Source organism: Sphingomonas segetis (genome assembly GCF_009720245.1).
Taxonomy (GTDB): domain Bacteria; phylum Pseudomonadota; class Alphaproteobacteria; order Sphingomonadales; family Sphingomonadaceae; genus Sphingomicrobium; species Sphingomicrobium segetis.
In genome coordinates, this window is the sequence record NZ_WJSQ01000004.1 from 1 (window position 1) to 46387 (window position 46387).

The 46387-nt window shown below is 66.5% G+C and carries 44 protein-coding genes and 1 pseudogene; 35 read left to right on the forward strand and 10 right to left on the reverse strand.

The window, feature by feature from the left end:
• On the forward strand, positions 1–2132 hold a 2132-nt coding region (locus GH737_RS00875; protein WP_155262976.1), incomplete at its 5' end, for a TIM-barrel domain-containing protein.
• Here GH737_RS00875 and GH737_RS00880 read toward each other — a convergent pair.
• The 3 genes from GH737_RS00880 to GH737_RS00890 form a co-directional block, all read right to left on the reverse strand.
• Positions 2122–2694, reverse strand: a complete 573-nt coding sequence (locus GH737_RS00880; RefSeq protein WP_196232905.1) for a 5-formyltetrahydrofolate cyclo-ligase — start codon at positions 2692–2694, stop codon at positions 2122–2124. The genes GH737_RS00875 and GH737_RS00880 overlap by 11 nt on opposite strands.
• Before the next feature lie 202 nt (positions 2695–2896).
• The gene (locus GH737_RS00885; RefSeq protein ID WP_155262978.1) at positions 2897–3229 is read right to left on the reverse strand and encodes a cell division protein ZapA; all 333 of its coding nucleotides are present in this window, start codon (positions 3227–3229) and stop codon (positions 2897–2899) included.
• A complete protein-coding gene (locus GH737_RS00890; protein ID WP_155262979.1) occupies positions 3229–3405 on the reverse strand; it encodes a hypothetical protein in 177 nt (58 codons plus the stop codon). Before GH737_RS00890 ends, GH737_RS00885 begins: the two co-directional genes overlap by 1 nt.
• Positions 3406–3522: 117 nt before the next feature.
• On the opposite strand from GH737_RS00890, the gene tkt reads away from it, so the two are divergent.
• From tkt to GH737_RS00925, 7 genes are all read left to right on the forward strand, one after another.
• Positions 3523–5511 carry a transketolase gene (gene tkt / locus GH737_RS00895; protein WP_155262980.1) on the forward strand — a complete coding sequence of 663 codons (1989 nt, stop codon included), beginning with the start codon at positions 3523–3525 and terminating at the stop codon, positions 5509–5511.
• Positions 5508–6515, forward strand: coding sequence for a type I glyceraldehyde-3-phosphate dehydrogenase (gene gap / locus GH737_RS00900; RefSeq protein WP_155262981.1), 1008 nt, complete (start codon positions 5508–5510; stop codon positions 6513–6515). The genes tkt and gap overlap by 4 nt, the downstream gene beginning before the upstream one ends.
• Before the next feature lie 151 nt (positions 6516–6666).
• A complete protein-coding gene (locus GH737_RS00905) occupies positions 6667–7872 on the forward strand; it encodes a phosphoglycerate kinase (RefSeq protein WP_155262982.1) in 1206 nt (401 codons plus the stop codon).
• Complete coding sequence (locus tag GH737_RS00910) at positions 7869–8288, forward strand: VOC family protein (protein ID WP_155262983.1); 420 nt, start codon at positions 7869–7871, stop codon at positions 8286–8288. Before GH737_RS00905 ends, GH737_RS00910 begins: the two co-directional genes overlap by 4 nt.
• Positions 8289–8302: 14 nt before the next feature.
• Complete coding sequence (locus GH737_RS00915; protein WP_155262984.1) at positions 8303–9202, forward strand: fructose bisphosphate aldolase; 900 nt, start codon at positions 8303–8305, stop codon at positions 9200–9202.
• Between the two features lie 2 nt (positions 9203–9204).
• Positions 9205–9876 (forward strand): thiamine phosphate synthase, encoded by a 672-nt coding sequence (thiE, locus tag GH737_RS00920; protein WP_155262985.1) that lies wholly within the window; start codon positions 9205–9207, stop codon positions 9874–9876.
• Between the two features lie 54 nt (positions 9877–9930).
• Entirely contained in the window at positions 9931–11586 is a 1656-nt protein-coding gene (locus GH737_RS00925; protein WP_155262986.1) for a DUF6065 family protein, read from the forward strand.
• On the opposite strand, the gene GH737_RS00930 is transcribed toward GH737_RS00925, so the two are convergent.
• On the reverse strand, positions 11587–12324 hold the full coding sequence (locus GH737_RS00930) for a DUF72 domain-containing protein (RefSeq protein ID WP_155262987.1): 738 nt from the start codon (positions 12322–12324) through the stop codon (positions 11587–11589).
• 86 nt (positions 12325–12410) lie between these two features.
• On the opposite strand from GH737_RS00930, the gene GH737_RS00935 reads away from it, so the two are divergent.
• The 23 genes and pseudogenes from GH737_RS00935 to GH737_RS01045 all read left to right on the forward strand — a co-directional run bounded on the left by GH737_RS00935 (position 12411) and on the right by GH737_RS01045 (position 33422).
• Positions 12411–13022, forward strand: a complete 612-nt coding sequence (locus tag GH737_RS00935; protein ID WP_230558547.1) for a M23 family metallopeptidase — start codon at positions 12411–12413, stop codon at positions 13020–13022.
• A 43-nt stretch (positions 13023–13065) separates the two neighbouring features.
• Positions 13066–13629, forward strand: a complete 564-nt coding sequence (gene efp, locus GH737_RS00940; protein WP_155262988.1) for an elongation factor P — start codon at positions 13066–13068, stop codon at positions 13627–13629.
• A 3-nt stretch (positions 13630–13632) separates the two neighbouring features.
• Positions 13633–14445, forward strand: coding sequence for an inositol monophosphatase family protein (locus GH737_RS00945; protein WP_155262989.1), 813 nt, complete (start codon positions 13633–13635; stop codon positions 14443–14445).
• 76 nt (positions 14446–14521) lie between these two features.
• Positions 14522–14899: an NADH-quinone oxidoreductase subunit A gene (ndhC, locus tag GH737_RS00950; RefSeq protein ID WP_155262990.1), complete on the forward strand. Its 378-nt coding sequence runs from the start codon at positions 14522–14524 to the stop codon at positions 14897–14899.
• Positions 14900–15012: 113 nt separating this feature from the next.
• Positions 15013–15471 (forward strand): annotated as a pseudogene (locus tag GH737_RS00955) (NuoB/complex I 20 kDa subunit family protein); the annotation flags it as partial.
• Positions 15471–16400, forward strand: a complete 930-nt coding sequence (locus tag GH737_RS00960) for an NADH-quinone oxidoreductase subunit C (RefSeq protein ID WP_155262991.1) — start codon at positions 15471–15473, stop codon at positions 16398–16400. The pseudogene GH737_RS00955 and the gene GH737_RS00960, both read left to right, overlap by 1 nt.
• Positions 16397–17653, forward strand: a complete 1257-nt coding sequence (locus tag GH737_RS00965) for an NADH-quinone oxidoreductase subunit D (protein WP_155262992.1) — start codon at positions 16397–16399, stop codon at positions 17651–17653. Before GH737_RS00960 ends, GH737_RS00965 begins: the two co-directional genes overlap by 4 nt.
• Before the next feature lie 37 nt (positions 17654–17690).
• A complete protein-coding gene (gene nuoE, locus GH737_RS00970; RefSeq protein ID WP_155262993.1) occupies positions 17691–18383 on the forward strand; it encodes an NADH-quinone oxidoreductase subunit NuoE in 693 nt (230 codons plus the stop codon).
• 187 nt (positions 18384–18570) lie between these two features.
• Positions 18571–18717 carry a hypothetical protein gene (locus GH737_RS00975; protein ID WP_155262994.1) on the forward strand — a complete coding sequence of 49 codons (147 nt, stop codon included), beginning with the start codon at positions 18571–18573 and terminating at the stop codon, positions 18715–18717.
• Positions 18717–20042 carry an NADH-quinone oxidoreductase subunit NuoF gene (nuoF, locus tag GH737_RS00980; RefSeq protein ID WP_155263019.1) on the forward strand — a complete coding sequence of 442 codons (1326 nt, stop codon included), beginning with the start codon at positions 18717–18719 and terminating at the stop codon, positions 20040–20042. Before GH737_RS00975 ends, nuoF begins: the two co-directional genes overlap by 1 nt.
• On the forward strand, positions 20039–20191 hold the full coding sequence (locus GH737_RS00985; protein WP_155262995.1) for a hypothetical protein: 153 nt from the start codon (positions 20039–20041) through the stop codon (positions 20189–20191). Before nuoF ends, GH737_RS00985 begins: the two co-directional genes overlap by 4 nt.
• Complete coding sequence (nuoG, locus tag GH737_RS00990) at positions 20184–22193, forward strand: NADH-quinone oxidoreductase subunit NuoG (RefSeq protein WP_155262996.1); 2010 nt, start codon at positions 20184–20186, stop codon at positions 22191–22193. Before GH737_RS00985 ends, nuoG begins: the two co-directional genes overlap by 8 nt.
• An 85-nt stretch (positions 22194–22278) precedes the next feature.
• The gene (gene nuoH / locus GH737_RS00995) at positions 22279–23331 is read left to right on the forward strand and encodes an NADH-quinone oxidoreductase subunit NuoH (protein ID WP_155262997.1); all 1053 of its coding nucleotides are present in this window, start codon (positions 22279–22281) and stop codon (positions 23329–23331) included.
• Positions 23328–23810 carry an NADH-quinone oxidoreductase subunit NuoI gene (gene nuoI, locus GH737_RS01000; RefSeq protein WP_155262998.1) on the forward strand — a complete coding sequence of 161 codons (483 nt, stop codon included), beginning with the start codon at positions 23328–23330 and terminating at the stop codon, positions 23808–23810. Before nuoH ends, nuoI begins: the two co-directional genes overlap by 4 nt.
• Positions 23811–23934: 124 nt before the next feature.
• Complete coding sequence (locus tag GH737_RS01005; RefSeq protein ID WP_155262999.1) at positions 23935–24540, forward strand: NADH-quinone oxidoreductase subunit J; 606 nt, start codon at positions 23935–23937, stop codon at positions 24538–24540.
• Between the two features lie 28 nt (positions 24541–24568).
• On the forward strand, positions 24569–24874 hold the full coding sequence (gene nuoK, locus GH737_RS01010; RefSeq protein WP_155263000.1) for an NADH-quinone oxidoreductase subunit NuoK: 306 nt from the start codon (positions 24569–24571) through the stop codon (positions 24872–24874).
• Complete coding sequence (nuoL, locus tag GH737_RS01015) at positions 24874–26916, forward strand: NADH-quinone oxidoreductase subunit L (RefSeq protein WP_155263001.1); 2043 nt, start codon at positions 24874–24876, stop codon at positions 26914–26916. The genes nuoK and nuoL overlap by 1 nt, the downstream gene beginning before the upstream one ends.
• A 133-nt stretch (positions 26917–27049) precedes the next feature.
• Positions 27050–28585 carry an NADH-quinone oxidoreductase subunit M gene (locus GH737_RS01020; protein WP_155263002.1) on the forward strand — a complete coding sequence of 512 codons (1536 nt, stop codon included), beginning with the start codon at positions 27050–27052 and terminating at the stop codon, positions 28583–28585.
• Entirely contained in the window at positions 28585–30018 is a 1434-nt protein-coding gene (gene nuoN / locus GH737_RS01025) for an NADH-quinone oxidoreductase subunit NuoN (protein WP_155263003.1), read from the forward strand. Before GH737_RS01020 ends, nuoN begins: the two co-directional genes overlap by 1 nt.
• 5 nt (positions 30019–30023) lie before the next feature.
• Positions 30024–30704 (forward strand): biotin--[acetyl-CoA-carboxylase] ligase, encoded by a 681-nt coding sequence (locus GH737_RS01030; protein WP_155263004.1) that lies wholly within the window; start codon positions 30024–30026, stop codon positions 30702–30704.
• A 29-nt stretch (positions 30705–30733) separates the two neighbouring features.
• A complete protein-coding gene (locus GH737_RS01035) occupies positions 30734–31522 on the forward strand; it encodes a type III pantothenate kinase (RefSeq protein WP_155263005.1) in 789 nt (262 codons plus the stop codon).
• Positions 31519–33159, forward strand: coding sequence for a ribonuclease J (locus GH737_RS01040; RefSeq protein ID WP_155263006.1), 1641 nt, complete (start codon positions 31519–31521; stop codon positions 33157–33159). Before GH737_RS01035 ends, GH737_RS01040 begins: the two co-directional genes overlap by 4 nt.
• Complete coding sequence (locus GH737_RS01045) at positions 33156–33422, forward strand: DUF1467 family protein (protein ID WP_155263007.1); 267 nt, start codon at positions 33156–33158, stop codon at positions 33420–33422. The genes GH737_RS01040 and GH737_RS01045 overlap by 4 nt, the downstream gene beginning before the upstream one ends.
• Here the strand turns inward: GH737_RS01045 and GH737_RS01050 are convergent.
• On the reverse strand, positions 33419–35731 hold the full coding sequence (locus GH737_RS01050; RefSeq protein ID WP_155263008.1) for a hypothetical protein: 2313 nt from the start codon (positions 35729–35731) through the stop codon (positions 33419–33421). The genes GH737_RS01045 and GH737_RS01050 overlap by 4 nt on opposite strands.
• 81 nt (positions 35732–35812) lie before the next feature.
• On the opposite strand from GH737_RS01050, the gene GH737_RS01055 reads away from it, so the two are divergent.
• From GH737_RS01055 to GH737_RS01065, 3 genes are read left to right on the forward strand one after another with little or no spacing between them, the layout of a single operon-like run.
• Positions 35813–36994 carry an NTP transferase domain-containing protein gene (locus GH737_RS01055; RefSeq protein WP_155263009.1) on the forward strand — a complete coding sequence of 394 codons (1182 nt, stop codon included), beginning with the start codon at positions 35813–35815 and terminating at the stop codon, positions 36992–36994.
• 41 nt (positions 36995–37035) lie between these two features.
• On the forward strand, positions 37036–38073 hold the full coding sequence (locus GH737_RS01060) for a DUF2336 domain-containing protein (RefSeq protein ID WP_155263010.1): 1038 nt from the start codon (positions 37036–37038) through the stop codon (positions 38071–38073).
• Complete coding sequence (locus GH737_RS01065; RefSeq protein ID WP_155263011.1) at positions 38066–39397, forward strand: sensor histidine kinase; 1332 nt, start codon at positions 38066–38068, stop codon at positions 39395–39397. The genes GH737_RS01060 and GH737_RS01065 overlap by 8 nt, the downstream gene beginning before the upstream one ends.
• A gap of 16 nt (positions 39398–39413) precedes the next feature.
• On the opposite strand, the gene GH737_RS01070 is transcribed toward GH737_RS01065, so the two are convergent.
• Entirely contained in the window at positions 39414–40700 is a 1287-nt protein-coding gene (locus tag GH737_RS01070) for a citrate synthase (RefSeq protein WP_155263012.1), read from the reverse strand.
• A complete protein-coding gene (gene gltX / locus GH737_RS01075; protein ID WP_155263013.1) occupies positions 40697–42094 on the reverse strand; it encodes a glutamate--tRNA ligase in 1398 nt (465 codons plus the stop codon). Before gltX ends, GH737_RS01070 begins: the two co-directional genes overlap by 4 nt.
• 182 nt (positions 42095–42276) lie before the next feature.
• On the opposite strand from gltX, the gene GH737_RS01080 reads away from it, so the two are divergent.
• On the forward strand, positions 42277–44271 hold the full coding sequence (locus tag GH737_RS01080; RefSeq protein ID WP_230558548.1) for a ComEC/Rec2 family competence protein: 1995 nt from the start codon (positions 42277–42279) through the stop codon (positions 44269–44271).
• Here the strand turns inward: GH737_RS01080 and GH737_RS01085 are convergent.
• The 3 genes from GH737_RS01085 to GH737_RS01095 all read right to left on the reverse strand — a co-directional run.
• Positions 44268–44612 (reverse strand): VOC family protein, encoded by a 345-nt coding sequence (locus tag GH737_RS01085; protein WP_155263015.1) that lies wholly within the window; start codon positions 44610–44612, stop codon positions 44268–44270. The two genes, GH737_RS01080 and GH737_RS01085, sit on opposite strands and share 4 nt — an antisense overlap.
• 1 nt (position 44613) lies before the next feature.
• On the reverse strand, positions 44614–45261 hold the full coding sequence (gene lexA / locus GH737_RS01090; RefSeq protein WP_155263016.1) for a transcriptional repressor LexA: 648 nt from the start codon (positions 45259–45261) through the stop codon (positions 44614–44616).
• Between the two features lie 76 nt (positions 45262–45337).
• The coding region (locus GH737_RS01095; protein ID WP_196232906.1) for a peptidyl-prolyl cis-trans isomerase at positions 45338–46387 on the reverse strand (1050 nt) is incomplete at its 5' end.

A 46387-nucleotide genomic window follows, 5' to 3' on the forward strand; every position in this document is an offset into this window, starting at 1 on the left:
CGGTCCCGGCCGTGGTGCGGCACCAGCGCGTTCCCGTGCAGCAGGCGGTCGGCGGGTTCTGGACGCGCGCGCTCGGCGTGCGGATCGATCGCGCCACGCTTCAGCTGAGCGTGACCGACCTGCAGGGCCGGACGATCCTCGCCGATGGTCCGCACCCGGTCGCGTTCGACGGGTCGCGCTTCACGCTGACCAAGGCGCTGCCGCTCGGCGAGCGCATTTACGGGCTCGGCGACAAGACCGGGAATTTCGACCGGCGAGAACAGAGCTTCGTCGACTGGAACACCGACGCCTACGGCTTCAACCGCGCGACCGACCCGATCTACAAGTCGATTCCCTTCTACATCGCGACAGGTGCGGAGGGTGGCGCCTACGGGCTGTTCCTCGACAACAGCTGGCGCAGCTGGTTCGATTTCGGGCACCGCGACCCCTCGGCCATCGAGATCGGCGCGGATGGCGGGCCGATCGATTATTACATCGTCGCCGGGCCGAGCGTGCGCGACGTGGTGCGGCGCTACGCCGACCTCACCGGCAAGGCGCCGCTGCCGCCGCTGTGGGCACTGGGCTTCCAGCAGTCGCGCTACAGCTACATGAGCGCCGATGAGGTGCGGTCGATCGCGGCGCGGCTGCGCAAGGAACGGGTGCCGGCCGACGTGATATGGCTCGACATCGACTATCAGGACCGCAACCGACCGTTCACCACCAACGATAAGACCTTTCCGGACCTCAAGAAGCTCGCAGCCGACGTCGGCGAGCAGGGGTTCAGGCTGGTCGCGATCACCGACCTGCACGTCGCTTACGCCCCGAACCAGGGGTATGCCCCCTTCGACAGCGGCGCGGCCGGCGAGCATTTCGTGAAGAACGCCGATGGCAGCCTCTACGTCGCGCCCGTGTGGCCGGGCCCATCGGTTTTTCCTGACTTCACGCGGGCGGCGACCCGCGCATGGTGGGGGTCGCTCTACAAGGACTTCGCGGCCGACGGCATCGCCGGCTTCTGGAACGACATGAACGAGCCGGCGATCTTCGAAACGCCGACAAAGACCATGCCGCCGACGGTCAGGCATCGGATCGACAGCGACGATTTCGCGCGACGCACCGCGACCCACGCCGAAATCCACAACATTTACGGGATGGAGAACAGCCGCGCGACTCACGACGGATTGCTGAAGCTGCGCCCGAACCTGCGGCCGTTCGTAATGACTCGAGCGAGCTACGCCGGGGGGCAGCGTTACGCCGTCACCTGGACGGGGGACAACAGCTCGACCTGGGACCATCTCAAGCTCGCGGTGCAGCAGATGTTGAGCCTCGGCCTCTCTGGCTTCAGCTGGTCGGGGGCGGACATCCCCGGCTTTACCGGCGGCGCGTCGCCCGAGTTGGCCACGCGCTGGTACGAGATCGGTGCGTTCACGCCGGTGTTTCGCGCCCATTCCGCCAAGGATACGCCGCGCGCCGAACCGTGGGCGGACGGAGCGAAGCATCTCGCCATCCGCCGCAGGTTCATCGAGGAGCGCTACCGGCTGATGCCGTACCTCTACGCCGTCGCCGAGCAGAGCGCGCGCACCGGCGATCCGGTGATGCGGCCGACCTTCTACGACTATCCGGCGATGGAGAAGGCGCCGTGCGACCAGTCGATGGCGTTCACGCTCGGCGCCGACCTGCTCATCGCCGCTTCGCCAAAGCCGGAGTCGCCTTACCCCTATGATGTCTGCCTGCCGGACGAGGGCTGGTACGATTACTGGAGCGGGGCGCGGCTGAGCGGCGAGAAGGTAAGCGAAATGCCGCGGCTCGACCGCTTGCCGGTGTTCGTTCGGCCGGGGGCGATCATTCCCAGCCAACCCCTGGTCCAGAGCACGGCCGAGACTCCGAACGGGCCGCTCCGGCTCGACGTGTATCCAGGCGACGATTGCCGGGGCGAAATCTACCTCGACGACGGTGTCAGTATCCAAGGGTCGAGCCTCCGCCAGTCGGTGACCTGCACGGCGACCGCCAAGGGATTGTCGCTGCATTTCGGGCAGCGCGTCGGCAGCTATGCGCCGTGGTGGAAATCGATTTCGGTGACGGTGCACGGCGCTCGTGCGTTGACCATGACGATCCCCGACCAGCCCAACGCAGCGACCGTGGAAATCAGCGGCTGAACAGCTCCAGCCCGTCGGGAGACGCGAAACCGTCGAGCGGCACGTCCCACGCGTCCGCTGGTATCGCTTCCGTCAGGCGCTGCATTGCCCAACCGACTCCGATCAGGCGTGCGCCGCTCTTCTTGAGGCGGGTCAGGGCTCGGTCGTAATGGCCCTTGCCGCGGCCGAGGCGGGTCCCGGCGCCGTCGACCGCGATCAGCGGCACCAGGACGAGGTCCGGCTCGACGACCGGGTGGCGCCTTGCGGGCTGCATGATCCCGAACGGACCCGGCTCGAGCGGATCGCCGGCGATGAAGCGGAACGGCTTTGCGGGGTTGGAGAAGGAGGGGAAGGCCGCAATCGCGCCGACCGCGCGCGCTTCCTCCATCGCCAGCAGGGGGCTGATCTCCGAGCCGAGCGGGTGATAGCCGGCGACGACCGAAACTCCAGCGAACAGAGAGGTGAGGGTCTGCGCCAGTTTCTGCTCGAGCCGCGCCTTTGCGCCGTCGGATAGAGTGCGCACGAATGCCTTGCGCGCATCGAGCGCGGCGCGCCGGAGCGACTCCTTCGACAGCGGCTCCATTTCAGGCCGCGGTTCCGGAGGGCCGAAGGGGGGTGACGGGACCACCATGGCCGTTTGCCCTAAAATCCTCTGACGCCAAAACGTCAGGTGGGCGCCGATTGCTCCAAACCAGGGTCTGGAGCAGGGTCAGCTCCCAAGTGGATTTAATCGCCTCAGGGATTTTCCGAAGGCTCGCACCCGGCAGTACCCGTCGCCTTCCAATCTAGGGATTTGCAAGCTCACTCTCAAGCTGCGCCGCGAGCATTTCGATTCGATTGGCGAGCGCTTCGGCGCGCTCGACCAGTGCCGGGTCGGGCGGGGCAGGAGTGGCCGCCGCCGCTGCGGCATCCGGGCTCTTGTCGATCAGCTGGTCTGCGAGCAGCAGCGAGGCGAACAGGAACTGGCGCGCCTCCGACAAGGTGCCAAGCCCGGCGAGCGCCTCGCGGCTCTTGCCGTCGACCAGCCGCGCGGCCGCGCGCAGATTATCCTCTTCTCCCTCGCGGCACGCGACCTGGTAGCTGCGCCCGGCGATGGTGAGGTCGATCAGGCTGGCCATCAGGCGGCCGCCTGGCGGATGAGCTCGTCGAGCTCCTCGACCACCTCGCGGACCTTGGCGCGAAGCTCTTCGTCGCGGCCGCCCGGTTCGGGCTTGCGCGCGGCGAGTGCGTCCTGAATGCGCTCGATGGCCCGTTCGGCTCTGTCGAGCGCGGCTGAGAGACCCCCGTCATCCATTTGAATTCCGCTACGCACTTTAGTGATTCCGGGCAAGCGTTGACGCGGCACGGCTCACCGGACAAAGGCGGACACGGGCCGCCCATCCGGCGCGGCGCCGCAGCCTCGACGGAGCCTATGCAGCCGACCGACCGCCGCCTCGCAAACGCCATTCGCGCCCTCGCGATGGATGCGGTTGAAGCCGCCAACAGCGGCCATCCCGGGATGCCGATGGGAATGGCCGACGCGGCCACGGCGCTGTTCACGCGGCATCTGAAGTTCGATGCCGCCGATCCCCGATGGCCCGATCGCGACCGCTTCATCCTGTCAGCCGGTCACGGCTCGATGCTGATCTACGCCTTGCTCTACCTGACCGGCTACGACCGACCGACGCTCGACGACATCAGGCGCTTCCGCCAGCTCGGGTCGCCGACGGCGGGCCATCCGGAGAATTTCGAACTCGCGGGGGTGGAGGTCACGACCGGGCCGCTCGGCCAGGGGGTCGCGATGGCCGTCGGCATGGCGATCGCCGAGCGGCACCTCAACGCCATCTACGGCGACGAACTCGTCGATCACCGCACGTTCGTGATCGCCGGAGACGGCGATTTGATGGAGGGCGTGAACCACGAAGCAGTGGGGCTCGCGGGTCATTTGAAGCTCGGACGGCTCATCGTGCTGTGGGACGACAATGAGATCACCATCGACGGGTCGACCGCATTGTCGCGCAACGAGGACGTAGTCGCCCGGCATGGGGCCGCGCAATGGCATACGACCGAATGCGACGGGTTGGACGCCGACGATGTCGATCGCGCGATCAAGGAAGCCTTGGCGGACCCGCGGCCGAGCCTCGTCCGGTGCAAGACGATCATCGGCTTCGGGGCGCCGAACAAGCAGGGGACGGCGGCAACGCACGGCGCGGCGCTGGGCAGGGACGAGGTAGAGGCGGCGCGCGCGGAACTCGGGCTCGAGCCCGAGGAGTTTACAGTTCCCGGGGACGTGCTCACCGCCTGGCGCACGGCCGGCAAACGCGGGTCCATCGACCATGCGCAGTGGAAGGACCGGCTCGAACGAAGCCCCCGCAAGGACGAGTTCCTGGCGCGGCTGAACGGCAAGGTCAGCGATGCCTGGCTGCGGCCCTATCTCGACAAGCTACTCGCCGACCTCAAGCCGGTCGCGACTCGCAAGGCGTCCGAGATGGCGCTCGAGGCGATCAACGCCGCGATCCCGGCGACAATCGGCGGCTCGGCCGACCTCACCGGCTCGAACAACACGAAGACGACGGCGCTCGAACCGCTGACCGCCGAAAATTATGCCGGCCGCTACGTCTATTACGGTATCCGCGAGTTCGGGATGGCCGCGGCGATGAACGGGATGGCGCTGCACGGGGGCGTGATCCCCTACGGCGGCACCTTCCTCGTCTTCACCGATTACGCGCGTCCGGCGATCCGCCTCTCAGCCCTTCAGAATGCGCGCGTCATCTATGTGATGACCCACGACAGTATCGGGCTGGGCGAGGACGGGCCGACGCACCAGCCGATCGAGCACCTGCAAAGCCTCCGCGCGATCCCGCAGCTCGAGGTCTATCGCCCCGCCGACGCGGCCGAGACGGCGGAATGCTGGGCACTGGCGCTGCAAAGCGACGGGCCCTCGGTCCTCGCGCTGACACGCCAGAACGTCCGCCCCCTGCGCACCGAGGTGGTCGGCGAAAATTTGTGCGCTCGTGGGGCTTACCGCCTAAAACATGCTGAAAACGCACGGAAAGTCATTTTTCTCGCGACCGGCTCCGAGGTCGAGATTGCGCTCGACGCGGCGGCGCAGCTTGAAGCTCGGGGGATCGGTGCCGATGTGGTCTCCATGCCGTGCACCGAGCGCTTCGACGCGCAACCCCGGGAATATCGCGAAAGCGTGCTTCCCGACGTCAGCAACCGCGATTTGCTTCGCGTCTCGATCGAGGCCGGAACGACCTACGGCTGGGAACGCTACACGGGATTGCACGGGCTCCGCATCGGCATCGACCGCTTCGGCGTCTCCGCGCCTGCGAAGGACGCCTACGACTTCTTCGGGCTTACGCCTGACAAGGTCGCCACGCGCGTCGCCGACTTCATGAAGAAAAGAGGAATGGAATGACGAGAGTTGCAATCAACGGGTTCGGGCGCATCGGCCGCCTGGTGGCGCGCGCGATCCTCGAGCGGCCCGATTGCGGGCTCGAGCTGGTCAGCGTCAACGACCTTGCCGACGCCAAGGCCAACGCGTGGCTGTTCAAGCACGACAGCGTCCATGGCAAGTTCCCGGGCGAGGTAAAGGCCGACGGCAACGACATCGTCGTCGACGGCAAGCGCATCCATGTCACGGCCGAGAGGGACCCGGCCGGGCTCCCGCATCGCGACCACGGCGTCGAGCTCGTGCTGGAATGCACCGGATTCTTCACCGACCGCGAGAGCGCGCAGAAGCATATCGATGCCGGCGCGAAGCGCGTGTTGATCTCCGCGCCGGCCAAGGGCGTCGACCTCACCGTCGTCTACGGCGTCAACGATGACAAGCTGACGCCGGAAATGACCATCGTCTCCAACGCGTCGTGCACCACCAACTGTCTCGCGCCCGTCGCCAAGGTGCTCAACGACACGCTCGGTATCGAGCGCGGGCTGATGACCACCGTTCACGCTTACACCAACGACCAGAAGATTCTCGACCAGATCCACAAGGACCTGCGCCGCGCGCGGGCCGCGGCGATGTCGATGATCCCGACGACTACCGGCGCAGCGCGCGCCGTTGGCGAGGTGCTTCCCGAACTGAAGGGCAAGCTCGACGGCTCCGCCATCCGCGTGCCGGTCCCGGACGGGAGCATAATCGACCTGACCTTCGTGCCCGGGCGCGAGACTAGCCGCGACGAGGTCAACCAGATCCTGAAAAGCGCGAGCGAGAGCGAGCGGCTGAAGGGCATCCTGGTCTACAGCGACGAGCCGCTGGTCTCCGTAGACATCGTCCACACGACCGCCAGCGCGACCATCGACAGCCTCGAGACGGCGGTGCTCGAGGGCAAGCTGGTGCGCGTGCTCAGCTGGTACGACAACGAATGGGGCTTCTCGAACCGGATGGTCGATACGGCGCACGCGATGGGGCAGCTTGGCTAGCCTCTGTCCTACACGCAGTATTTGCGACTAAGGGCTTTCGGATGGGCCATGCGGTTCAGCGTCACGGGAGCAAATCGGTCGTTTGTGTTCTGGTTCAGAGGTGTGTTTCCGAACGCACGTCAGTGCGAACATTCGTGAAGATTCGCTCGTCGTGAATGATTTCAGGACGCTCGACGACTTGCCGGACGACCTGGCGGGCAAGAAGGTGCTCGTCCGGGTCGACCTCAATGTGCCGATGGACGGAGCGAAGGTCACCGACGACACGCGGCTCCGCGCGATGTTGCCGACGGTGCTGGAGCTCAGCGACCGCGGCGCGATCGTGCTGCTGCTGGCGCATTTCGGACGCCCGAAGGGCGAGATTCGGGCCGACATGTCGACGGCGCAGCTGGTGCTTCCGATCCACCGGCTTGCGGGCCGGTCGGTGCGTTTCATCGAGGATTGCGCAGGGCCGGAGGCGGAGCGCGCGGTCACGACCATGCTTCCGGGAAATATCGGCGTGCTCGAGAATACCCGCTTCCACTTCGGCGAAGAGAAAAACGACCCCGAGCTTGCTCAAGCGATGGCGGCGCTCGGCGATTATTACGTCGACGACGCTTTCTCCGCCGCGCACCGCGCGCATGCCTCGACCGAGGGCATCACTCACTTCCTGCCGAGCTTCGCCGGCCGCGCGATGGAGGCGGAGCTGCGGGCACTGGGGCGTGCGCTCGGCGATCCCGAGCGACCGGTAGCGGCGGTGGTCGGCGGGGCGAAGGTCTCGACCAAGCTCGCAGTGCTCGGCCATCTCGTCGGCAAGGTCGATCACCTGATCATCGGCGGCGGGATGGCAAACACCTTCCTCGCGGCGCGCGGGGTGAGCGTCGGAAAGTCGCTGTGCGAGCATGAGCTGACGGGCGAGGCGAATGCGATCTTCGACCGGGCGGAGCAGGCCGGGTGCACGATCCACCTGCCGTACGACGTGGTGGTCGCGAAGGAGCTAACGCCCAATCCGTCGTCGGTCCGCACCTGCAACGTGCACGAGGTCCAGCCCGACGAGATGATCCTCGACATCGGCCCGGCCGCGGTCGAAGCGCTCGCCGATGTGCTCAAGACCTGCCGGACCCTGGTCTGGAACGGGCCGCTCGGCGCGTTCGAAGTGCCGCCGTTCGATGCCGCGACGGTCGCTCTGGCGCGGACCGCGGCGGCGCTGACCAAGGAGGGTTCGCTGGTGTCCGTCGCCGGCGGCGGCGACACGGTGGCGGCGCTCAACCGTGCCGGCGTGACGCAGGATTTCAGCTTCGTCTCGACCGCGGGCGGAGCGTTTCTCGAGTGGATGGAAGGGCGGACGCTTCCAGGCGTCGCCGCGCTCGAACAGGCATGATCAACATCCAGAACATCGACCATGTCGTGCTCCGGGTCCGCGACCTCGACACGATGATGCGGTTCTACATCGACGTGCTGGGTGCACGCGTCGAGAAACACCAGCAGATCCTCGGCCTTTACCAGCTCCGCGTCGGCACTTCGCTGATCGACTTCGTGCCCGTGGACGAGCGTCTCGGGCGAAGCGGCGGCGCGGCTCCGGGCAAGGAGGGCCGCAACGTCGATCACATCTGTTTCCGGGTGCTGCCGTGGGACGCCAAGACCGTGCTCGCGCACTTGCGCGAGCACGGCATCGAAGGCGAGATCGTTTCGCGCTACGGCGCGGACGGTCAAGGCCCGTCGGTTTACGTGACCGACCCCGAAGGGAACAATCTGGAGCTGAAGGGCCCGCCCTGGGCTCCGGTCCCAAAGCGCTGAAGGACGAGAAAGAGATGAATCGAGCGGACATGGAAGCGAAGATCGAACGCGGCGACGGATTCATCGCCGCGCTCGACCAGTCGGGCGGCTCCACGCCCAAGGCGCTCAAGGGCTACGGCGTCGAGGAGGGCGCGTGGTCCACCGACGAGGAGATGTTCGAGCTGATCCACGAAATGCGCTCGCGCATCATCACCTCGCCCTGCTTCGGAAGCGGCAAGGTGATCGGCGCGATCCTGTTCGAACGGACGATGGACGGCAAGGTCGACGGCAAGCCCACGCCGCAGGCGCTGATCGATCGCGGCGTCGTGCCGTTCATCAAGGTCGACAAGGGACTCGAAGCCGAAGCGGACGGCGTGCAGATGATGAAGCCGATGCCGGAGCTCGACGGGGTGCTCGAACGCGCCAGGCAGCTCGACGTGTTTGGCACCAAGGAACGGTCGGTGATCAATCTCGCCAATAGCGACGGGATCGCCGCGGTCGTTCGCCAGCAGTTCGACGTGGCCCGGCAGGTGCTTTCGCACGGCATGGTGCCGATCATCGAGCCCGAGGTGAACATCAAGAGCGCCGAGCGGGATGCCGCCGATCGCATCCTGCTCGGTTCGATTCTGGACAACCTCGACGCCATTCCCGAGGGCCAGCGCGTCATGCTCAAGCTCTCGATTCCCGCCGAGGCCGGACTGTTCAAGCCGCTGATCGACCATCCCAAGGTGCTTCGCGTGGTGGCGCTTTCCGGCGGCTTTTCGCGTGAGGAGGCGTGCCGTGAGCTGGCGCGGAACCCCGGAATGATCGCGAGCTTCAGCCGGGCGCTGCTCTCGGACCTGCGCCGGGACCAGGACGAAGCGCAGTTCGACGCGACTCTCGGCCGCGCGATCGACGAGATCTACGGCGCATCGGTTGCATCGGTGCCGGCCTGAGCGTGGACGAAGCCGAGTTCGACCCGATTCACTTCCCGGCACCCTCGCGCACGGAGCCCGCGAAGCTGTACCTGATCGGCCCGCAGCACGTCGGCGGCGGGTTTCCGGATCGGCTCAAGGCCGCGCTCGAGCCAGGCCTCGCAGCGGCTTTTCAGCTGCGCGTGAAGGACGTGGACGAGCATGAGCTCGCGCGGCTCGCCGAGCCTCTGCAGCGCATCTGCTCGGATGCCGACGTGGCGTTCATCGTCAACGACAGCATCAGCCTCGCCAAGCGCATCGGCGCCGACGGAGTGCATCTCGGCCAGTCGGATGGCGACGTGCGCGAGGCGCGGGCGCTGCTCGGCACTTCCGCACAGATCGGAAGGACCTGCCACGACAGCCGTCACCTCGCGATGGAGGCGGGGGAGCAGGGCGCGGACTATGTCGCGTTCGGCGCTTTCTATCCGACCACCACCAAGCCTTCCGAATACCGGCCGGAGCCGTCGATCCTGACCTGGTGGTCGACCGTGTTTGAAATCCCGTGCGTGGCGATAGGCGGAATCGCGGCGGACAATGCCGGTCCGCTGGTCCGAGCCGGAGCGGACTTCCTCGCCGTGTGCCAGGCCGTTTGGGGGAATAGCGATCCCGCGGCCGCCGTGCGCGCCTTCGACGACGTCCTCGCATCCTCGTCTTAGCTTGCGCGCCTAAGCGCCTGCGCTAGTCTTCTCGCCCGCAGGGGAGAGTTCAGCTTGGCGACGAAGAAGCCCGCGCCTGTAGCCGCCGAGCAGCCGTCGACGCTGGTGAAGCTCCACGCCCTCACCGACTATCCTCCGGAGGTACGGCCGGCGCGCGCCAAGCGGCAGTGGATGGACGATTTCCCCGACCGCCATGCCTACCGCTGCCTGCCGCTGTCGATCGCCAACGCTTCGGGGTGGGAAGTGCTGTGTCCGATCCCGATCGAAATCCGCTGGAACGGCGGCATGGCGGTCGAGGACATCCAGGTGATCGGGCTCAGGGAGCTGCCGGGCGGAGCAGACGTGGCGCATTTCTGCCGCTCCAATTTCTCGCGCGGGATCGTCACCTTCCACCTCGATTATCTGGTCGAAACAGAGCCGGGCTGGGGCGTCCTCGCGACCGGCCCGTTCAACGACCCCAAGGCGACTGCGGCGCCGCTCGCCGGGATCATCGAAAGCGACTGGCTGCCTTATCCCTTCACCATGAACTGGCAGCTGACCCAGCCGGGGATTACCCGGTTCGAGGAGAGGGAGCCGTTCTGCTTCTTCCTGCCGATCCCCAAGCGCACGCTTCCCAGCACCGAGCTGCAGATCCATCGGCTATCGGACGATCCCGAGCTGGAGGCGCGGCACAACCAGTTCCGCAACGCGCGCGACGAATTCATGCGGCGCTTCCACGCCGGCGAGCCGGAGGCGATCAAGGAAGCCTGGCAGCGGCATTATTTCGTCGGCCGCCATCCCGACGGCGTGCTGGCGCCCGAGCATCTCAACAAGCTGCGCCTCAAGGAGCCGGTGGATCTTCGCCCGCCGCGACAGCCCGCACCCGCGCGGCCGGTGCTGTCGATCCCGGACGGGCTGAAAACCGGGCCAAACCCGGCAATCCTGGCGAGCGCCGTCGAGCCGCCGAAGCCGGATTCGCGCTGGGGTGCGGATAGCCCGCTGAGCAGCATCGCGACCTATTCCGGAACGGTGGCGATCCACAGCCGCGCCAGCCTGGATGCGGAGGGCCGCTTCACGCCGGGACCGACCACCAAAGTTGTTACCACGCGCGTCGAGGCCGAGGCGCTGGGGCTGGATTTCCTGGTGGCGGACGGGCTGGTGAGCGAGGCGAAGTGCGAGCTTCTGGTCCGCACCTTCGAGGAGCTGCAGGAGCTGGTCTTCGGCGCATCCCACGACGCATCCCTCTGGGACAAGCGCGGGTTGTGGTACGCGGACGTCCTGAAGCACCGGCCGGAGGCGGCGAAGACGATGATGGCGGCTCTGGGACGCTGCCTCATCGAGATGAAGCGCTTCTGGAAGCTCAATGTGCCGATCTACGCAGACGGCCTGCACATGATGAGCTGGAAGGCCGGGCTGTTCATGCCGCCCCACGCCGACAACGCCTATCCGGACGGCAAGGCACACGAGCTCGCCTACCGCGACCTGTCCGGCGTGCTTTACCTGAACGAAGGCTTCGAGGGCGGGGAACTGTATCTCCCGGCGCAGGACGTGCTGGTGAAGCCCGGCACCGGAACTTTCGTGTCGATGACCGGCGGGTTCCACCACGAGCATGGCGTGGTGCGGGTGGAGAGCGGCCTGCGCGTCACCATTCCGTTCTTCGCCACATTCTCCAAGGAGCGGGGCGAGCCGGCGCTGGTCGAGCTGAGCGAGCGCGTGGCCGAGGTTAGGTGATCAGCGGCTCATCTGCCGGACCATCGATTTGAGGGTCCGCGCGTCCTCGATCGCGTGGCCGTGGATGTCGTTGTTGAAATAGCACCAGCAGGTGCGGCCCTCCCGCGCCTGCTCGATCAGCCAGTCGGTCCAGGAAAGGAGCCCCTCGTCGGAATAACGACCCCAATATTTTCCTTCGCCGCCGTGGAATCGGACATAGACGACCGGACCCAGCGCGATCCGCTCGCTCCGGGAACCGGGCATGTCGTGCACCACGCAGCCTGCGCCGTAGCGGTCGAGAAGCGCATAGGTCTCCGTCGCGTACCAGCTCTTCTCCCGGAACTCGAACACGCTGGTCACATCTTTCGGAATTATCTTCAGAAATGCCTCGAGGCGTTCGAGGTTGATCTTCATGCTCGGCGGCAGCTGATAGAGCATCGGTCCCAAGCGATCGTCGAGCCGCCGCACCGCGGCCATCATCCGCGCCATCGGCTCCTCGCAATCTCTGAGCTTCTTCGCCTGGGTGAGGAAGCGGTTCGCCTTCACCGCGTAGCAGAAGCCGGCCGGCGCCTGCTTGCGCCACTTGTCGAACGTGCCGCCGCTCGGCAGGCGGTAGAAGCTGTTGTTGATTTCGACCGTGTCGAATTCTTCGGCGTAGCGTGCGAACCAGCGCGTCTGCGGCAGGCCTTCGGGATAGAAGAGCCCGCGCCAGTGCTTGTACACCCAACCCGAGCAACCGATGCGGATTGGCTCACTCATCGCGCTGGGAAACGAACGGCAGTTGCATCGTTGCACCTCAACAACGCTTTTGTCGGAGAGTTGGGCTGAAATATCTCGCCACCGCATTGTTCGCCGCCGTGTTCACCGCGGTCGTCGTCAGCGCCTTCTGGATCTGGTTCTACAGCATCGCTCCCGAGCCGCGGGCGGAAGTCGCGCGCAGCGGCAGCGTGGTTGCGGTCAAGCCGGACAATGCGCCGCCGGTCGAGATCGCGCAGCAGGTGGTCGTCGGCCCTGCCGGGCTGGCTCTCCCGGTACTGGGGGTGAAGGCGACCGACCTCATCGATACTTACGATGCCGCGCGGGGTAGCGGGCGACGTCATGACGCCATCGATATCATGGCCGCGGAAGGGACGCCGGTGATCGCGGCGGCCGACGGCACGATCGAGAAGCTGTTCTTCAGCCGCGGCGGCGGCGGGATCACCATCTACGAGCGCGCGACCGACCCCAGTTGGATGTACTATTACGCCCACCTTTCGGCCTACGCGCCGGGCCTTGCCGAAGGGCAGAAGGTCAAGCGCGGGCAGGTGATCGGACGCGTCGGCCACACCGGCGATGCGAACGCATCGGCTCCCCACCTCCACTTCGCGATCAACCGCATGGCCCCTGGGGAGCGCTGGTGGGACGGAACGGCAATCAATCCATACCCGCTGCTTGCCGGGAAAAACACCAGCGGGTAGGAGCCGCGCGGCTCTTTCCCAACCTTTTCGGCACGAGACAGACATGAAAATCAGCGGCGTGGACATCCGTCCCGGCAACATCATCGAATATGAAGGCGGCATCTGGCGTGCGGTCAAGATCCAGCACACCCAGCCGGGCAAGGGCGGGGCCTACATGCAGGTCGAGATGAAGAACCTCATCGACGGCCGTAAGACCAACGTCCGCTTCCGCTCCGCCGAGACGGTCGAGCGCGTCCGGCTCGACACCAAGGATTTCCAGTTCCTGTTCCACGACGGCGACATGCTGACGTTCATGGACAAGGACAATTACGAGCAGATTTCGCTTCCCGAGGATTTGCTCGGCGATGCAGCGGAGTTCCTGCAGGACGGCATGGACGTCGTGATGGAGCTCTACAACGAAAAGCCGATCAGCGTTCAGCTCCCCGATCAGGTCGAGGCGACGATCGTCGAGGCCGACGCGGTCGTGAAGGGCCAGACCGCGAGCTCGAGCTACAAGCCGGCGGTGCTCGACAATGGGGTGAAGGTGCTGGTTCCGCCGCACATCACCGCGGGGACGCGGATCGTCGTCGACGTCTACAATCGCGAGTACGTCCGCCGCGCGGACTGATCGATGGTCGCTCACTCAGGCCTGATCACCGTGATGACCCGCGCCGCGCGCAAGGCGGCGCCGCGGTTGAGGCGCGACTTCGGCGAGGTCGAACAGCTCCAGGTGAGCCGCAAGGGCCCCGCCGATTTCGTCTCGATGGCCGACAAGCGCGCCGAGCAGACGATCGTCGAGGAGCTTCGCACCGCACGGCCCGACTGGGGAATGCTGCTCGAGGAAGGCGGCGAGATCGAGGGCAATCCGGCCAAGCCGCGCTGGATCGTCGATCCGCTCGACGGCACCACCAACTTCCTCCACGGAATCCCGCACTTCTCGATCTCGATCGCTGTGGAGGAGAAGAAGCCGGATGGCGGCACAGAAATCACCCAGGGTCTCGTCTACCAGCCGCTGACGGACGAGGGCTTCTGGGCGGAGAAGGGCCGGGGCGCGTGGCTTCAGGATGCGCGCCTCCGCGTCTCGGCGCGGCGCGAGCTTGCCGACTGCATTGTCGGCACCGGAATCCCGCACTGCGGACGCGGCGACGCGTCCAACTGGGCAAAAATCTATGCCGCCGTGGGACCGCAGGTCTCGGGTGTGCGCCGGTTCGGTTCCGCCGCCCTCGACCTGGCCTGGGTGGCCGCTGGCCGGATGGACGGTTTCTGGGAAGACGACCTCGACCTATGGGACACCGCAGCGGGGGTGCTGCTGGTGAAGGAAGCGGGCGGGTTCGTGACCGATTATCGCGGCGCCGACCGCGCCTTCGAGCGCGGCGAGTATCTCGCCGCTTCGGGCGCGATCCACAGCAAGCTGCAGAAGCTCGTTGGCGGAGCGGTTCGATAAGGCTCCAGATGTTGCGGCCCGCAACTCCCTGCCCTAAAGCGCCGCCAAGTTTTTCGAAGCCCTTGGAGTATCCCCTTTGGCCAGCGTTGCCGCAGGCTACCTGCCGATCCTCTTGTTCCTGATCGTTGCCGTCGGCCTCTCGGCTGCGTTCGTGGTGCTGCCGATGATCGTCGCGCGCTTCACCGGCGTGCACCAGCCCGACGCGGCCAAGCTCAGCGAATATGAATGCGGCTTCCCGGCGTTCGAGGACGCGCGCGCCGAGTTCGACGTGCGCTTCTACCTCGTCGCGATCCTGTTCATCATCTTCGACCTCGAGGCGGCGTTCCTGTTCCCTTGGGCGGTGAGCCTCGGCTTTACCAAATGGACCGGCTGGGTCGCGATGATGATCTTCCTCGTCGAGCTCGGCCTCGGGCTCGCCTACGCGTGGAAGAAGGGAGCGCTCGAATGGGAGTGATGCTCCGCGGCCCCGAAGACCGCATGCCGACCGAGGAGGAACTCGCGCGCATCTCGGGCCTCGTCCCGGGCGAGGTCGACCGCAAGCAGCTCGAAATCCTGCGCCAGTCGCTCAACGAAAAGGGGTTCATGGTCACCACGGCCGAGGACCTGTTCACCTGGGCCCGGACCGGCTCCCTGTGGTGGATGACCTTTGGTCTCGCCTGCTGCGCGGTCGAGATGATCCATGTGAACATGCCGCGCTATGACCTTGAAAGGTTTGGCGTTGCTCCGCGCGCCAGCCCGCGGCAGTCGGACGTGATGATCGTCGCCGGGACGCTGTGCAACAAGATGGCGGCGCCGCTCCGCAGGGTCTACGACCAGATGAGCGAGCCGCGTTACGTCATCTCGATGGGCAGCTGCGCCAACGGCGGCGGCTATTACCATTACAGCTACTCGGTGGTGCGCGGCTGCGACCGCATCGTACCCGTTGACATCTATGTGCCCGGCTGCCCGCCGACCGCGGAGGCGTTGCTGTACGGGATCATGCAACTGCAGCGGAAGATCCGCCGCACCGGAACGGTCGAGCGCTGATGGCCGTTCAGCTCGCCTCCCACGTCCCGAAAATGGCTTCGGACGACGGCGTCGTCGACGCGGCGAAGGCTGTGCTCGGGGATGCCTTGATCGAGGCGCACGACCTCGTCGGCGAAGTCACGCTGACCGTGAGGCGCGAGAGCATCGTCGAGGTATGCCGCGCGCTGCGCGACACGCCGGGACTCGAATATCAGCAGCTGATGGACATCGCCGGGGTCGATTATCCCGAGCGGCCGGAGCGGTTCGAAGTCGAATATCATTTGCTGTCGCTGACCAGGAACCGCCGCATCCGTGTGAAGGTGCTGACCGACGAGGTCACGCCGGTGCCGAGCATCGTTTCGCTGTGGCCGGTGGTCGGCTGGTTCGAGCGCGAGGCGTTCGACATGTACGGCATCATGTTCGAGGGCAATCCCGACCTTCGGCGGATCCTCACCGATTACGGTTTCGAGGGCTATCCGCAGCGCAAGGACTTCCCGCTGACCGGCCATGTCGAGCTGCGCTATTCGGAAGCCGAGAAGAGGGTGGTGTACGAGCCGGTGTCGCTGCCGCAGGATTTCCGCGGCTTCGACTTCCTGATGCCGTGGGAAGGACCGGAATATCGGCTTCCGGGCGACGAGAAGGCGACTGGCGAGGGGCCGGGCGCGCCGAGCCCCGCGCCGGCACCGGGCGGGACTGCGCCGCAGAATGTGAAGACGCCGGCCGAGACGCCCAAGACCACCGACAAACCGTCGGATACGGGCGGCGGCGCGCCTGCCGACGCGCAGGCGCAAAAGGAAGCGCGCAAGCCGCGCGCCGCAAAGGCGGCGAGCGAAGTCAGCAAACGCGGCAGTTCCCCGGCGAAGGCCGGGGTCCAGTCCAAGACGAAGAACGGCGCGAAAGCGCCGCCTGGGCCCCGGCCTTCGCCGGGGAACAGGAAGAATGACGCATGACCGACACCCGCACCCGCAAGGTCGAGGTCAATGTCGGCGCCGGCGGACAGGGCGCCGATCTCGCCACCGCGCGCGCCCCGGGCGACGACAAGCTCAACAATTACACGATCAACTTCGGTCCCCAGCACCCCGCGGCCCACGGCGTTCTGCGTCTGATCCTCGAACTCGACGGCGAGGTGGTCCAGCGCGTCGATCCGCATATTGGGCTTCTCCACCGCGGCACCGAGAAATTGATCGAGTACAAGACCTACGCCCAGGCGCTGCCCTATTTCGACCGGCTCGATTATTGCTCGCCGATGTGCATGGAGCACGGTTTCGTGCTCGCGATCGAGAAGCTGCTCGGGCTCGAGATCCCGCTTCGCGCCCAGTACATCCGCGTGATGATGGCGGAATTGACCCGCATCAAGAACCACATGCTCAACCTCGGCAGCCATATCATGGACGTCGGCGCGATGACGCCCAATTTGTGGCTGTTCGAGGTGCGCGAGGATTTGATGCAGATCTACGAGCATGTGTCCGGAGCGCGCATGCACGCCAACTATTTCCGGCCCGGCGGCGTGCGCGAGGACATCCCTCCCGCCGTCCTCGACAAGATCGGAGAGTTCCTCGATAACCGCCTGCAAATCTTCGAAGATGCGATCGCGCTGGTCGCCGACAACCGCATCTTCAAGCAGCGCAACGTCGACATCGGCATCGTCCGCCGCGACGACGCGATCGCCTGGGGCTTCTCGGGCCCGATGATCCGCGCCTCGGGCGTGCCGTGGGACATCCGCAAGGCGCAGCCCTACGAAGTCTACGACCGAATGGACTTCGAGGTGCCGGTCGGCACCAACGGCGACTGCTACGACCGATTCCTCGTCCGGTGCGAAGAGGTCCGCCAGAGCTGGAAGATCGCGCGCCAGTGCCTCAACGAGCTTCCGCCGGGTCCGATCGGCACCGACAGCAAGGTCTTCCCGCCCAGCCGCGCCTCGATGAAGACCTCGATGGAAGCGCTGATCCACCACTTCAAGCTCTACACGGAGGGCTATCACGTGCCGCCGGGCGAGGTTTACGTCGCGACCGAGAGCCCCAAAGGCGAGCTCGGCGTCTATCTCGTCGCCGACGGCACGAACCGGCCCTACCGCTGCCACATCCGCCCGACGGGCTTCTCGCACCTCCAGGCGATGGACTTCATGATGAAGGGGCACATGCTGGCGGACACCACCGCGATCCTGTCGGCGATCGACGTCGTGTTCGGGGAGGTGGATCGGTGACCTTGCTCTTGCTGTCTCCCGGCGAGTGGAGGAACTGATGTCCGGGCAGGCAGGCATCCTCGACAGTCCCGAGCAGCGCGCGCGCTGGGAAGGCTTCCGGTGGACCGACGAGAACGCGAAGGCCGCGAAGGAGATCGTCGCGCGCTATCCCGAGGGGCGGCAGATGTCGGCCTCGATCCCGCTGCTCGACCTGGCCCAGCGGCAGGTGGGTGCGGAAACGAATACGCAGGGGTGGCTGCCGATCCCGGTCCTGGAGTTCGTCGCGAAAGAGCTCGACATGCCCTACGTCAGGGTGCTCGAGGTCGCGACCTTCTACACCATGTTCAACCTCGAGCCGGTCGGCCGTTTCCACGTGCAGGTGTGCGGAACGACGCCGTGCATGCTGCGCGGCTCCGACGACGTGTTCGAGGCCTGCTACAAGCGCGGGCTGAGGAAGGGCCACACGACCGAGGACGGGCTGTTCACGCTGAGCGAGGTCGAATGCCTCGGCGCCTGCGCCAACGCGCCGATGGTCCAGATCAACGACGACAATTACGAAGATTTGACCCAGGAGAGCATGACCGCGATCCTCGACGCGCTCGCGACCGGCAAGACGCCCAAGCCCGGTCCGCAGATCGATCGCCAGACCAGTTGCCCGGTTGGCGGGCCGACCACGCTCAAGAAAATGGCCGAGCGCAACTACGATTATCGCCCGCTGTGGACGCCGACAGCAGGGGAGGGCGCGCAGTGACGACCACTTCTTTCGCCATTCCCGCGAAAGCGGGAACTCAAGTCGTGTTTTTGCACACGAAGGCGCGAAGGGGAAAAGAGAAGGCACGAAGAGCTTGCCGCCAATCGCACCTTCGTGGCTTCCTTCCTTCTTCGTGCCTTCGTGTGGAAAATTTTGGTTGCCGCTTCGCGGCGGCGGGACTCGCGGCATGATCGGCCTCGTCATCGCCGTGATCATCGCAATTCTCCTCGTGGGGCTGCTGCTGAAACTGCTCAAGATCGCGATCATCGTCGCGCTGGTGGTCGGCGGGCTGATGCTGGCGCAGAAACATTTCGGCCAGAAGCGGATCAAGTGATGGGCTACACCGGACCGCTCGCGGACAAGGACCGCATCTTCACCAACGTCTACGGCTTCCAGTCGCCGTTCCTGAAGGCAGCGCAGCAGCGCGGCGATTGGGACGATACGGCGAAGCTGATGCAGGTCGGACAGGACCCGATCATCGACGCGATCAAGGCGTCGGGGCTTCGTGGGCGCGGCGGCGCCGGCTTCCCGACGGGGATGAAGTGGAGCTTCATGCCCAAGGAGCCCAAGCCGGGGAAGCCCAACTTCCTGGTGATCAACGCCGACGAATCCGAGCCCGGGTCGTGCAAGGACCGCGAGATCATCCGCCATGACCCGCACAAATTGCTCGAAGGCGCGCTGATCGCGAGCTTCGCGATGCGGGCGCGCGCGGCCTACATCTACATCCGCGGCGAATTCATCCGTGAAACCGAGGTGTTACGCAAAGCCGTTGCGGAATGCTATGAGGTGGGGCTGTTCGGCAAGAACGCGGCCGGAAGCGGTTACGACTTCGACTGCTTCGTCCACCGCGGCGCCGGAGCCTACATCTGCGGCGAAGAAACGGCGATGCTCGAGAGCCTCGAGGGCGGAAAAGGGTGGCCGCGGCTCAAGCCGCCGTTCCCGGCCGGTGCGGGCCTCTACGGTTGCCCGACCACCGTCAACAACGTCGAGAGCATCGCGGTCGTGCCGACCATCCTCCGCCGCGGCGCGAGCTGGTTTTCGAGCATCGGGCGCGAGAAGAACGAGGGCACCAAGCTGTTCCAGCTGTCGGGCCACATCAACACGCCCTGCGTCGTCGAGGAATCGATGGGGATCAGCTTCCGCGAGCTGATCAGCCGCCACGGGCACGGCGTGCGCGGCGGCAAGAATGCCGACGATTTCAGCAATTTGATGTGCGTCATTCCCGGCGGCTCTTCGGTACCTCTGGTGCCGGCCGAGCAGATCCTCGATGCGCCGATGGACTTCGACGGGCTGAAGGCGCTCGGCTCGGGCCTTGGCACGGCGGCGGTGATCGTGATGGACAAGTCCACCGACGTGGTCCGCGCGATCAGCCGCATTTCCTATTTCTACAAGCACGAGAGCTGCGGCCAGTGTACTCCGTGCCGTGAAGGCACCGGCTGGATGTGGCGGGTGATGGAGAAGATGCGCACCGGCGATGCCGAGGTCGAGGACATCGACAAGCTGCTCGACGTCACCAAGCAGGTCGAGGGCCACACCATCTGCGCGCTCGGTGACGCCGCCGCCTGGCCGATCCAGGGCCTGATCCGCCACTACCGACCCGAGCTCGAGCGCCGCATCGCCGAGCGCAGGGGCCGGACAATGCTGGAGGCGGCGGAATGAGCACCCAGACCATCATCATCATTATCGCGATCGTGATGATCGTCGTGATCGCCTTCGGCGGGCTGCGCCGTGGCGGCCCGCGCGTCACGCAGATCGACCGCACCGTGAAGCGGAAGAAGGACGAACCGGAGGACCGCGGCGATGCCTAAGGTCACCGTCGACGGCGTCGAGCTCGAGGTCCCGCAGGGCGCGACCGTGCTCCAGGCCTGCGAGCTCGCGGGCAAGGAAATCCCGCGCTTCTGCTACCACGAGCGCCTGTCCATCGCCGGCAATTGCCGAATGTGTCTGGTCGAGGTCGCTCCGGGGCCGCCCAAGCCGCAGGCGAGCTGTGCGCTTCCCGCCGCCGACGGCCAGGCGATCCGCACCGACACGCCGATGGTCAAGAAGGCGCGCGAAGGGGTGATGGAGTTCCTGCTCATCAACCACCCGCTCGACTGCCCGATCTGCGACCAGGGAGGCGAGTGCGACCTGCAGGACCAGGCGATGGCCTACGGCCGCAGCTTCTCGCGCTTCGAGGAGAACAAGCGGGCGATCGACGACAAATATATGGGGCCGGTCATCAAGACCTCGATGACGCGCTGCATCCAGTGCACGCGCTGCATTCGCCTCGCCGAGGAGGTCGCAGGGGTGCCGGAAATCGGCATGCTGTACCGCGGCGAGGATTCGCAGATCACGACCTATCTCGAGCGGACCGTGACCAGCGAGTTGGCCGGCAACCTCGCCGACGTGTGCCCGGTCGGAGCGCTCCTGCAGAAGCCGCACGCGTTCGAATTCCGCCCGTGGGAGCTGCGGCGGGTGCCCGGGATCGATGTCATGGACGCCGTCGGCTCCAACATCCGGCTCGACGTCCGTCAGCGCCAGGTGATGCGCATCCTGCCGCGCATCAACGAGGACGTGAACGAGGAGTGGATCCACGACAAGACGCGACATCATGTGGACGCCCTTGTCCGCAACCGGCTAGACCGGCCGTGGATGCGTGAAAAGGGCAGGCTTCGCGAGGCGAGCTGGACCGAAGCGCTGGAGATATTCGGAAAAAGGCTGAAGAAGGCGGGAAGCAAGGTCGCGGCGATTGCCGGCGACCTGCTCGATGCCGAGACGATGTATGCGGCGAGGAAGCTGCTCGAAGGGCAGGGGTCAACCCTAATCGAAGGGCGGCAGACCGGGCTCACCTACGATTGCACGAGCCTGTCGGCGGTGGCGTTCAACTCGACCATCGCAGGGATCGAGACGGCCGATGTGGTACTGCTGGTCGGATCGAACGTCCGCTGGGAAGCGCCGCTGGTTGCCACCCGCGTGCGCAAGGTGGCGCGCAAGGGCGGCAAGGTGTTCGCCGTGGGCCCACAGGTCGACCTGGGACTGAAGGTCGAATGGCTCGGCGATGATCTCAAGCTGCTCGGCAAGCTGCCCAAGCCGGTGACGGACGCGTTCGCCAAGGCGGAACGGCCGGCTGTGATCCTCGGGCCCGGTGCGCTTGCGGCGGGCGGGCTTGGCGCGGCGCTTGGGCTCGTTCAGCCGCTTGGGTTGATCAAGGGCGAGTGGAACGGCTTCAACGTCCTCCACACGTCCGCTTCGCGCATGGCGTCTCTGGTGCTCGGTTTTGCGCAGCCGAACGGCCTTAACGATATCGAAGCGGCGAAGCCCGAGCTGGCGCTGCTGCTTGGCGCCGACGAAATGCCAGCCGATCGGCTGGAGGGCGCCTACAAGGTCTATATCGGCCACCACGGCGACAATGGCGCGCGGCAGGCGGACCTCGTGCTTCCGGGCGCAGCCTATGCCGAGAAGCATGGCACCTACGTCAACACCGAAGGGCGGGTGCAGCGCGGCGAGAAGGCGGCCTTCCCGCCGGGGCAGGCGCGCGAGGATTGGGCGATCCTTCGTGCGGTGTCCGAGCTTGCCGGAAAGACGCTGCCGTTCGACAGCTTCGGCCAGCTCCGCCAGCAGATGGTCGCGGAGTTCCCGCAGCTCGGCCGCGACGGGTTGATCGACCTCGCGTGGGCGCCGCCTAAGCTCGACTCCAAGGCCGAAGGCCCGATCAGCTACTCGATCGCCGATTTCTTCCTGACCAACGCGATCTGCCGCAACAGCCCGACCATGCGCCGCTGCTCCGAGGAGCTGGTGCAGGGCCTCCATTACGAGGAGGCGGCCGAGTGAAGCTGGACTGTTCCCCGGCGAAGGCCGGGGCCCAGGATTTATTTGTTCGCTGGACCCCGGCCTTCGCCGGGGTACGGGAGCGCGCATGACCGACACCTTCGTTCACTGGGGCATGCAATACGATTGGGCGTGGTTCCTCGCCACGATCATCGGAATCCTCGTGATCGCGCTTCCGCTGATGCTCGCGGTGGCGATGATCATCTATGCCGAGCGCAAGATCTGGGCGGCGATGGCGCTTCGGCGCGGGCCGAACGTGGTCGGGCCGTGGGGGTTGCTGCAAAGCTTCGCCGACGGGCTGAAAGTCTTCCTCAAGGAGACCATCATCCCGACCAGCGCCAACCAGGGCCTGTTCCTGATCGCTCCGGTCATCACCTTCACGGTGGCGCTGATCGTCTGGGCGGTGATCCCGTTCCAGCCGGGCGTGGTGCTCGCCGACGTCAACGTCGGCCTGCTCTACGTCCTCGCGGCGAGCTCGCTCGGGGTGTACGGCGTGATCGTCGCCGGCTGGGCGTCCAACTCCAAATATCCGTTCTTCTCGGCTTTGCGCGCCGCCGCGCAGATGGTGAGCTACGAAGTGTCGATCGGCTTCGTGCTGATCACCGTCGTGCTCTATGCGGGGACGTTCGATCTCTCGGATATTGTCCTCGCCCAGCGCGGACATGGCCTCGGTGTCGTCAACGCCTACGCATTCAACATTCTGCTGTTTCCGATGTGGGTGGTGTTCCTGATCAGCTCGATGGCCGAAACCTTTCGCACGCCGTTCGACCTGGTCGAGGCGGAAAGCGAGCTCGTCGCCGGCCACCAGACCGAATATTCGTCGATGAGCTTCGCGCTGTTCTGGCTCGGCGAATATGCCAACGTCCTGCTGATGTGCGCCTTGAACGCCATCCTGTTCTGGGGCGGGTGGCTGCCGCCGTTCGACTGGGCGCCGCTTTACCTCGTGCCCGGAATCATCTGGCTGTTCATCAAGATGTCGTTCTTCTTCTTCGTGTTCGGCTGGGTGAAGGCGACCGTGCCGCGCTATCGCTACGACCAGCTGATGCGGCTCGGCTGGAAGATCTTCCTGCCGCTCAGCCTCGTCTTCGTTTTCCTCGTGTCGGGGTGGCTGATGCTCACGCGTTTCGGAGGCCACTCATGATAGTGCGCAGCATCAAGGCCTTCGCCTTGTGGGACTTCATCCAAGCGCACTGGCTGACGCTCAAATATTTCTTCAAGCCCAAGGCAACGATCAACTATCCGTACGAGAAGACGCCGCAGAGCCCGCGCTTCCGCGGCGAGCATGCGCTGCGGCGTTACCCCAACGGCGAGGAGCGCTGCATCGCGTGCAAATTGTGCGAGGCGATCTGCCCGGCGCTGGCGATCACGATCGAGGCCGAGCCGCGCGAGGACGGCAGCCGGCGAACCACGCGATACGACATCGACATGGTCAAATGCATCTATTGCGGGCTGTGCGCGGAGGCGTGCCCGGTGGATGCGATCGTCGAAGGGCCGAACCTGGAATTCGCGACCGAAACGCGTGAGGAATTGCTCTACGACAAGGCGAAATTGCTCGCGAACGGGGACAAGTGGGAGCAGGCGATCGCCGCGAACCTTGCCGCCGATGCCCCGTATCGCTAGGCGGCGGCATCCTCGTGAAACAGGGCTCCCGAGTGACCTCCTATTCGTCATCCCCGCGCAGGCGGGGTCCCAGTCTTCTGGTTCAACTAGGTTCCCGCTTTCGCGGGAATGACGAGGCACGGTTTTGATCGGCGCAATCGCTTTTTACCTGTTCGCAACGCTCACCATCGCTTCGTCGATCGCGGTGATCTTCGCGCGCAATCCGGTCCACAGCGTGCTGTGGCTCATCCTCGCCTTCTTCAACGCGGCGGGGTTGATGCTTCTGGTCGGCGCCGAATTCATCGCGATGCTTCTGGTGATCGTCTACGTCGGCGCGGTCGCCGTATTGTTCCTGTTCGTCGTGATGATGCTCGACATCGATTTCGCCTCGCTGCGCTCGGGATTCACGCGCAACCTGCCGTTCGGGATCATCGTCGCGCTGGTGCTGCTTGCGGAAATGATCGTCGCGGTCTTCGCGCACAGGGCTGGGCCGATGCTTGCCGGCAGCGAAATCCCCGCGGCGCGGGTGCCCAATATCGTCGGCATCGGACAGATGCTCTACAGCCGTTACCTGTTCGCGTTCGAGCTCGCGGGACTGATCCTGCTCGTGGCGATGGTCGGCGCGATCGTCCTCACGCACCGCCGCCGCGGAGACACGCGCACGCCCAAGGCATGGCGCCAGCTGCGCCGCCATCCCGGCACGGCGATCGACCTGGTCCGGCCGGGCACAGGCGAGGGGATGAAGCTGTGATCGGGCGCTGTTTCAAAGGCCGCCGATCATGATCGGCCTGGGAGCCTATCTGATCGTCGCCGCAGTGGTGTTCACCGTCGGCGTGCTCGGCATCTTCCTCAACCGCCGCAACGTCATCCTCATGCTCATGGCAATCGAGCTGATCCTGCTCGCGGTGAACATCAACCTCGTGGCTTTCTCCGCTTTCCTCGGCGACCTGACGGGGCAGGTGTTCGCGATGTTCGTGCTCACGGTGGCCGCCGCGGAGGCGGCGATTGGACTCGCCATCCTCGTCATCTTCTTCCGCCGTCGCGGCACGATCGCGGTCGACGCGGCCGACCGGATGAGAGGCTGATGCACCCGATCCTGTTCATCGTTTTCCTTCCGCTCGCGGCCGCGCTCATCGCCGGCCTCGGCGGGCCGTGGATCGGCAAGACCGCGGCCAAGCTGATCACCACCGGCGCGCTGTTCGCCGGAGCGCTGCTCAGCTGGCCGATCTTTTTCGAATATATCGCCGGGAACGGCCAGCCCATGGTCGTGCCGGTGCTCGACTGGATCCATTCGGGCACGATGACGGTCGACTGGGCGCTTCGGGTGGATAGCCTGACCGCGGTGATGCTGGTCGTCGTCACGACCGTATCGAGCCTCGTCCACCTCTACAGCTGGGGATATATGGAGGAGGACCCGGGTCAGGCGCGGTTCTTCGCCTATCTGTCGCTGTTCAGCTTCGCGATGCTGATGCTGGTGACCGCCGACAGCCTGATCCAGATGTTCTTCGGCTGGGAAGGAGTCGGCCTCGCTTCCTATTTGCTGATCGGATTCTGGTACTACAAGCCATCGGCCAATGCCGCCGCGCTCAAGGCATTCGTCGTCAATCGCGTCGGCGATTTCGGCTTCAGTCTCGGCATTTTCGGTACCTTCCTCGTCTTCGGCACGGTCTCGATCCCGGCGATTCTCGGCGCCGCGCCGGGCATGGCCGGCTCGACCATCGGCTTCGCCGGCATGCGCGTCGACACCATGACCCTGCTGTGCCTGCTGCTTTTCGTCGGCGCGATGGGGAAGTCGGCGCAGCTGCCGCTCCACACCTGGCTTCCCGACGCGATGGAGGGTCCCACTCCGGTCAGCGCGCTGATCCATGCCGCGACGATGGTCACCGCCGGCGTGTTCATGGTCTGCCGCCTTTCGCCGATGTTCGAGGCCGCGCCGATCGCAATGAACGTCGTCACCTGGGTCGGTGCGATCACCTGCATCTTCGCGGCGACGATCGGCTGCGCGCAGAACGACATCAAGCGCGTGATCGCTTATTCGACCTGCTCGCAGCTCGGCTACATGTTCTTCGCCGCCGGCGTCGGCGCTTACGGCGCGGCGATGTTCCATTTGTTCACGCACGCCTTCTTCAAGGCGTTGCTGTTCCTCGGCGCGGGCAGCGTGATCCACGCGATGCACCACGAGCAGGACATGCGTTACTATGGTGCGCTTCGGAAGGAGATCCCGATCACCTTCTGGGTGATGGTCATCGGGACGCTCGCAATCACCGGCGTCGGACTACCGGGTCTCGGATTCGCCGGCTTCTGGTCGAAGGATGCGATCATCGAGAGCGCCTGGGCTAGCGGCTCCGTCGCCGGCACGATGGCTTTCTGGCTCGGCGTCCTCGCCGCGCTCCTGACCAGCTTCTACAGCTGGCGGCTGATTTTCCTGACATTCTACGGAGATGCGCGCTGGGCGGCATCCGAGCATATCCAGCACGCGCTTCACCGCGAGCACGATGACCCCGGCGAGGAACATGGCGATAGCGCCCATGACCCGCGCCCTGTCCCGACGGGCACCGGCGGCTACCATCCGCACGAAAGCCCTCTGACGATCCTCGTGCCGATCGCGCTGCTTGCGCTCGGGGCGCTCGCCGCCGGGCAGCTGTTCCACAACATCTTCGTCGATGCCGAGCGCGCGCCCGAATTCTGGCGCCAGAGCATCGCTTTCAGCCAGCACCTCGCCCATGCGGCGCACGAAGCGCCGCTCTGGGTGAAGCTGTCGCCGACGATCGTGATGCTGATCGGCCTGTGGATCGCGTGGAACAATTACATCCGCCGGCCGGGCGCCGCCGACGCGTTCGTCGGCTACTTCCCGGGTGTCTACCGGTTCGTGGCGAACAAATGGTATTTCGACGAGCTGTACGACGTCATTTTCGTGCGCCCCGCTTTGTGGCTCGGCCGGCTGTTCTGGCGCGGCGGTGACGAGGGCACGATCGACCGCTTTGGCCCGCACGGCTTCGCTTATGCGGTCGGCATCGGCAACCGCATCGCCTACCGGTTCCAGTCCGGCTACCTCTATTCCTACGCGCTGGTGATGCTGCTCGGCCTGATCGGCGCTGCGAGCTGGGCGATCTGGTGGGCGCAGTGAGGCGGGATTGGGCAATGCAGCTCCTCCCCCTCCGGGGGAGGTGTCATGCGAAGCATGACGGAGGGGGCCTGAGCCCTCTCGCTCGTTCCCCCTCCGGCGCTTCGCGCCACCTCCCCCTGTGGGGGAGGAGTAGGTGAGCTCGCTCCCCCTGCTCACCATCCTCATTGCCGTGCCGCTGATTGCTGGCGCGCTGTGCCTGTTCGTGCGCGACGAAGGCGCGCGCTGGATCGCGCTGATCGGCACGCTGATAGCTTTCGCGATTTCGATCTATCTGTGGGTCGCGTTCGATCCCAACGGCGCCCAATGGCAATTCGTGGAGAAGGTGCCGATCGGCGGGGGCGTCAGCTGGGCGATGGGCATCGACGGGATCGCGCTGATGCTGATCCAGCTCACCGCGTTCCTGATGCCGATCTGCATCCTCGCGAGCTGGCGGTCGATCCAGAGCCGCGTACCTGAATACATGGCGGTGTTCATGCTGATGGAGACGCTGATGCTCGGCGTCTTCACCGCGCAGGACCTGTTCCTGTTCTACGTGTTCTTCGAAGGCGGCCTGATCCCGATGTATCTGATCATCGGCATCTGGGGTGGCGTCGAGCGGATCAAGGCCAGCTACAAGTTCTTCCTCTACACCTTCCTCGGCTCGGTGCTGATGCTGATCGCGATGATCTACATGGTCGGCACCGCCGGAACGACCTCGATCCCGGCGCTGATGGCCTATGACTTCCCCGTCGAGGCGCAGAAATGGCTCTGGCTCGCTTTCCTCGCCAGCTTCGCCGTGAAGCTGCCGATGTGGCCGGTCCACACCTGGTTGCCCGACGCCCACGTTCAGGCACCGACCGCGGGTTCCGTCATTCTCGCAGGCGTGCTTCTGAAGCTCGGCGGCTATGGCTTCATCCGCTTCTCGCTGCCGATGTTCCCCGAAGCATCGTACATCTTCATTCCGTTCATCTTCGCGCTGAGCGGGATCGCGGTCGTCTACACCAGCCTGGTCGCGTTGGTGCAGCGCGACATGAAGAAGCTGATCGCTTATTCGTCGGTCGCGCACATGGCGTTCGTGACCTTCGGCCTGTTCGCGATGAACCGCCAGGGCATCGAGGGCGCGATGATCGTGATGCTGAGCCATGGCCTCGTGTCGGGCGCGCTGTTCCTCGTCGTCGGCGTGATCTACGATCGAATGCACACGCGCGAGATCGCGGTTTATGGCGGCCTTTCGAACAACATGCCGGGCTATGCCCTCCTGTTCATGCTGTTCAGCATGGCGAGCGTCGGGCTGCCGGGCACGAGCGGCTTTGTCGGCGAGTTCCTGGCGCTGATGGGCACCTATCAGGCGTCGACCTGGGGCGCGATCGCCGGGACCACAGGAATTATTCTTAGCGCCTGTTACATGCTGTGGCTCTATTGGCGGATCTGCTTCGGCGAGGCGCGCACGGCGGAAGCCGCCGCGATGCCCGACCTCAGCATGCGCGAATGGTGGGTGCTCGGCCCGATCGCGCTCGCCGTCCTGTGGATGGGCATCTATCCGGAAAGCTTCATCCGGCCGATGCGCAACGACGTCGGCAGGCTGATGACCCGGCTCGAGCATGTCGCGCCCGCGGGGGATTCCCAGCTGAAGCTCGCCGGGCCGCAGCTGAAGACGATCGATGCGCAGGATCATGGAGCGCACCACTGATGGCCCGCTTCGCACCCATCCTTCCCGAGATCATCCTGGCGATCGGCGGGCTCGTGCTGATGATCGCGTCGGCCTTCGTCACGCGCCGCGGGGCAGGACTGATCAGCTGGCTGGCGGTCGCGCTGCTGATCGCCGCAACCGTCGCCCTGATCGGCGCGCCGTCGCACGCGGGGCCGCTGTTCGATGGACTGGTCGTCGCCGACCTGTTCGCGAGCTTCGGCAAGGCGGTGATTTTCCCGGCCGCTGCGGTCGCGGTCATCGCCGCGCATGGCTGGTTCGAACGCGGGACGGAACATGCCGCCGAATATGCCGTGCTGATCCTGTTCGCGGCCGTCGGAATGAGCGTCATGGTCTCGTCGACAAGCCTGATTTCACTCTACGTCGGACTCGAGCTCAACAGCCTCGCCGGCTACGTGCTCGCATCGTACCGCCGGCACGACGAACGGTCCGCCGAAGCCGGCCTCAAATATTTCGTGCTTGGCGCGCTCGCGAGCGGGATCCTGCTCTACGGCATCTCCCTGCTCTACGGCTTCACCGGCACGACCAGCTTCACCGGCGTCGCGGCGGCGTTCGGGCGCGGGGCGCCGACGCTCGGACTGCTGTTCGGACTTGTGTTCCTGCTCGCGGGAATCGCGTTCAAGATCAGCGCGGTCCCGTTCCACATGTGGACCCCGGACGTGTACGAAGGCGCGCCGACGCCCGTGACCACCTTCTTCGCGACGGCGCCGAAGGTTGCGTCGGTGCTCCTCGGCGTGCGCGTGTGCATCGAAGCGCTCGGGCCGGCGACCGACGCGTGGCGGCAGATCGTGATCTTCGCCGCGCTCGCCTCGATCTTCCTCGGCGCGATCGCCGCGTACGGCCAGACCAACATCAAGCGGCTGCTCGCTTATTCCTCGATCAACAACGTGGGTTTCGCGCTGATCGGCCTTGCGGCGGGGACTGCTCAAGGCGCTTCGTCGGTGCTGTTCTACATGACGGTCTATGTGGTCATGACCGCCGGGGCGTTCCTCTGCGTGCTGTGGATGCGCGATGGTGACGGAGAGCCGATCGAGACCATCGCCAGCATGTCCGGCCTGTCGCAGAGGCAACCCGGCTTCGCCTTCGCGATGTTCATCTTCATGTTCAGCCTCGCCGGCGTGCCGCCGATGTTCGGTTTCTGGCCCAAGCTGCTGGTGTTCGACGCCGCCGTCGCCTCGGGCTATGTCGCGCTGGCGGTCGCCGGCATCCTCGGCGCGGTGATCGGCGCCTATTATTATCTGAAGATCGTCAAGGTGATGTACCTGGACGCGCCGGCCGAGCCTTACTCGCGCGTGCGTGAGCCGGTGCAGGGCGCGCTGGTGTTGTTCGCGGCGGTCGCGGTGTCGCCACTCGGCTATCTCCTGATCGGCCCCCTGGGCTCGCTCGCGGACCGCGCCGCGGAGACGCTCTTCTGAGCCGAATCCGCGTCGTCGAGCGGATCGGCTCGACCAATGCCGACCTGATTGCAGACCCGAGCGCTCGAGAGGGCGACTGGCTCGTCGCGCTCGAGCAGGACGCCGGCAAGGGCCGGCAGGGCCGCGCGTGGGTTTCGCCGGCCGGTAATTTCCATGGAAGCACGGTCGTCGAGCTTCGGCCCCGCGGCGCTCCGCCGCAGACTCTGTCGCTCGCCGCCGGGCTCGCGCTGATCGAGGCCATCGACACCGCCGTCCCGGGAGAGCCGCTGATGCTCAAATGGCCGAACGACGTGCTTTTGCTGGGGCGCAAGGTCGCCGGAATCCTGCTCGAGCGGAGCGGCGACCGGGTGGTGATCGGCTTCGGCGTCAACCTGGCCTCGGCGCCCGAGCTGCCGGACCGCAAATGCGCATCGCTGTCCGGCCGCATCGCTCCGGAGGTGTTCGCGCCACTGCTCGCGGACAGCTTCGCGCGGCTGCTCCAGCTGTGGCGGACGAGCGCGTCGCCGCTCCTCGCGCAGGCGTGGCTCGCGCGGGCGCACCCGATCGGGACAAGGCTGACGGTCCATGCAGGAGCCGACGAAGCAATCTCAGGCCGCTTCGACGGCCTTGAACCCGACGGCGCGCTCCGTCTGCGCCGTGACGACGGCACGCTCGACGTCGTCCGCGCCGGCGACGTCGAGTTGTGAACGGCAGCCCACGAAGCTAGGGCGCGGACATGCTGCTCGCCATCGACGCCGGTAATACCAATGTCGTGTTCGCGCTCGTCGATGGCGGCGAGATCCGGGCACGCTGGCGGATCGCGAGCGACCCGCGCCGGACCGCCGACGAATATGCGGTGTGGCTGCACCAGCTAATCGAGCTCGAAGGGCACCCGAAGGACGCGGTCGATGCGGTCATCATCGGCACGGTCGTGCCGCGCGCGCTCCACAACCTCGAGGTGCTCGCGACGAAATATTTTCGCTCAGAGCCGCTCGTCGCCGGGCAGGGCAGGGCGGAGTGGCCGATCGCGCTCGAGGTTGACGAGCCGCAGAATGTGGGCGCGGACCGGGCCCTCAACGCGATCGCCGCCCACGCCAAATATCCCGGCGAGCTGATCGTGATCGATTTCGGCACCGCAACCACCTTCGACCTCGTCGGACCCTCCGGCGCCTACCGGGGCGGGATCATCGCGCCCGGCATCAACCTGTCGCTCGAGGCGCTGGTCAGCGCTGCGGCCAAGCTGCCGCGGATCGCGATCGAGGCGCCGAAGGACAATTTGTCGGTGATCGGGCGGACGACCCAGAGCCAGATGCAGATCGGCATCTACTGGGGCTATGTGGCGATGATCGAGGGGCTCACCGAGCGGATGAAGCGCGAGCTGGAGGGCCCGCCGACGGTCGTTGCAACGGGAGGCCTCGCCAACCTGTTCGACAAGCACACGAATGTATTCGATGCGATTGAACCCGACCTGACCATCCAGGGTTTGAGTCTCCTGTACGACATGGCGATGCGCGGTCCCCGATGATCCCCGGTGAGGAACTCCTGTTCGTCGCGCTCGGCGGCTCGGGCGAGATCGGCATGAACGTCAATCTCTACGGCTGCCGCGGGCAATGGATCATGGTCGATCTGGGCCTGACCTTCGCTGACCTGAATTACCCCGGAATCGACCTCATCCTGCCTGACCTCGAATTCATCGAGGACCAGCAGGAGCGGCTCGCCGGGATCATCCTGACCCACGGCCACGAGGATCATATCGGCGCGCTTCCCTACCTCGCCGACGAATTGAAGGCGCCCCTGTTCGCGACCCCATTCACCGCCGGGCTGATCGCCGGCAAGCTCGAGGAGGAAGGCCTCACCGGCCGCGTCCAGCTCAATACCGTGGAGCGGGGCGGCACGGTCGAGCTGGGGCCGTTCCGGATCAGCTTCGTCGCGTTGTCGCACTCCATCCCGGAAGGCAACGGGCTGCTGATCGAGACGCCGTTCGGCAACATCTTCCACACCGGCGACTGGAAGATCGACGAAACGCCCGTGCTCGGGACCGCGCCGGATACGGACGTTTTGACCGAAATCGGCGACCGCGGCGTGCTCGCGCTCGTCTGCGACTCGACGAACGTGTTCCAGGACAAGCCGTCGGGATCGGAGGAGAGCGTCCACGAGGGGCTGCTCGCCCAGGTTATGATGGCGAACGGGCGCGTGCTGGTCACGACCTTCGCGTCGAACGCGGCGCGGTTGCAGACGATCGGGCGCGTCGCTCGCGAGGCCGGACGAAAGGTGTGCATCGCCGGCCGCTCGCTCGACCGCATCCTCCGGGTTGCGCAGGCGACAGGCTACCTGCGAGATTTCCCGCCGCCGATCGGCTTCGACGAGGCGATGCGCCTGCCGCGGAGCGAAGTGCTGATCATCGCAACCGGCGGACAAGGCGAGCCGCGCGCCGCCCTTGGGCGGATCGCTTCGGGCTCGCACGAGCTCAAGCTCGGCGAGGATGACACGGTGATCTTCTCGTCGCGGATCATCCCCGGCAACGAGGTCGCGATCGGGCGCGTCATGAACCAGCTCTCCGACCTCGGCGTGCACATCGTCACCGAAAAGCAGGCGCACGTGCACGTGTCCGGTCACCCGGGGCGGCCCGAGCTCGTGCAGATGTACAAGTGGGTGCGGCCGCAGATCGTGGTCCCGGTCCACGGCGAGGCGCGGCACCTGGCCGAGCACGCTCGTCTCGCGCTCGACCATGGCGTGGCGCACGCGGTGGTCCAGCGCAACGGCGACATCGTCCGCCTCGCGCCCGGCGACCCGAAGAAGGTGGACGAAGTCCGCGTCGGGCGTCTCGTGCTCGACGGCGACGTCATCCTTCCCGCGGACGGCGCGACCGTAAACGAGCGGCGCAAGATCGGATACGGCGGGCTGATCACCGTCGCACTCCCGGTCGGCGAGGACGGCCAGCTCGCCGGCTGGCCGCTGATCCGGCCGTTCGGCGTCCCGGTCGAGGAGGACCGCGACGATTTCATCGCCGATGCCTGCGATGCCGCGACCCGCGCCTACGGTGCCGGCGTCGACGAGGAGAAGCTGCGCGAGGCGGTCCGGCTTGCGGTGCGGCGCTGCGCCACGCTGTGGACCGGCAAGAAGCCCGTCGTGGAGGTCATGCTCCTGCAAGTCGCCGCATGAAGCTCACCTCGATCATCGCCATCTATTTCCTGTTCTTCGCCGGAAGCGCGTTCATCTTGCTGCCCTTCGGCGTGAGGACGACCGAGGAGGCGGGCGGCCAGCGAGTGCCCGGCCAGGCGGAGAGCGCGCCGCACAGGTTCGACGTGAAGCGCCATTTCCTCAAGGCCGCCGTGCTCGCGGCACTGCTGTTCGCACTTTATTATGCGAACTGGGCGTTCGGCTGGATCACGCCCGACGACCTCGACCTCTACCGGCGCATCTAGCGCCTCTTGTCGATCGTCTGGGCGAGCGCCGCGTAGAGCTTGCCCATGTCCGAGGACATCAGTGTAACGGCGATGATTCCGCCGTCTCGCTCGGCGATGACGCGCCGGAGCATGGACTCGAAATCGTGGACGTAGCGATTGACCGAGCGCTGGAACTCGAGGTCGCTGTCGTAATGGGCGCGGATCGCGCGCGATTCACTGCCGCCGATGAGGCGCACGGCGCGGCTGGTGAACACCCCGCGATTGCCCTTGAGGTAGGCGCCCCACGCCTTGTCGTCGATTTCGTCCGACAGGATTTTGCCGACGTCGATCGCCGCCGAGTGCATCGAATCGATGAGCAGCGAGACGCGGCGGGCGAACGCCTCGCTGTCCTTCTCGCGCTGGTCCTTCTGCGTTTCCTCGATGTGCTGCTCGAGCGCGGCTGCGCTCTGGCCGATCGTCACCATCTGCTGGGTCAGGCGTTCCGAGGCCGAACGGGCGGAGTCGATCGCGCGGGCGGCGACGTTTTCGACGTCGCGCAGGCGGTCCTCGACGCTTTCCTTGATCGCGCGCTCTAGCGCGGCTCGGGTCTCGTCCGACAGCTTGCCGGCGCTCGCGGGGATGACGCTTTCGATTGCCTCGCGCGCGCGCTCCGCGGCATGCGCGGCCGCTTCCTTGACCTGGACGAGCGCGGAAACCAGCGCGGGCGCGGTTTCGGCGCTGAGGTCCGCAGCCTCGCGCTCGACCTGCGCCAGAGTCGAAGCGAGATTGCTGAGCTTCGACTGGGCGTCGCCCACGCCGTCGTCGACGCTGGCGAGAAGCGCGGCAAAGCGGTCCTGCTGCTCGGCGATGGTCGCCCCGGTCGCCGACAGCCGCTCGCCGGCCTCGACCGTCGCGTCGCGCAGCCAGCTAAGCTCCGGACGCAGGGCGCCAGCGGTTTCGGTCAGCCGGTCGGCGCCGCCCTGCGCCTCACCAATGGCCGTGCCGAGATTGTCGCGGATTTCGTCCGTCAGCTTGTCGATGCTTTCACGCAGCGTCGCGGTGCGCTCCGCGATCGAGCCGATCGCCATGTCCTGCGAGCTAGCCTGCGAAGCCAGCGTGTCGAGCTCGGTCCGGGCGCGGGAGAGCGATTCGAGGAAGCGGTTGGCGCGCTCGTCGCCGTTCGCGGCGAGTTCGCCGAAACGCTCGTCGATCATCGACAGGCCGCGGTCGATCTCGGCGATCATTTTTTGCGATGCACGGTCCTGCTCGGCGACGCGCAGCGACAGGGTTTCCAGCGAGGAGTTCGCCTGGCCGACGTTCGCGGCGAGCGATTCGGAGGCTTCCGCGCCGGCTTTGCCAATCCCGGCCGAGGCCTGTTGCACCAGCGCCTCGACCGCCGCCGACTGGACGTCGATGCCGGTACGGATCTCTCCGAGAGTTGCAGAGGTGCGCTCGAGCAGGGCATCCAGAACTGCGGAGAAGCCGACATGCGCTTCGCCGACGCGGCTAGCGGCGCCCGAACCGGCGGCATCGATCTCGGCGAGGCGCGCAGCAAGGCGGTCGGTCGCTTCGGCGATCATCTGGTCGGCTTCACGCGTGCGCTCGGCGAGGTTGCCGACCTGACGCTCGAACTCGTCGGCCTTCTCCGTCGACTGGCTGCCGATGGAGCGGAGCTGCTCGGACAGGCGGCGCGTCGATTCCTCGGCGCGCGGGAGATCCTCGAGCAGCACCGCAACGTCGTTGCGCGCCGACTCGGCGGCCCGGTCGAGCGCTTCGCCGTGCAGCTTGAGCTTCTCGCTGCTGCTGTCGAATTGCTGGGTGATCCCGCCGAGCTTGCCGGTGGCGTCGTCGCCGAGCTGCATCAGGTGCTGCGCCATCATCGTCAGTTCGGCGCGGCTGTCGGTGATCCGCTGCGCGAGGACTTCGAGCAAGGCCTCCAGCGACTGCGCCTCGCCGCGCATCGCGATCACGGAGCGAGTGAAGGCTTCCGCCTCCTTGCGCCGCGTCCGTCCGAAGATCAGCCAGACCAGGCCGAGCAGCGCCAGCGGCCCGGCACTGATCGCGAGCCATTGCGCCAGCTGGGGTGACGATAGCGGCTGTCCGGCGAGCGTGCGTCCCGCCGACCAGGCCGAATAAGCAAGCCACAGCGCGGCGAGCAGGCCGAGCGCGATGCCGAGCACCTGCCTTCCGCCCGTGCCGGGACGGCTCGCCTCGGCCTCGGTCGGCTGCAGCCACCGTTCTTCCTCGAACGAGACCTCCGGCACGGCGTCCGCGCTCGTCAGCTCGAGGGGCTCTGCCGCATCGCTGGCCGGTGGCAGAGGTTCGGCGCGCTTGGGGGTCGGTGTCATCGCAACGGGGACTTTACCATCTTTGAACACCTGCGAAAGCGATTAGAGAGGTGCGGCGAAACGGGGAGGGATCACGGACGAATGGCGATCGGCGCGCTGATCGGTGCCTATCAGGAGGACGACAGCGGAGGCCTGCGCGCGTTGCTCCCGCTCTCGGGCCGGACTCTCATCGAATATCAGGTGCGCTGCGCCGCCGCTGCGGGCGCGGCTCCCATCGTCGTTGTGGTCGAGCGCGTGCCGCAGGCGCTGCAAGACGCGTTCGAGCGGCTGCGCCTCGACGGGATCGGAGTCTTCGCGGCGAGCGACGTCGGCGAAGCGCTCAGCCGGTTCGAGGCGGGCTCGATGATTCTCCTCGTCGGCGACGGGATCGCGCCGCCGACGGACCTTGTTGCCACCATCGCCGACGAACCGGAGCCCGCGGTTGCGACGGTGCCGGACGATGAGAGCCACGAGCGGTTCGAGCGGATCGACGCCGAGTCGCGTTGGGCCGGCGTGGCGCTGGTCGATGCGCGCCTGCTCGGATCGACCGCGGCGATGCTCGGCGACTGGGACCTGCAATCGACCCTCCTGCGGCGGGCATTGCAGGAGGGAGCGCTCAGGATACCCGTCAGCGGGGCAGGCGGCGAGCCGCTTCTGGTCCAGCGCGCCGAGGATCTCGACGATTTCGAGCGAAGGCTCTTCGTCGCTTCGCGCGGGCTCCGGCCCGACTGGGTGAGCCGATATCTGCTGCCGCCGATCGAAGAGTTCGCGACGGCGCATTTGATGGAAACCAGTGTCCGGCCGGCGTGGCTGATGTGGGGCGCGCTCGCGCTCACGCTCGGCGGCGCCGTCTGCTTCGGCCGCGGCTGGCTCGGCGCAGGGCTGATCCTCCTGCTTCTGTCGATGCCGCTCGATCTGATCGCGAGCCGGCTCGCGACCTTGCGGCTGCGGCCGTTGCCGGTACGGATGCTCAGCCGGCTATCGCTCTGGCCGGCGGCGGGGATCGCACTGCTGGCGCTTGGCTGGTGGGAAATGCGGCACAACAGCGGCTGGGGCGCGCTCGTCACCGCGCTCGCAGCCGGCGGATTCGCAGAGGCCGCGAGGATGGAGCGCGCCGCGATCTCCGACAACGAATTGTGGCTGATCTCGCGCCGCAGCGCGATTGTGCTGGCGATACCGTTCGCGGTTGCCGGCGCCTGGACGAGTTATTTGATCGGCCTGCTCGCTTATGCCGCGATTTCCTTTTTCATCATCCAGCACGTGCGGCACGAGCAGTCGAGTTGACCCGAAGTTAACCCAAACCGGATAACGCCTAGCGGGTAATGATGCCTGAAGAATGGCCGATTGCCGCTTCGGCGGACCGGAACGCGCCTGCACGCGCGGCGGGGCGGTCGCGCCTGTCGACCGTGCGCGCCGATTTCTTCCTCGATCCGGCCGAGCGCCTGACCGAGCAGGAGCGCGCGCTGATGACGGCGATGCTGCACTGCCTCGTCGGCGATATCGCCGGGGAGATTGGCGCGGCTTTGCCGGCGGGCCGGGCCGGGGCGAACGACGACGATGCGGCCATGGTCGGGGCGCTCACGCAGGCTGGCCTGCTCGACGATTCGGAGTTGATGGCGCTGCTGCTGCGCCGGGCCGACGAGGAGCGGATCGGCACCGCGGCGCGGGCGCGCAGCGGGCGCCGCGAGGCACGGGCGATTCAGGGCCTCGTCAGCCACCACAACGGCGCCGTGTCTGCTGCGGCGATGGGGCTGATCCTGGCGCGTGGGCGGCGCCGCGACCGCTTTGGCCAGTGCCTGCTCGGCTTCGACGACCTTTCGCACGAGGCAGCGGCGCGGCTGGTGCTGGCGGTTGCCGCCGCGCTCCGGAGAGACGTCGCCGCCACTGCGGGGACGGCCGCCGCGGACAATGAGCTTTCCGCGGCGGCGGATCGGCTGCTTGAGCGCCATGAACCCGCGCGCAGCATCGAAGCGCTGACCGGCGCCCTCGTCGCTCTGCTCGACGACTCTGGGGGGCTGACCGACGAGCTTCTGCTTGCCTGTGCGCAGGAAGGCGAGGTCGGCTTCCTCGCGGAAGTCCTCGGCCGTCGGGCTGGCATTTCCGGGACCGTCGCGCTCGACGAGCTGCTTTCGGGCAAGGCGCAGCAGATGATGGCGCTGCTGCGCGTCGCCGGCTTTTCGCGCGAGCTCAGTGCGGGGCTGCTCGCCAGCGTCGGCGACCTGCTCGGAATCGACGACCCCGGCGCCGCAATCGGGCTTTTCGATGGCATGAGCGGCGACGAAGTGAAGGCGGCGGCAAGCTGGATCGCGGCACCTCCGGCCTATCGCGCGGCGCTCGAGGCGCTTGGAAACGGCAATGGCTAGCGCCCCTTCCGAGCCGCGGCCGGTGCTCGGCCGCCTCGACCGCTCGGGCCGGCTGATCGCCGCCGACCCCGAGCTCGAGAATCTGCAGCGGGAGGCCGGATCGGATCTCGGTCAGACACTCGCGCTTCCGCAGGTCGCCGCGGTCGCGCAACTTGCGCGCAAGCTCGGGACGTCCGTCGGGCGCCCGGCAATCGCCGCGTCTGCCGAGAACGACATCGAATTGTGGGTGAATGCCAAGCCCGAAGGCGATGAGATCGCGCTTTCGCTCGAGGGCTGGACGGTCCGGCCGGCTGCCGGGCCGCGCCTCGCGACGATCCTTGCCGGCGGCGGCGAGGCAGCGGGCGCAGCGGCGCAGAACGAATGGACGACCGACGAGGAGCTTCGCATCATCTCCCTGTCGTCGGAATTCGCGAACCTGCTCGGAGTCGAGGTCGCCGAGGCCGCGGGCGCACCTCTCACCCGCATCCTGCGCCTCGAAGAAGACGCGGATGGCGAGATGCCGCTAATCAGCGCGCTCGCCGCGCGGCGCGGTTTTTCCGGCCAGCGCGCCCGCAGCCGTTCCGACGAGAACTGCATGGTCGTGCTCAACGGCGACGTCGTGACCGCCGCCGACGGAAACTTCGCCGGCTTTCGCGGTACGGCTGAAAGCGAGAAGCCCTCGGCCGGGCCGGGGGCAGCGCGCCCGATCGGCTTCGATCATGGCCTCGACGAACTGCTGCGGTCGCCGATCGACCGGATCATCGAAAGCGCCGAGCAGATCGTCGCCCGTTCCGACGGACCGCTGCGCGGCGATTATGCGAGCTATGGCAACGACATCGCTTCGGCGGCGCGGCACCTGCTCTCGGTGCTTCGAGCAATGAGCGAGGACCCGACGCACGTCCACGGACTGGTCGATCTTGCCTCGCTCGCCGCCGAAGCGGTGATCATGCTCGAATCCTCGGCCGAGGAGCGTGCGGTGCACATCGAGCTCGACCGTCCCGAGCCGCTCAGGGCGAGAGGACAGGAGCGCGCGGTGATCCAGATCCTCGTCAATCTGATCGTCAACGCGATCCGCTATTCGCCCGAAAGCGGCACCGTTCGGCTGAGCTTTTCCAGGACCGCAGGTACTGCGTCAGTCACCGTGTCCGATGAAGGGCCGGGCATTGGCGCAGGCGACGAGCAGCGCATCTTCGAGCGGTTCGAGCGTGCCCATTCGAAAGAGGGCGGCACCGGGCTAGGGCTCGCCATCTCGCGCCGGCTCGCGCGCTCGATGGGCGGCGACGTGACGCTCGACAGCGCGCCGGGCGAAGGCGCGCGGTTCACGCTGACCCTGCCGGCGGCGTAACGCTGAAGTTCAAAGACTAACGCTGGTCGACGGGCACATAGTCGCGCTGCGTGTGGCCGGTGTAGAGCTGGCGCGGTCGGCCGATCTTCTGCTCGGGATCGGCGATCATCTCGTTCCACTGCGCGACCCAGCCGACCGTCCTCGCAAGCGCGAACAGTGCGGTGAACATGTCTGTCGGGAAGCCGATCGCGTTGAGGATCACGCCTGAATAGAAATCGACGTTGGGGTAAAGCTTCTTCTCGATGAAATAGTCGTCATTGAGCGCGATCTGCTCGAGCTCCTTCGCGACGTCGAGCACCGGGTCCGAGATGTTGAGCTCCTTGAGCACCTCGTCGGCGGTCGCCTTCATCACCTTCGCGCGGGGGTCGAAATTCTTGTAGACGCGGTGGCCGAAGCCCATCAGCCGGAACGGGTCGTCCTTATCCTTGGCGCGGGCGATATATTCGGGGATTCGCTTCACGTCGCCGATCTCGCGCAGCATGTTGAGCGCGGCTTCGTTCGCGCCGCCGTGTGCCGGCCCCCACAGGCAGGCGATGCCGGCCGCGATGCAGGCGAACGGGTTGGCCCCAGACGAGCCGGCGAGCCGCACGGTCGAGGTCGAGGCGTTCTGCTCGTGGTCGGCGTGAAGGATGAAGATCCGCCGCATCGCATTCTCGACGATCGGGTTCACTTCATAAGGTTCGGCCGGGACGCCGAACGTCATGCGCAGGAAGTTGCCGGTGTAGCTAAGGCTGTTCAGCGGGTACATGAACGGCTGGCCGAGCGAATATTTGAACGCCATCGCAACCAGCGTCGGCATCTTCGCGATCAGCCGGTGCGAGGCGATCATCCGCTGCTCGGGGTCGGTGATGTCGGTGCTGTCGTGGTAGAAGGCCGAAAGCGCTCCGACGACGCCGCACATGATCGCCATCGGGTGCGCGTCGCGCCGGAAGCCGCGGAAAAAGGTCGCGAGCTGCTCGTGGACCATCGTGTGACGGCTGATCGTATAAGTGAAATGGTCGAGCTCTGCGGCGGTCGGGAGCTCGCCCTGGAGTAGCAGGTAGGCGACTTCCATGAAGCTCGACTGCTCGGCCAATTGATCGATCGGGTAGCCGCGGTGGAGGAGGATGCCCTTTTCGCCGTCGATATAGGTAATCGCGCTCTCGCAGCTGGCGGTCGAGGTGAAGCCCGGGTCGTAGGTGAACATGCCCGTCTGCGGGTACAGCTTGCGAATGTCGACGACCTCGGGACCGACTGTCCCTTCGAGGACCGGGTAATCGTGGTCGCCACCCGGCATTTTCATCGAGACGGTTTGATCGGTCATTCATTCGGCTCCATCTGGTCGGCGATGCGGGCCAGGCTCTCTTCGCGCCCGAGCAACGCCAGAACATCAAAAATCCCCGGAGACGTCGTGCGCCCCGTCAGTGCTGCGCGGAGGGGCTGCGCAAGCTTGCCGAGCTTGACGCCGCCAGCCTCGGCGACTTCGCGCACCGCTGCCTCTAACGAGGCTGCGTCCCATTCCGCAAGTGTGGCAAGCTTCCCATGCGCCGCAGCAAGCAGGGCGCGGGAATCGGTTGTAAGGAGCGACGCGGCACCCTCGTCGACGTCGAGCGGCCGCGTCGTGAACAGGAAGACTGCGCCGTCCGCCAGCTGGACGAGCGTGTTCGCGCGCGGCTTGAGCTCCGGCATCGCCTCAACAAGCAGCGGCTTCTGGTCGTCGGTGAGCCCGAGCCGAGTGGCGACGAGGTCGGCCAGGCGGCCGTCGTCCGCCTCGCGGATGTAATGGCCGTTCAGATTCTCGAGCTTCTTGAAGTCGAACCGCGACGGCGACTTGCCGACATGATCGAGGTCGAACCATTGGACCGCCTGCTCGCGCGAGATGATCTCGTCGTCGCCATGCCCCCAGCCGAGCCTCAGCAGGTAATTGCCAACTGCTTCGGGAAGCAGGCCGAGCTCGTCGCGGTAGGAGTCGACCCCGAGCGCGCCGTGGCGCTTGCTGAGCTTGGCGCCGTCGGGGCCGTGGATCAGCGGCACATGGGCGTAGACCGGTTCGGGCCAGCCCATCGCCCGGATGATCGCCAGCTGGCGAAAGGCGTTGTTGAGATGGTCGTCGCCGCGGATCACGTGGGTGACTCCCATGTCGTGATCGTCGACGACGACCGCAAGCATGTAGGTCGGGCTCCCGTCGGAACGGAGCAGGATGAAATCGTCGATCTCGGCGTTCTGGACGGTGACGCGGCCCTGCACGCGGTCGTCGATCACCGTCTCGCCCTCGCGCGGCGCCTTGATGCGGATCACGAACGGCTTGCCGGCCTGCTCTTCGGCAATGTCGCGCCATGGGCTGTCGATGCGGAACGGCCGCCGCTCGCGCTGCGCGGCTTCGCGCTGCCCGGTGAGCTCTTCCGGCGTCATGTAGCAGCGATAGGCGGCACCGCTCTCGAGCATCCGGTGCGCGATGTCTGCGTGACGCGCCCAGAATTGCGACTGGTAATATTCGTGGCCGTCCCAATCCAGCCCGAGCCAGCGCATGCCGTCGAGGATGGCGTCGATCGCTTCGCCGGTCGAGCGGGCCTTGTCGGTATCCTCGATGCGCAGCAGGAACTTGCCGCCGTGATGACGCGCGAAAAGCCAGTTGAAGAGGGCCGTGCGCGCTCCGCCGATGTGCAGGAATCCGGTGGGTGATGGCGCGAACCGGGTGACGACTGGACGTGAACTCATGCTTGCGCTGAGGCGCGCTTTCCTCTCTGGTTCATGCTGCAATGCAATGGACGAGCGCCCCTAACATAGGGGAAGCGCCTCTTCCACAGCGTGCTCGGGGCTATTGGAAGGCGCGATATTTCGCTGCCGGGGAGGGGCTGGAAAAGCTCCTCGAGGCGGAGCGCACGCAGCTCCCGCCATGGGTGGTCGTCGGTTTCGGGAGCGGGATCGCGGCCTGGTTCGCGCTCGGCGACCCGCGGCAGTGGCAGGCAATGCTGTGCCTCGGCGCGGCGCTGGGGCTGGCAGGCTTCGTGCTCGGCAGCGGACGCTCGGGACGCTCGCTGGGCTGGTTCGCGCTTGCGGCGACACTCGGCTGCGCGTTGGTCTGGGCGCGATCGATCCTTGTCGAACAACCTCGGCTGACGCGCCCGACCGTCACCCAGTTCGCCGGCACGGTAAAGTCCGTCGACCATCTCGTGGCGCGAGAGGCGACACGTGTGCTGATCAGCTCGAACACGCCCGGGCTTCCGCCATGGCTGCGGCTGTCGATCGACGACGACAAAGTGCCGCCGGGAATTGCGCCGGGCGCAGTGATCCAGGTTCGCGCACGGCTGGCGCCACCGCCGCCTATGGCGCTGCCTGGCACTTACGATTTCGCGCGCGATGCGTGGTTCCGAGGGCTCGGCGGGGTCGGCAAGCCGCTCGGCCCGGTGACCGTCGTGCGGGCCGGGGAGGGGCGCGGCCTCGATCGGGTGCGCGCGGGACTGCGGCAGCATATAGAGCAGCGGCTCGACGCCGGTCCGGCGGGGATCGCGGTGGCACTGGCGACGGGCGACCAGAATGGGGTTGGCGAAGAGGACGCCGACGCGATGCGCCGCTCGGGGCTTACCCACCTGTTGTCGGTGAGCGGGCTCCACATCGCGGCCGTGGTCGCCTTCGCGATGCTCGTCAGCCTGAAGCTCCTCGCGCTCAGCGAACGGCTCGCATTGAGATTGAACCTGGTTCTCGTCTCGGCAGGCGTCGCCGCGGCGGCGGGCGTGGGCTACACCATGCTGACCGGCGCGCAGGTGCCGACGGTTAGAAGCTGCGTCGCCGCTTTGCTGATCCTCGGCGGCATCGCTCTTGGCCGGGATGCACTGAGCATGCGGCTGATCGCCACCGGCGCGATGGTTGTCCTGCTCTTCCGCCCGGAGGCGCTGGCCGGCGCCAGCTTCCAGATGAGCTTTGCAGCGGTGACAGCGATCGTCGCACTTCATTCGACCCGTTTGGCCCGGCGCCTGCTTCAGCGGCGCGATGAGGATATGGTCGCGCGGACAGGGCGGGCGTTGCTCGGAATTGTGGCGACCGGTCTCGCGGTCGAGATCGCGCTCGCCCCGCTCGCGCTCTACCATTTCCACCGCGCCGGACTTTATGGAGTGTTCGCCAATATCGTCGCTATCCCGTTGACGACGTTCGTGATCATGCCGAGCGAAGCGGCGGCGCTCGCACTCGATGCGGTCGGATGGGGGCAGCCATTCTGGTGGATATGCAGCCTCGCTCTCCAGGGGCTGCTGCTCCTGGCCCACGCAGTTGCATCGACATCAGGAGCGGTGGCGCTGTTGCCGTCGATGCCGGGCTGGGCTTTCGCGTTGTTGGTCGCGGGCGGCATTTGGCTGTGCCTGTGGAACACACGGCTGCGCCTCGCGGGGCTGGTGCCGATTGCCGCAGGCGGCCTCGCCGCGGCGCTGGCGCCGTCACCCGACCTGCTGGTGACCGGCGACGGTGTTCACCTCGCGGTGGTCGACCGGGGCACGCCACTGCTGCTGCGCGAGCGGACCGGCGATTACGTGCGCAGCCTGATGGCGGAGGCCGCGGGCTTCGACGGCGATCCGGAGGACCTTGGCTCGCGTCCCTACAGTGCCTGCTCGAGGGATGCCTGCGTCGCGCTCGTTCGGAGCGCCGGAACCGAATGGCGGCTGCTCGCGACGCGTTCGCGAACCTTCATCGAATGGCGGACGTTCACCCGGGCCTGCGCCGAATCGGACATCGTCGTTGCCGACCGCCGTCTCCCGCGCGCCTGCACGCCCCGATGGCTCAAGCTCGACGCGTCCGCGCTCCGGCGCACCGGCGGACTTGCTATCTACCTCGGAAGCAAGCCGCGGGTCGACAGTGTCGCCGGCCGCGTCGGTGTGCACCCGTGGGCGCAATTCGAACGCTAGCGTTCGCTCCAGACTGCGAGCTCGCTTCCCGACGGATCGATGAAGTGAAAGCGTCGACCGCCGGGGAAGCTGAAAATCGGCTTGGCGATCACGCCTCCGGCTTTCGACACGGCGTCGAAAGCGGCTTCGAGGTCGTCGACCCGCACCACCGGCAGCGGGGCGGAAAGCGCGTCGGTTGGGTCGCCCTGCAAGCCGACGTCGGTCGTCCCGTTTGTCGTCGCCGAATAGCTCGGTCCGTAATCGGTGAACTTCCAGCCGAACGCCTTGGCGTAAAAAGCGCGGGTCAGTTCATGAGCGGTCGCGCTCGGCAGCTCGACATAGTCGATTCGGGCACCGTCCATGTCAGTAGCGCCGGATCAGGCCGGCGAGGCGGCCCTGGATCTGGACCCGTCCCTCTTCGTAGCGCTGCGGCTCGTAGCGGGAATTCGCCGGGTCGAGACGGATCATCCGACCCTCTCGGCGGAACGTCTTGAGCGTCGCTTCCGCATTGTCGATCAGCGCCACGACGATCTCTCCTTCGCGCGCGACGTCGACCTTCCGAATCAGCGCGAAATCGCCGTCGAGAATGCCTTCCTCGACCATCGAATCGCCTGAAACCTCGAGCGCATAATGTTCGCCCGGCCCGAGCAGGGCCGAGGGGACTGCGAACGTTTCGGTCCCCTGCAGGGCCTCGATCGGGGTACCGGCCGCGATCCTGCCGTGGAGCGGGATTTCGAGCGTGTCGTTCGCCGGCGCAGGCACCACGGGCCGGATCGGAGTCACCGTCGCGCTGAGCGTCTCCGGCAGCTTGAGCACCTCGAGCGCACGCGCGCGATTGGGCAGCCGGCGGATGAACCCGCGTTCCTCGAGCGCCGAAATCAGCCGGTGGACGCCCGACTTGGACTTGAGTTCGAGCGCCTCGCGCATCTCGTCGAAGCTGGGGCTGACACCATCCTGCTTCAGGCGCTCGTCGATGAACATCAGAAGTTCGCGTTGCTTGGCGGTGAGCATCGGCTGTCCCCGTCATCCTGGAATAGAACGAACAGGGAACGTGTAGGCAACGCGGCGACGCGCGTCAAGCGGTCCGTCAGCCGCCGTTGCGAGTCATGCGATTCTTCAGGGCCTGGATCGCGCTGTCGTTACGCTCGACGCCGACTTCCTTGCGCATCGCCGCGAGGAATTCCTGCGCATATTCCTGCGACACGGCTTCCTGCAGCTCGTTCTGCATGCGCCCGATGAGCGCGGGCTGAAGGAGCGCGTTGCCCGGCGTGATCTTGTCGACCTTGACGATGAAGAAGCCGCGGCCCTCGGGGTCCGGGACCATCCGGCTCTTACCTTCGGCGAGCGTGAAGAGCATCTTGATCGGGGCGGGTACCGGACCCTGCGCCGTTGCGACCTGAATCCTGCGGGCGGCGAGGGGCTGCACCGGCGGAAGCGGGGCGCCGCTCTGCTTCATCGCCTCGGCAAGCGGGGTTCCGCGCTGGACCCTGGCTTCGATCTGCGCGGCGACGGAACGGGCGCGCTCGAGCGCCTTGCTGTCGATCCAGTCGCTTGCGACGCGATCGCGGACCTGCGCCAGCGGCGCTGGCGCGGCGGTGACGACCTGCGCCGGCGAGATCATGGCATAGCCCCGGTCATCGCCAAGGCTCACGATTTCGGGCGGGTCGTTGGTCTCGATCTCGAAAGCGGCTTTGAGCGCCGGCGCAAGCTCGGGCGGCAGCTTGAACGTGGGGTCCGAACGCGCCGCGCCGGTCGCGGTGAGGAGCGGCGTATTCGTGACCGTCAGCTTCGACTTGGCTGCGACTTCGCTGAAGCTGCTGCCGTTGTCGACCGCGTCCTGGACGCCGCCGACGAGCTCCTCGATCGCGCCGCTGCGCTTGTCGGCGGTCAGCTTGGCCTGGATTTCCGAACGCGCCTGATCGAGCGTCTTGCCGCCGGTCGTCTTGACCGAGTCGACCTTCGCGACCGCCCAGCCGAAGTCGGTCTGGACGGGGCCGACGACGCCGCCGGAAGGGGCCGCGAAAACTGCAGCGGCGGCCGTGTCGCCAGCGATGGATGCATAGGCCTCGCGTGTCTGGTCGGTCAGCGTCGTGACGGCCGCGTTGGCACCGGCCGGCGCGGCGGCGGCGGCGATCGT

What these genes read in the sequence shown, in the direction of transcription:
- GH737_RS00890 (WP_155262979.1), bottom strand. Translation starts at nt 3,405, where the DNA reads ATGGATGACGGGGGTCTCTCAGCCGCGCTCGACAGAGCCGAACGGGCC.
- GH737_RS00930 (WP_155262987.1), bottom strand. Translation starts at nt 12,324, where the DNA reads ATGAGTGAGCCAATCCGCATCGGTTGCTCGGGTTGGGTGTACAAGCAC.
- nuoL (WP_155263001.1), top strand. Translation starts at nt 24,874, where the DNA reads ATGCACCCGATCCTGTTCATCGTTTTCCTTCCGCTCGCGGCCGCGCTC.
- GH737_RS01050 (WP_155263008.1), bottom strand. Translation starts at nt 35,731, where the DNA reads ATGACACCGACCCCCAAGCGCGCCGAACCTCTGCCACCGGCCAGCGAT.
- lexA (WP_155263016.1), bottom strand. Translation starts at nt 45,261, where the DNA reads ATGCTCACCGCCAAGCAACGCGAACTTCTGATGTTCATCGACGAGCGC.
- efp (WP_155262988.1), top strand. Translation starts at nt 13,066, where the DNA reads ATGAAAATCAGCGGCGTGGACATCCGTCCCGGCAACATCATCGAATAT.
- nuoN (WP_155263003.1), top strand. Translation starts at nt 28,585, where the DNA reads ATGGCCCGCTTCGCACCCATCCTTCCCGAGATCATCCTGGCGATCGGC.
- GH737_RS01055 (WP_155263009.1), top strand. Translation starts at nt 35,813, where the DNA reads ATGGCGATCGGCGCGCTGATCGGTGCCTATCAGGAGGACGACAGCGGA.
- nuoI (WP_155262998.1), top strand. Translation starts at nt 23,328, where the DNA reads ATGATAGTGCGCAGCATCAAGGCCTTCGCCTTGTGGGACTTCATCCAA.
- GH737_RS01040 (WP_155263006.1), top strand. Translation starts at nt 31,519, where the DNA reads ATGATCCCCGGTGAGGAACTCCTGTTCGTCGCGCTCGGCGGCTCGGGC.
- GH737_RS00885 (WP_155262978.1), bottom strand. Translation starts at nt 3,229, where the DNA reads ATGGCCAGCCTGATCGACCTCACCATCGCCGGGCGCAGCTACCAGGTC.
- GH737_RS00975 (WP_155262994.1), top strand. Translation starts at nt 18,571, where the DNA reads ATGATCGGCCTCGTCATCGCCGTGATCATCGCAATTCTCCTCGTGGGG.
- GH737_RS00945 (WP_155262989.1), top strand. Translation starts at nt 13,633, where the DNA reads ATGGTCGCTCACTCAGGCCTGATCACCGTGATGACCCGCGCCGCGCGC.
- tkt (WP_155262980.1), top strand. Translation starts at nt 3,523, where the DNA reads ATGCAGCCGACCGACCGCCGCCTCGCAAACGCCATTCGCGCCCTCGCG.
- gltX (WP_155263013.1), bottom strand. Translation starts at nt 42,094, where the DNA reads ATGAGTTCACGTCCAGTCGTCACCCGGTTCGCGCCATCACCCACCGGA.
- nuoF (WP_155263019.1), top strand. Translation starts at nt 18,717, where the DNA reads ATGGGCTACACCGGACCGCTCGCGGACAAGGACCGCATCTTCACCAAC.
- gap (WP_155262981.1), top strand. Translation starts at nt 5,508, where the DNA reads ATGACGAGAGTTGCAATCAACGGGTTCGGGCGCATCGGCCGCCTGGTG.
- nuoG (WP_155262996.1), top strand. Translation starts at nt 20,184, where the DNA reads ATGCCTAAGGTCACCGTCGACGGCGTCGAGCTCGAGGTCCCGCAGGGC.
- GH737_RS01070 (WP_155263012.1), bottom strand. Translation starts at nt 40,700, where the DNA reads ATGACCGATCAAACCGTCTCGATGAAAATGCCGGGTGGCGACCACGAT.
- GH737_RS00910 (WP_155262983.1), top strand. Translation starts at nt 7,869, where the DNA reads ATGATCAACATCCAGAACATCGACCATGTCGTGCTCCGGGTCCGCGAC.
- GH737_RS01045 (WP_155263007.1), top strand. Translation starts at nt 33,156, where the DNA reads ATGAAGCTCACCTCGATCATCGCCATCTATTTCCTGTTCTTCGCCGGA.
- GH737_RS00880 (WP_196232905.1), bottom strand. Translation starts at nt 2,694, where the DNA reads ATGGAGCCGCTGTCGAAGGAGTCGCTCCGGCGCGCCGCGCTCGATGCG.
- GH737_RS01060 (WP_155263010.1), top strand. Translation starts at nt 37,036, where the DNA reads ATGCCTGAAGAATGGCCGATTGCCGCTTCGGCGGACCGGAACGCGCCT.
- nuoK (WP_155263000.1), top strand. Translation starts at nt 24,569, where the DNA reads ATGATCGGCCTGGGAGCCTATCTGATCGTCGCCGCAGTGGTGTTCACC.
- GH737_RS00960 (WP_155262991.1), top strand. Translation starts at nt 15,471, where the DNA reads ATGGCCGTTCAGCTCGCCTCCCACGTCCCGAAAATGGCTTCGGACGAC.
- GH737_RS00965 (WP_155262992.1), top strand. Translation starts at nt 16,397, where the DNA reads ATGACCGACACCCGCACCCGCAAGGTCGAGGTCAATGTCGGCGCCGGC.
- GH737_RS01035 (WP_155263005.1), top strand. Translation starts at nt 30,734, where the DNA reads ATGCTGCTCGCCATCGACGCCGGTAATACCAATGTCGTGTTCGCGCTC.
- GH737_RS01065 (WP_155263011.1), top strand. Translation starts at nt 38,066, where the DNA reads ATGGCTAGCGCCCCTTCCGAGCCGCGGCCGGTGCTCGGCCGCCTCGAC.
- nuoH (WP_155262997.1), top strand. Translation starts at nt 22,279, where the DNA reads ATGACCGACACCTTCGTTCACTGGGGCATGCAATACGATTGGGCGTGG.
- GH737_RS00985 (WP_155262995.1), top strand. Translation starts at nt 20,039, where the DNA reads ATGAGCACCCAGACCATCATCATCATTATCGCGATCGTGATGATCGTC.
- GH737_RS01085 (WP_155263015.1), bottom strand. Translation starts at nt 44,612, where the DNA reads ATGGACGGTGCCCGAATCGACTATGTCGAGCTGCCGAGCGCGACCGCT.
- GH737_RS00915 (WP_155262984.1), top strand. Translation starts at nt 8,303, where the DNA reads ATGAATCGAGCGGACATGGAAGCGAAGATCGAACGCGGCGACGGATTC.
- nuoE (WP_155262993.1), top strand. Translation starts at nt 17,691, where the DNA reads ATGTCCGGGCAGGCAGGCATCCTCGACAGTCCCGAGCAGCGCGCGCGC.